The organism is Pseudomonas sp. PL-6 (assembly GCF_054110165.1).
In genome coordinates, this window is sequence record NZ_CM134189.1 from 3,910,639 (window position 1) to 3,963,683 (window position 53,045).

The following is a 53,045-nucleotide window of genomic DNA, read 5'->3' on the forward strand; positions in this document are numbered from 1 at the left end:
GCGCTCCGAGTTCGGCGCCGGCGACCTGCGCCGCGGCATCGCCTACGCCGAGGAAAAGCGCAGCAAGCTGCTCAGCCTCAAGGACAACAGCCTGCTGGCCAGCTGCCGCGGCGCGGCCGGGCACACCTACCAGCAGCGCATTACCCTGCACCCCTATGGTCGCCGCTGGAGCGTCACCGGCCACTGCAACTGCCCGGTGGGCTTCAACTGCAAGCACGTGGTCGCCGCCCTGCTCACCCTGGAGGCGCAGCAGCGCGGCGGCGGCGATCTGTCCGAGATCATCGTGGCGACCAAGGAAGTGGCCGAGCAGCGCCTCGAAGGCATCGCCCCGACCCCGCAACTGAGCCTCGGCAGCCAGGTGCGCGTGCATTTCGACGCGCGCAAGGGGCGCATGCAGGAGCAGACCCAGCACCGCGCCGCGCTGGCCTTCGATTACGCCGGGCACCGGGTGTTCGGCAAGCCGGCCAAGGACCTGGTCAAGCGCCTCGATGCCGACACCAACCTGCGCCTGATCCGCGACGCGCAAGCGGAAGCGGCGCTGCGCAAACGCCTGGAAGGCCTCGGCCTGCAGGTGGCGCTACGGCAGAGCGAGGCGCTGCCGGCCGAGGCCGGCGAGCCGTTCGAGCTGGACAGCGAGCGCGACTGGCTGGATTTCGTCCAGCAGCAGCTGCCGCAGCTGCGCGCCGAGGGCTGGCAGATCCACATGCGCCCGGACTTCCAGTACAACCTGGCGGAGGTCGACGACTGGTACGCCGAGGTCGAGGAAGACCCGCAGCAAAACTGGTTCGACCTGGAGCTGGGCATCGAGGTGGAAGGCCAGCGCCTGAGCCTGCTGCCGATCCTGCTCCAGGCCATCCGCCGTACGCCCTGGCTGCTGGCCCCCGAGACGCTGGCCCAGCGTTCCGACGAGGACCGCCTGCTGGTCAGCCTGCCGCAGGGCGGCAAGCGCATCGCCCTGCCCTTCGCCCGTTTGAAGCCGCTGCTGGCCACCCTCGGCGAGCTGTATTTCCGCGACCCCGGCGAGGATGTAAGCCGCCTGCGCCTGGGCCGCGCCGACGCCGCGCGCCTGGCCGAGCTGGCCGCCGGCCCGGCACTCAGTTGGCAGGGCGGCGACGAACTGCGCGGCTTCGCCCAGCGCCTGCAGCAACTGCAGAGCCGCGAGGTGGTCTCGCCCGAGGGCTTGCGCGCCGAGCTGCGGCCCTACCAGCTGCAGGGCCTGAACTGGATGCAGACCCTGGCCGAGCTGCGCGTCGGCGGCGTGCTGGCCGACGACATGGGGCTGGGCAAGACCCTGCAGACCCTGGCGCATATCCTCTGCGAGAAACAGGCCGGGCGCCTGAGCCAGCCGGCGCTGATCGTCATGCCCACCAGCCTGATTCCCAACTGGCAGGACGAGGCCGCGCGCTTCGCCCCCGAGCTGCGCGTGCTGGCCCTGCACGGCGCCAGGCGCCGCGCGCTGTTCGAGGAGATCGAAGCGCACGACCTGATCCTCACCACCTACGCCCTGCTGCCGCGCGACCTCAAGGCGCTGAACCGGCATGCCTATCGCCTGCTGATTCTCGACGAGGCGCAGAACATCAAGAACCCGCGCAGCAAGGCGGCCACCGCCGCCGGCCAGGTGCGCGCCGAGCTGCGCCTGTGCCTGACCGGCACGCCGCTGGAAAACCACCTGGGCGAGCTGTGGTCGCTGTTCCACTTCCTCATGCCCGGCTGGCTGGGCGACGCCAAGGCCTTCACCCGCGACTACCGCACGCCGATCGAGAAACGCGGCGACGCCCAGCGCCTGGCCCACCTGGTCGGGCGCATCCGCCCCTTCCTGCTGCGCCGCAACAAGGAACAGGTGGCCCGCGAGCTGCCGCCGAAGACCGAGATCACCCACTGGGTCGAGCTGACCCAGCTGCAGCGCGACCGCTACGAGACCCTGCGCCTGGCCATGGATCAGAAGGTGCGCGCGGAGATCGCCCGTCAGGGCCTGGCGCGCAGCCATATCGTCATCCTCGAGGCGCTGCTGCGCCTGCGCCAGAGCTGCTGCGACCTGCGCCTGCTGGGCGACGGCGCGGCCGAGCTGAGCGCCGCCGACTCGGGCAAGCTCAGCGCCCTGCTGGAGATGCTCGAGGAACTGGTGGACGAGGGTCGTCGGGTGCTGCTGTTCTCCCAGTTCACCTCGATGCTGGCGCTGATCGAGACGGAGCTGGCGGCGCGGCAGATCGCCTACGCCAAGCTCACCGGCAGCACCCAGGACCGGCGCACGCCGGTGCAGCGCTTCCAGGCCGGGGAGTTCCCGGTATTCCTGATCAGCCTCAAGGCCGGCGGCAGCGGCCTCAATCTGACCGCCGCCGACACCGTGATCCACTTCGACCCCTGGTGGAACCCGGCCGCCGAGGCCCAGGCCAGCGACCGCGCCTACCGCATCGGCCAGGACAAGCCGGTGTTCGTCTACAAGCTGATCGCCCGCGGCAGCGTCGAGGAGAAGATCCAGCAGCTGCAGCAGGCCAAAGCCAGTCTGGCCCAGGGCGTGCTGGAGGGCGGCAGCCAGGGTCAGTGGCAGCTGAACGAGGCCGACCTGGCGGCGCTGTTCGCCCCGCTCGACTAGCAGGCCGTTGAAAAACGTAGGCGAGGCAGCCAGTGCAAGGCAAAAACAGGCGAAAAAGCGGAGTTTACGAGCTGTAAATGAGCATTTTGAGCCTGTTTTTAACGCAGCAATGGCAACGCAGGTAGTTTTTCAACAGCCTGCTAAAGGCCCTGGCCCTTGTCGTCGCAGGGTGGATCACGCTTTATCGATCCACCATGGCGCCGGCATAGGTGGATGCAAAGAGCCTGATCCACCCTACGCCTCAATCGGAGGTGTCGTCGCGCTCGGCTTCGGCATCGGCGCGGTTGCGCGCCTTGCCGCGCGCCGCCGGGGCGGCCACCGCCGGGTAGCGGGCCGAGGCATAGCGCACCACCAGAATCGCCAGGGCCAGCAGCAGGATGGCGCCAGACACCATCACCACGCCCCAGTCCGGCTTGTGGTTGTGCGAGATGTCGGAGATCAGCAGGCGGGTCAGCGCGGTGATGGCCACATAGATCATGAAGCGGATCGGCATGTGGTTGGTCTTGAAGTAGATCCCCACCATCGCCGCCAATTCCAGGTAGATGAACAACAGCAGGATGTCGTCCACCGTGATCTGGCCGTTGTCGAGCATGCCGATAAAGGTCATCACCCCGCCCCAGGCGGTGATCGCGCCGATGGCGAACAGCGCCAGGTAGTGGAAGGCCTCCATCAGCAGGTTGCCCAAGGACTCGGCCAGGCCATGCATGCCCGCGCGCAGACGTTCCGCCCAATTCATCCGTACTTCTCCCCCCAAGACCCGACATCACGACCCGAGCCACCGAAATGGCGGCTCGCCGGCTTCGTGCATGCAGGAAAAACACCAGCCTCAGGATGATGCCGGCGGACGCGCAAAAGGCACAGGCGCAGATTGCCGCAGGGCGGCTACAGCAGCCAGCCGAGCCCCCCGGCGACCAGCAGCGGCGCGGCGGCCGGCAGCGCCCAGCGCGGACGCCAGGCCAGCAGGGCGACCAGCAGCAAGACGGCGAGCATCAACTGGCACAGCCACAATAGCGCGCCGATCTCGCCGCCCTGACACAGGCTGCACAGCCCCAGGGCGAGGCCGCAGCAGGATGCCGCAGCCAGGCGCAGGCCGCGTTGACGCGCGCGTCCCGGCTCGCCGCCGAGCAGCGCTTTGTGGTGGCGCGGCATGGCCAGGCACAGGGCGAGCATGCCGAGATAGCCCAGGGCGAAGGCGAGCAACATCACAGCCCCTCCGCGGCCGGCTCGCGCGGCGCGCGCACCGGCCTGGCCTGAGGCTGCGCGCCCAGGCGCCAGGCGCACAGGGCGCAGAGCAGGCCGGCGAGCAGCAGGAACGCGTCGACCCCGGCCAGTGCCCAGTCGCCGCGCGCCAGGCTGGCCAGCAGATGGCCCTGCGGCGCGAGCAGCACCGACAGCAGCGGCAGACCGAGCGCCAGCAGCGCGCCGAGGCTCAGTTGCCGGCGCAGCAGCTGCGGGCTGTGGCGCTGCCACACTGCCCACAATGCCAGCAGCGCCCAGCTGGCGACGAACACCCAGGCCTCGGCGCTGGCCCGCGCCGCGAGGTCGTCCGGCAGCAGCCGATTGCCCCACAGCAGCGTCAGGCTGGCCAGCGGCAGGCCGGCGAACACCGCGCCGTTGAGCGCCCGCACCAGGCCGATGCCAGGCCCGCCGCGGGCCGCGCGCTTGCTCAGCCAGACCCGGCTGCCGGCCACCAGCATGGCGCAGCCGGCCAAGCCCAGCAGCAGGTAGAGCGCGCGCACCAGGGCGCCGCCGAACTGCGCCATGTGCAGGCCGACCAGCCACAGGTAAGTGCCGTAGCCGGCCGGCGCGCGCTGCACGTGGAGCAACTCGCCGCTGCTCGCGTCGAAGCTGAGGGTGTCGGCCGGGATGGCGATGCGCGACCGGTCGCCGCGGCGAATCTCCACCACCGCCGCGGCATCGTGCGGGTGATGCACGCTGATCCGCCCCGGCTCACCGCCCTGCCAGTGGGCGCGCGCCCGTTCGACCAGCGTATCGAGGGAAACCGGCGCCGGTGCCGGGCGCTGCAGCTCCTCGCGGTGGTAGCCGCCCATCACCTCGCTGAAGAAGTGCCCGATGTCGCTCTTGTAGGCCACCTGGGCACCGGCCGGCATGTAGGAGGCGACGAAGACCGCCACGCCGGTGTAGGCCAGCACCAGGTGGAAGGGCAAGCCGGCGACGCCGAACAGGTTGTGCGCATCCAGCCAGGCGCGCTGGCCGTTGGCGGCCGGGCGCAGGGTGAAGAAATCCTTGAAGATGCGCCGGTGGATGATCACCCCGGAGACCAGCGCCACCAGCATGAACATGCCGGCCAGGCCGACCAGGTAGCGCCCGGCCATGCCGCCGTGCAGCTCGTAGTGCAGCTTGAAGAAGAAGTCGCCACCCTGGGTCTCGGGCAGGGGTTGCAGGCTGTGCGGGGCGAAGGCGCGGCGCTCGATGCGCTCGCTGCCGTCCACTTCCCAGGCCAGCTGCCAGAAGGGCTCGCGCGCGCTCGGCGGCACCATCCAGAAGGCATGCAGCCGGTCCGCGACGTTGCCCTGCAGCCAGCCGCGCAGCTGCTCGGCGCTCAGCGTGGCCGCCTGCGGCTGGTGCAGCGCCGGACGCATCCAGCGCTCCAGCTCCTTGTCGAAGCAGGCCACAGTGCCGCTGAACAGGATGACGAACAACAGCCAGCTGGGCAGCAGACCGCCCCAGGTGTGCAAACCGGCCATGGATTGACGCAGGCTCATGGGCGCGCTCCGAACTCGGCGGGAAGGAAGGCGGCCAGGCACAGCAACAGCGCCAGCCCGAGCGGCAGCGACCAGGCGCGCAGGGCGCTGCGCGCGGCGAACACGTAGATCACCGCGGCGGTCCATACGGCGAAGCACAGCAGGCTGGCGAACACCACGCGGTCGGCACGCGCCAGCGGCAGGTAGACGGAGAAGAACGCGGTAAAGCCATAGGCCAGGGCATAGCCGCCGAACAGCGCGGCGAGTATTCGCGAGGCGATGCTCCAGGGGGTCGGGGAAGGTTGCTTGCTCACGGTCGGCTCGTCTGTGAATGATCGAAACGCTGGCGGGCGTCCCGAATCCGGGCGCCGGCCTACAGGAATGGAAACAGCCTGTAGGCCGGCGACATATTAGTGAGAAGTGTTTTTATTTGAAATATCAGTCGTAGAAATGGCGCCAGCTGGCGGCCAGTTCCACTTACCAGCTGTAACTGGCGCTGGCGGTCAGGGTGCGGCCATAGCCGTAGTAGCAGGTCACTTCGCTGCAGGAGGTGTCGTACTCCTTGTCCAGCAGGTTGCTGGCGTTGAGTGCCAGGCGCATGCCGTCCAGCTGGTAGTGCAGGCTGGCGTCGACCAGGCTGTAGGCCTCCGACTCGACGCTGACGATGGGCTCCAGTGTGGGGTTGAACGCCAGCGCGGCGTTGCGCCCGGTATGCCGGCTCTCGCCGACGTAGCGCACGCCGATGCCGCCGCCGAGGCCCTTGAGCGCACCGCTCGGCTGGGTGTAGTCGAGCCAGGCGCCGGCCGAGTCGCGCGGGGTGCGCGGCAGGCGGCTGTCCTCCTCCCAGGGGTTGGGACTCTTGCTGACGAAGGCGTCGGTGTAGCTGTAGAAGGCAGTCAGGTCCAGGCCCTCGGCCAGGCTGGCCAGCGCTTCGATCTCGACGCCGCGCGAGTTGACCTCGCCCACCTGGCGGCGCAGGCTGCGCCCCGGATCGCTACTGGAATCGTTGAGCACGTAGTCCTGCTTGGTCAGGTCGAACAGCGCCAGGCTGATGAAGCTGCGCGCGCCCTCGGGCTGGTACTTCACCCCGACCTCGTACTGCTTGCCGCGCTCCGGGTCGAAGGGCTTGCCGCTCAGGCTGTCGCTGCCGCTGACCGGGTTGAACGACTCGCTGTAGCTGACATAGGGCGCCAGGCCGTTGTCGAACAGGTAGACCAGTCCGGCACGGCCGCTGAAGGCCTCGCTGGTGGCCTTGCTGTCGGCGCGCAGGGCGTCGTCGGTCTGGTTCACCGCCCAGTCGTAGCGGCCGCCGAGCAGCAGCCGCCAGTGCTCGCCCAACTCGAGCTGATCCTGCAGGTAGAGGCCGGTCTGGCGCACCAGCAGGCTCTGCTTGCGGTCGATCCCCGGCGGCGCCACCGGCCGGCCGTACTGCGGGTCGAGCAGGTCCAGCGGCGGCACCGCGGCGCCGTAGTAGGCCGCCTCGTTGGAGCGGCTGCGGCGCCAGTCGAGGCCGAGCAGCAACCTGTGCTGGACGCTGCCGGTGGCGAAGCTGGCCTCGGCCTGGTTGTCCACGCCCCAGCCGCTCATGTGCTCGTCCTGAATGCCGGCGTTGCGCAGCAGGGTGCGACCGTCGGACGGCAGCGCGGCGTAGGCATTGATATAGCTGTAGTCGAGGTCGACGTCGTCGTAGCGCAGGTTCTGCCGCAGGGTCCAGGTGTCGTCGAGACGGTGCGACAGCTGATAGCCGACCGAATAGTAGCTGCGCTGGAAGTCGTTGAAGTCCGGCTCGCCATCGAAGAAGTCGGCGTCACGGTCGTAGGGCAGATTGAAGGCCTCGCGCAGGTAGGGCGAGAAGTGCGTGCTGAAGCCGTAGCGCCCTTCGTCCTTCTGGTAGGCGGCCTGCAGGGTCAGCTCAGTGTCGGCGCTCGGGCGCCAGGTCAGGCTCGGCGCCAGCAACTGGCGCTGCATGCCGGTCTTGTCGACCTGGGCATTGGCGTCGTTGCCGAGCATCACCACGCGGTAGAGCAGCCTGCCGTCGTCCGTCAGCGGCCCGCTGAAGTCGCCGGCCAGTTCCGCCAGGTCGTCGCTGCCGGCGCGCACGCGCACTTCGTTGTGCGCGGTCTCGCTAGGCCGCTTGCTCACCAGGTTGACGATACCGCCCGGCTCGGCCTGGCCGTAGAGCACCGAGGCCGGGCCGCGCAGCACCTCGATACGTTCCAGCGCCCAGCTGTCCAGACGCGGCAGGCCATAGGTGCTGGCCGGTTGCACCAGGCCGTCGCGGAAGACCCGGGTCTTGGCGTCGAAACCGCGGATGCTGAACCAGTCGTAACGGGTGTCGAAGCCGTAGGGCACGCTGATGCTCGGGGTGTAGCGCAGCGCCTCCTCGAGGGTGGTGACGCCGCGCGCGTCCATCTGCTCGCGACTGATCACGCTGATCGCCTGCGGGGTTTCCAGCAGCGGCGTGTCGGTCTTGGTGGCGGTGGCGCTACGAGTGGCGACATAGCTGCCGACCGGCCCATTGGCGCGCTCGGCAAGCTGGGCGGTGACGGTCTGGCTCTGCAACTCGAGACTGCCGGACGCCGCCCGCGGCGCCGGCTCCAGGCGATAGGCGCCCTGTCCGTCCGCCACCACGCGCAGGCCGCTGCCGGCCAGCAGCTGGGCGAAGCCCTGCGCCACCCCGTATTCGCCCTGCAGACCGGAACTGCTGCGGCCGCGGGTCAGCGCCGGGTCGAAACTGAGCAGCACGCCGGACTGGCGGGCGAACTCGGTCAGCGCCGCCTCCAGGCCGCCGGCACTGATCTGGTAGGACTGTGCGGCCCAGGCCACAGGCGCCGCGGGCGACAGCGCCAGCGGCAGGCTTAGACTCAGCAGCGCGGCGCGTACGGCACGCGCCAGGGGCTGGGGACGACGAACAACGCGGGGCATGACGACTCCTTCGGCATAGCGTTAGGTAACGATTGCCTGGGAAGCCGGACGAACGAGAAAAACCTGCAAAAGAATCTGCGAATTATTTTCATGCGGCCTGCAGACTGACCCAGAACCGGGTGCGATAGACCACCCGCACCGGCAGAGTGCGGGCCAGCATCGCCAGTACACGGTCGCCGTCGTCCAGTGGGAAGACCCCGGAGATGCGCAACCCGGCCACCTCCGGCGCGCAGCGCAGCACACCCGGTCTCTGGCGCCCCAGCTCGGCGAGAAACTCCGCCAGCGGCATGTCGTGGGCCACCAGCAGGCCGTCTGCCCAGCGCCCGCGGTCGACATCGGCGGCGCCCAGCGCGTGCAGCGCGCCTTCGCTCAGCCTTACCCGCTGCCCGGCCTCGACCCGCTGCGTCACGCCGCCCCACGGCCGTGCCTCGACCATACCCTGATACACCGCCAGTTCGCAGGTATCCGCCTGCTGACGCACCTGAAAGCGCGTGCCGAGGGCGCGCAGCAGGCCCTGCTCGGTACTCACCAGGAACGGTCGACCGAGCGGATCAGCGGCGGTCTGCACCAGGATCTCGCCCTGGTACAGCTGGATCAGCCGGCGCTCGGCGCCATAGTGGATATCCAGCGCGGTATCGCTGTTGAGGTGCAGGGTGCCGCCGTCGGCCAACTGCAGGCGGCGGCGTTCGCCGGTGCCGGTGCGCTGTTGCGCCAGCAACGGCTGCCAGGGCTGCAGGTGCTGGCCCAGCACCCCCGCGGCCACCAGGGTGCCGAACAGGCCCAGCTGCTTGAGGCTGCGCCGCCGCTGGCGATCCACCTGCGCACCGACCAGCGCATGGCGAGCCAGCGGCGCGGACAACCCGGCGAACGGCTGGCCCAGTTGCTCCAGGCGCTGCCAGGCCTGCTCGTGCTGCGGATCGGCCGCCCGCCAGTCGGCGCACAACCGCCACTCCTGCGCCGTGGCGGTTCCCGAGGCCAGCCACACGCGCCAGGCGATGGCCTGTTGCACCACCTCGTCCAGCGCGCTCATGGGTAAGCCACCCGGTAACAATGGGCGAAGGCCTGGGCCATGTACTGCTGGATGGAACTGACCGACAGGCCCAGGCGTTCGGCGATCTGCGGGTAGGTCAGGCCGTCCAGTTGCGACAGCAGGAAGGCTTCGCGCACCGCCGGCCTGAGTCCGTCGAGCAGGCGGTCGATGGCCACCAGGCTTTCCATGACCAGCGCCTGGCTTTCCGGCGAGGGCACCTGCGGTTCGGGCAACTGCGCCAACGCCTCCAGATAGGCACGCTCCAGGCTGGCGCGACGGTAATGATCGATCAGCAGGCCGCGCGCCACCGTGGCGAGAAAGGCCCGCGGCTCGCGTACCGCTGGTGCCTCGCGCTGCAGCAGCAGGCGCACGAAGGCGTCCTGGGCCAGATCGGCCGCCTGCTGCGGGCAGCCCAGGCGCTGCCGCAGCCAACCGAGCAGCCAGCCGTGATGGCCGCGATAGAGCGTGGCGAGGGAGTCGTTCGAAGCGGAGTGGGCCATCGCTGGAATGTTCCAAGAGACAGTAAAGAGCGAATGCGAATATATTGCATTTGAAAAATACTGTCACTCTGCCTTATCGCGCGGCACGGCCCTTTCAGGCCCCGAGGGGGCCAAGACATGACTTACCGCGAATGCCGAGCCATTCAATGCTGGCCAAACGGCAGCGAGTTCTTTATGCTCGCCAGCACTGTACAAATAACCAGTTAAAAACTGATCGACACGCATGAAGGCAGACGAGGTGATGAATGGCCGTCGAAGTGGTGTACCGCAGCAGCCGCGATCCGGAGCGCTTGTTTATGGTTAAGGCCGAAGCCGACCGTCACGACAAGATGCTGGAACTGGCCGAGCGCCTCAGCCAGGTGCTGCACAAGGCGGTGCCGTCGCTGAGCGAGGAACAGGGCGAGGAGCTGGGCATCTTCATGGCGAAGAATCGCGAGGTCTTCGCCAAGGCGTTCAAGAGCCAGCCCGATGCCCTCGACGAGCTGGAAAGCGACGCCGCCGACGAGTGACCCTATCCCCCTGGCCCCGCCGTCCGCCCTGGACGCGGGGCTTTTTTCATAGCATCAAGCCGCTCCGCCGCTATCGCTCGCCCGGTACTGCGCCGCGGCGCGTTCCAGCCAGGCCGGCAGTTCGCGCCGGCGCACGCCTTCGCGCTGCGCCCGGGCCAGCTGCTCGAGCATGTACTGGCGCATCGGCGCGTCGCCTGCGGCCAGCGACAGCGCCAGGTCGCGGTCGCTCCACCGGCGGATGCGCCGATACAGCCACCAGTGGAAGTACAGCCCGGCGGCCGTGGTGACGACGATGATGAAGTAGTCCATGGCATGTCTCCTCGCCGCCACGCTAATCCAGCGGCGCCGCGGCGCCAAGTGCAGGATTGCCGCAGGGTCATGGGCTAGGCTCTGGGCGAGGAGGCACAGCATGATCCAGTGCAAACGGGTTTATCTCGGCGACGGCGCGGACGACGGCCGCCGCGTGCTGGTCGACCGCCTGTGGCCGCGCGGTCTGGCCAAGGACGCCCTGCATCTCGATGCCTGGCTGCCGCAGGTGGCGCCCTCTGCCGAGCTGCGCAAGGCCTTCGGTCATAAGGCCGGCGCCTTCGCGGATTTTCGCCGCGCCTATCGTAAGGAACTGGCCGGCCATCCCGAGCACTGGCAACAGCTGCTGCACTGGGCCGCAGACGGCCCCCTGACCCTGCTCTATGCCGCCCGCGACGAGGCGCACAACAACGCCCGGGTGCTGGCGGAGTTTCTCGAGGACGAGCTAGAGCTCCATGGCACACCGAGCTCGCCGGTGTGCTATCGGGGTGAGTTCGACGGCGCTTGAGTTCAATCCGGCTGCTGCAGCGCCTCGACCAGCGCCTTGAGAAAGCGCGCCGCCTCGCCGCCGGTGACGGCGCGGTGGTCGAAGGTCAGCGACAGCGGCAGGATCGGGTGCACCACCACCTGGCCATCGACCGCCACCGGCTCGTCGCGGATGCCGCCGGCGCCGATGATCGCCACCTGCGGTGGCACCACCACCGGGTTGGCGTAGCGGCCGAACAGGGTGCCGAAGTTGGACAGGGTCAGGGTCGCGCCCATCATCTCCTGCGGCGGGATGGAGCGCGCGCGCACGTCGGCGCGCAGGCGCGCGACGCCCTCTTTCAGATCCTCGGCGCTGCGCGCGCCGACGTTGCGCAGCACCGGCACGAACAGGCCGTAGGGGGTATCCACGGCGATGCCCAGGTCGAGCTGGGCATGGCGCCTGATCGACAAACCCTTGCCGTCGAACCAGCTGTTGAGCACCGGCTCCGCCGCGCAGGCCACCGCGATGGCCTGGGCGATGCGCACCAACGGGTCGCGCGCCTCGCGCCAGCGATGCAGGTCGGCGTCGCCGACTATCACCACCGGCACCACCTCGGCATGCGCGCGGGCCATGTTCAGCGCCATGCTGCGCCGCACGCCGCGCAGCTTCTCGCCGCCGAAGCGCTCGCGCGCGCCCTGGCTGGCGCCCTCGACGTCGGCGCGGGTGATCAGGCCGTCGGCGCCGCTGCCCGGCACGGTGGCCAGGTCGACGCCGAGCTGGCGCGCCAGCTGGCGCACCGCCGGCGTGGCGCGCGGCGCCAGGTGTTCGCGGGTGCTCGGCGCGGCACCGACGAAAAAGCTGTCCGCGCCGGCCTCGCCACCGCCCTCCAGGCGCCCGACCACCGTGCCGGCGTCGGCTTCACCCTCGTAGGCAGCCAGCGGCTCGCCGACATGCAGGATGTCGCCCTCCCTGCCGAAGGTCTTGACCAGCACCCCGTCGTAAGGCGCAGGGATATCGACTATGGCCTTGGCGGTTTCCACCGACACCAGCAACTGGTCGGCCTTGACCTGGTCGCCGGCCTTGACGTGCCACTCGACGATCTCGGCTTCCTGCAGGCCCTCGCCCAGGTCGGGCAGTTTGAAATATTTCATCGTGGTGCTCCTTGGGTCTTCTGCTCGTCTAGACCCTCTCCCCCGGCCCCTCTCCCGCATGCGGGAGAGGGGAGCAAAAGCCGCACGCGCCAGAATCCACGTCGCGGCCGGCCCCCTCTCCCATTAATGGGAGAGGGCTGGGGAGAGGGCAGCCCCTAGGCATAGTTCAACACCGTCTCGCAGGCGGCGAGGATGTCCTCGACGCCAGGGATATACAGCTGCTCCAGGCGATACAGCGGCGGCGGAATATCCGGCGCAGCGACCCGCTGGATCGGCGCCTGCAGGTCGAGCAGCGCACGCTCGTACAGGCTGGCGGCGATTTCCGCGCCGACCGCGCAGCTCTTCGGCGCCTCGTGGACGATCACGCAGCGCCCGGTCTTGCGCACCGAGGCCTCCAGGGTGTCGAGGTCCAGCGGCTTGACGCAGGCGACGTCGATCACCTCGGCCGCGATGCCACGCTCGGCCAGCCGGTCGGCGGCCTGCAGCGTCTCGTGCACGCTCGCACCCCAGCTGATCAGGGTCAGGTCGCTGCCTTCGCGCAGGGTGAAGCAACTGTCCAGCGGCAGGCGCTTGCCATCGTCGGCCAAGGGTTGCGGGTTCATCCGGTACAACCGGGTGGGTTCGAGGAACACCACCGGGTCGGGGTCGTCGATGGCGGCCAGCAGCAGGCCGTAGGCGCGCGCCGGCGAAGACGGCATGACCACGCGCAGGCCGGGGATATGCGCCAGCAGCGCCTCGGTGCTCTCGCTGTGGTGCTCGGGGGCGCGGATGCCGGCGCCCATCGGCGTGCGCAGCACCAGCGGGCAACTGAGGCGGCCGCGGGTGCGGTTGCGCAGGCGGCTGGCGTGGCAGATCAGGTGATCCAGGGCCGGGTAGATAAACCCCATGAACTGGATCTCCAGCACCGGCTTGAGCCCCTGTGCCGCCATGCCGACGCCGAGCCCGGCGATCATGGTCTCGGCCAGCGGCGTGTCGATCACCCGCTTGAAGCCGAACGCCTCGCGCAGCCCGGCGGTGGCGCGGAACACCCCGCCGTTGACGCCGATGTCCTCGCCCAGCAGCACCACGTTGTCGTCCTCGGCCATGGCCCGGTGCAGGGCCAGGTTGACCGCTTCCAGCAGGCTGACCTTCTTTTCGCTCATGGCTGGCTTCTCACTCATGGTCCACCTCCCGCCGCGCGGCGCGCTCGCGCAGCCATTCGCGCTGCTCGGCCAGGGCCTGCGGCCATTGGCCGTAGACATGCTCGAGCGCCGCCTCGGCCGGCGGCATGGGCGTCGCCTCGAAGGCCTCCACCGCGCGCTGCACCTCGGCCTGGCACTCGCCGACCAGGGCCTGCTCGCGCTGCGCATTCCACACGCCCTGGCTGACCAGAAAGGCCTGCAGGCGCGCCACCGGCTCCTCGCGCCAGGCCTGCTTGACCTCTTCGGCCGGGCGGTAGCGGGTGGCGTCGTCGGCGGTGGTGTGGTCGCCCAGGCGGTAGCTGAGGCACTCGATCAGGGTCGGCCCCTTGCCCTGGCGCGCCCGCTCCAGCGCCGCCTGCACCCGGTCGTACACCGCCAGCACGTCGTTGCCGTCGACCTGCTCGCCGGGGAAGCCGGCGCCGATCGCCTTCTGCGCCAGGGTCGGCGCGCCGCACTGGATGCGCCGCGGCACCGAGATGGCCCACTGGTTGTTGTTGACCACGAACACCACCGGCAGCTGCCAGGCGCCGGCGACGTTGAGCGCCTCGAGAAAATCGCCCTTGCTGGTGGCGCCGTCGCCGCAGGTGGTGACGGCGACGCGGTGCTGGCCGCGGATCTTGAACGCGCTGGCCACGCCGCAGGCGTGCAGGGCCTGGGTGGCGATCGGCACGCAGAGCGGGAAGTCCTCGGCCACCGCCGGGTCGACATAGGCGCTGCCGCGCTCGTCGCCGCCCCAGTACAGCAGGATCTCCTCCATGCGCACGCCGCGCATCACCTGCACCGCGGTGTCGCGGTAATAAGGCACCAGCACGTCGTCAGGGCGCATGGTCGCGCCGATGGCCACGCCGATGGCCTCCTGGCCGATGGTCGGCGCGTAGGTGCCGATGCGCCCGGTGCGCTGCAGGGCCACCGCCTTCTGGTCGAACAGGCGAGTCAGCAACATCTGCCGGTACAGGCGGAGCAGGAGTTCGAAGTCGTCGCTCCAGGCCGGCAGCTCGGCGCAGGGCGTGCCGTCGGCGGCGAGGTAGCGGGTATGCGGCAGTTTCGGCTGTTCGGACATGGCAGTCTCCTCGGCATCTTGTGGACACCTTGCTGGCCCCGGGCTGGTGGCCTGGGGCCGGATGCGCCGCCGCGCGGGTGGGCGTGGCGCGCGCAGCGGGCCCTCAGGGCCCGTACAGCAAGCGTTCGGCCAGGCGGTCGGCGACCCGCGCCGGGGAGCGCTTGTCGGCCTGGGCATGGGCGTAGATCTCGGTCAGACGCAGGCTGATCTGCGCCAGATGGGCGGTGATCGCCGCCGGTTCCTCGCCGCGATGGCGCAGTGCGACGTAGATCAGCCCACCGGCGTTGAGCACGTAGTCCGGCGCGTAGAGGATGCCGCGTGCCTCCAGCTCGTCGGCGATCTCCGGGTTGGCCAGCTGGTTGTTGGCCGCCCCGGCCACCGCCGCGCAGCGCAGCTGGCCGACGGTCTGGCCGTTGAGCACGCCGCCCAGGCCGCAGGGCGCGAGGATGTCGCAGGGGGTGGTGAGCAGCGCCTCGCTGGCCACCGGATGGGCGCCGAGCTGCTCCACCGCCAGCTGCACCCGGCCGGGGTCGAGGTCGCTGACCAGCAGCTCGGCGCCGGCCGCATGCAGTTCCTCGGCCAGGGCGAAGCCGACGTTGCCGAGGCCCTGGATGGCGATGCGCAGCCCCTCCAGATCGTCGCTGCCAAGGCGCGCCTGGGCGGTGGCGCGAATCCCGGCGAACACCCCCAGCGCGGTATGCGGCGAGGGATCGCCCTCGCTGGTGGTGCTGGTGGCATGGCGGGTGTGCTGGGCGATGCAATCCATGTCGACGCTGGAGGTGCCGCTGTCCATGGCGGTGATATAGCGCCCGTTCAGCGTCTCGATGAAGCGGCCGAAGGCCTCGAACAGCGCCGCGCGGTTGGCCACGTGGGGTGGACGGATGATCACCGCCTTGCCGCCGCCGTGGGCGATGCCGGCCAGGGCGGCCTTGTAGCTCATGCCCTGGGCCAGGCGAATGGCGTCGCGGATGGCGCTCTGTTCGTCGGGATAGGCCAGGTAGCGGCAGCCGCCGAGGGCCGGGCCGAGACGAGTGTTGTGGATGGCGATGACGGCCTTGAGGCCAGTGGCCGGATCCTGCGCCAGGTGCAGGGCCTCGAGGCGGGCGGCTTCCATCATGCTGAACATGGGCGAGCTCCCGGTCTGACTTTAGGCCTCAGTATAGGTGGCTGGGCGGAGACTGGACGCGGATCGGCCGAAGGGCTACAAGAGCAGGAGTCACCGGAGATAGCGATGAGCCCACGCCAAGCCTGCCTGCTGTGCCTGGAGCGCGATCCGCCCGAACCGTTCGAGGCGGCGCTGTGGGTCGCCGCCGAACACGATGGGCAAGTACAGCCGGCGCAGGTGCTCGGCGAACTGCACGGCCTGCAGCTGCAGGTCAGCGCCGGACTGCCGGCCCTGCCGGCGCGCGAACTGGCCCAGCCGCTGTTGCGCCGGCTCGCCGAACTGGACTTTCAGGAAGACGACGAAGGCGTCACCCGCCCCCGCCATGCGCTGCTCCACGAGGTGCTGCGGCGCCGCCGCGGGCAACCGCTGCTGCTGGCGCTGATCGCCCTGGAGCTGGCTCGGCGCCTGGACATCCCCCTGCAGGGGGTGAACTTCCCCGGACATTTCCTGTTGCGCGTGCCCGGCGCCGATCACCTGCTCGACCCCTGCGGCGGTCGCCGCCTGTATACCCGCGACTGCCGCGAACTGCTCTACCGCCAGCTAGGCCCGGATGTCGCGCTCAGCGCCACGCACCTGCACAGCGCCGACGCCCGCGCCATGCTGCAACGTCTGTCGCGCAACCTGCGCCTGTTGCACCTGCAGCAGGACGACGACCTGGCCGCCCTCAAGGACGCCGAACGGGTGCTGCAGATAGGTCCCGCGAGCATGGTCGACCATCTGGCGCGCGCCGACATCTACCGCAATCTGGCTTGTCCACAGGGCGAGCGCTACGACCTCGAACGCGCCCTGCTGTTGTGCGACGACGCCGCCCTGCGCCTGCAGCTGAGCCAGCGCCTGCGCACGCTGGACGTTGCGCCGGCGCTGCATTGAGCGGCGCCTGAGCGGCAAACCGCGCAACGTTCTGCAGCGCCCCGCACGATCTTTCGACCGGCCCGTGTAACTGGATATTTCCCGCCTACACTTTCGCTTGTTCGGCCTTCTGCCAACGCAGCGAACACCACGAACGCACGAATGACTCCACGAAGGGAAATAGCATGCAAAGACTCCTTGGTTTGCCGCTGTTGGCGGCCGTTCTGAGCACTGCCGGTTGCAGCAGCACCCTGGTGGCCCCCGAGCAGTATTCGGGTTTCTTGCAGGACTACAGCCGCCTGAGCGAGCAGCAATCGCCGTCCGGCGCCAAAGTGGCGCGCTGGATCGACCCGGATCTGCAGATCGCCCGCTACAACCAGCTCTTTCTGGAACCCAGCCAGTTCTACCCGCAGCCGCAACCCAGCGCCCGTCTGTCCCAGGAGACCCTGCACGGCATCACTCGCTACTTCGACACCGCGCTGCGCCGCGAGCTGAGCAAGGTCATGCCGCTCACCGACTCGCCCACGGCCGGCACCCTGGTGCTGCGCCCGGCCATCACCGCGGTCTCGGCCTCGACCGAGGGCCTCAAGCCCTACGAAGTCATTCCCATCGCCCTGGTGGTGGCCGCCGCCAGCACCGCGGCCGGCACCCGCGACCAGCAGGTGGAGATCGCCGTCGAGGCCGCGGTCATCGACGCGCAGAACAGCCGCGTCGTCGCCCAGGTGGTACGCAAGGGCAGCGGCCTGGACCTGGAGAACGACGAGCAGGTGATCAGCCTCGACAACGTCAAGCCGGTGATCGATGTCTGGGCCAACGACATGCGCCAGTCCGTCGAGCAGCTCAAGGCCAAGCGTTGAGAACCGCTCTGCCGGCACCGCTACGGATCGTCCGAGCGGTGCCGTACGCAGAATAGCTGCATTAGGGAGGCAACATGCTGGACTACTTCGCCTTGGGCGTACTGATCTTCGCCGCCGTGGTGCTGTTCTACGGCATCATCGCGATCCACGATATTCCCTACGAGATCGCGGTGCATCGCAACCACCCCCAGCAGGACGCCATTCATGTGGCGGGCTGGGTCAGCCTGTTCACCCTGCATGCGATCTGGCCCTTCCTGTGGATCTGGGCGACGCTCTACCGCGAGGATCGCGGCTGGGGCTTCGCCACCACGGCCAAGGCGGATACGGCGCGCCTGCTACAGCTGGAACAGCAGGTGGCGGCGCTCCAGGCCCGTCTGGATGCGCTGGAACAGCCACCCGCCGAAGCACCATTGGAGGCGAGGGACTGAGCCATGGACCTGCTGCTGATACTCACCTACACCGCCATCTGCGTCGCCATCTTCAAGATCTTCAAGATCCCGCTGAACAAGTGGACGGTGCCCACCGCGGTACTGGGTGGCATCGTGCTGATCGGCACGCTGATTTTCCTGATGAACTACAACCACCCCTATTCCGAGGTCTCGCGCAGCTACTTCGTCAGCACCCCCATAGTGCCGGCGGTGAGCGGCCAGGTGATCGAGGTGCCGGTGCGCGGCAACCAGCTGCTGGAAGAGGGCGACGTGATCTTCCGCATCGACCCGCTACCCTTCGAAAACCGCGTGCGCTCGCTCAAGGCCCAGCTGGTCTCGGCCAAGGGCGACCAGTTCCGCGCCAGCGAACTGGCCAGGCGCAATCTGGGCAACCGGCGCGATGTGGATATCACCACGGCGCGCGTGGACGATCTGCAGGCGCAGCTCAATATCGCCCAGTTCGAGCTGGACAACACGGTGGTGCGGGCGCCGTCGCGCGGCTACGTGACCCAGGTGGTGCTGCGCCCCGGCGTCTATGCGGTGAAGATGCCGCTGCGGCCGTCGGCGATCTTCATTCCCCACGAGGAATATTTCTACGTGGCCTGGATGCGCCAGAACAGCCAGCTGCGCCTGACCCTGGGCGACTCCGCCGAGATCGCCCTCGACGGCCTGCCCGGCCAGGTGTTCCAGGCGCGGGTCAAGCAGGTGCAACCGGTGATCGCCGAGGGCCAGGTGCAGCCGGGCGGCCACCTGATCGGCGTCACCGGCGCCATGCCGGCCGGACGCGTGCCGGTGTTGCTGGAAATCATCGACCCGGCCTTCGAACCCTACAAGGAGCTGATACCGGGCGGCGCCTATGGTCAGGCGGCGCTCTACTCCGAGCACTTCCCCCATGTGGCGATCCTGCGCAAGGTGCTCCTGCGCATGGCCGCCTGGATGAACTACATCTTCCCGTTCCACTGACGCCCGCAACCCGGCGGCGCCTGGCACAGGCGCCGCGTCATGACACAGAGGAGTCCATCATGTTCGAACCCGGCCACCTCAACCGCAAGAAACAACCCGGCATGCCGGGCGTCCCCGATTACGATATCGACGTCTACTACGAGGTGCGCCACGACCCCAAAGAGGGCGTGCTGCTGCACTTCAGGCTGTCCGGCCAGGTCGCCGGCCAAAGCGTTGCCGAGGAGTTCGACATGCACCGCGACACCGCCTTCAACTTCGCCAGCCGCCTGGCCAAGGCCGCGGTGAAGCTGGGGCTGCCGCCCAATGCCAGCCCGATCATGCGCAGCCATGGCGAGTACGACGCGATGTTCGCGGACATCCGCAAGAAGCTCAACGTCAACCCCGGTGACCCGGTGGACTTCGACCACCTGGACAAGGACGGATTCTGACCCTTTAACCAGCGCTCGTTTCCCCCCACCCACGCGCAGCGCGAGGACCGGAACATGGCCGACGCCAGCAAGAAGATGGGCCTGATCGGCCTGACCACCCTGGTGGCGGTCAACATGATGGGCTCCGGCATCATCATGCTGCCCTCGAGCATGGCCCAGCTCGGCGCGGTATCGCTGCTGTCCTGGGTGGTCACGGCGGTCGGCTCCATGGCCATCGCCTACGGCTTCGCCCAGTGCGGCATCTACTGCCCGCGTCCCGGCGGCATGTCGGCCTATAGCGAGGAAGCCCACGGCAAGTCCGCGTTCTTCCTCTGCTCCTACCTGTACTTCCTGTCGCTGGTGATCGGCAACGTGGCCATCGGCATTTCCGCGGTCGGTTACCTCACGCCCTTCTTCCCCTGGCTGGGCAGCAGCGCCGGCGCCCTGGTGCTCGGCACCATCGGCCTGATCTGGCTGACCATCCTGGCCAACCTCGGCGGCCCCAGCCTCACCGGACGCCTCGGCGCGGTGACCGTCTGGGGGGTGATCATCCCGGTGGCCGGGCTCGGCCTGATCGGCTGGTTCTGGTTCCAGCCCAGCCTGTTCATCGAGGCCTGGAATCCCAACGACCTGAAAGTGGGCGACGCCATCGCACAGAGCATCCCGCTGACGCTCTGGGCCTTTCTCGGCATGGAGTCGGCGGCGCAGAACTCCGACGCGGTGGACAATCCCAAGCGCAACGTACCGCTGGCCTGCCTGCTCGGCACCCTCGGCGCCGCCGTGGTCTACGTGCTGTCGACCAGCGTGATCCAGGGCATAGTCCCCAACCCGGAACTGGCCAACTCCAGCGCCCCCTTCGCCCTGGTCTACGCGCGGATGTTCAACGACGGCGTCGGCAACGTCATCATGGCCCTGGCGGTGATGGCCTGCCTCGGCTCCCTGCTCGGCTGGCAGTTCACCCTGGCGCAGACGGCCAAGGTCACCGCCGAACAGGGCATGTTCCCCAAACTCTTCACTCGGGTCAGCTCGCGCGATGCGCCGCTGCTGGGCCTGCTGTTCTGCGGCGTGCTGCAAAGCCTGATCGCCCTGTCGACCATCTCGCCCAACGCCAGCGCCCAGTTCAACAAGCTGGTAGGCCTGGCCGCGGTGACCAACATCATCCCCTACGTCACCTCGCTGACCGGCCTGCTGGTGATCATGCACAAGGCCCAGGTGACACCCCAGGTATTTCGCCGCAACAGCCTGATCCTGCTGGTGGCCATGCTCTACTGCTTCTACGCCCTGTACGCCTCGGGCCTGGATGCGGTGTTCGGCGCGGCGCTGGTGATGGTGGTCGGCTACCTGCTGTTCGGCGCCATCGCCAAGCGCTTCGTCGGCGCCCTCGACAGCCTTGGCCGGCCCTAGGAGACTCGGCATGTCTATTCCCTACCTGGTCCGGCTGCTACTGCTCTGTGCCTGGTTGCCGGCCATCGCCAGCGCCGCCACCCTGGAGCGCATCCACGACAGCGGCCAGCTGGTGCTGGGCTTCGTGCCCGGCAACCCGCCCTTCTCCGACGGCGACGCCCAGCAGGCCGACGGCTATGCCATCGAGCTGTGCCGCCGCGTCGCCAGTCAGGTGCAGGAGCAACTGGCGATGCCCGCGCTACGCCTGCGCTATCAACCGCTGACCACCACGGACATGCTCGACGCGGTGGCCGCCGGGCGCGTCGATATCCTCTGCGCGCCCGTGGTGGAGAGCCTGGAGCGGCGCCGCCAGGTAAGCTTCTCGCTGCCGATCTTCACCGCCGGCCTGGGCGTGGTGGTGCGTCAGGACGCACCGGCGACGCTGCTGCTGCCACTCAAGGGCGAGGCGGCGCACAGTGGCCCGACCTGGCGCGCCACCATCAACCGCGGGCTGAGCCGCCACCGCTTCGCCGTGCTCAAGGGCACGATCAGCGTCGACTGGGCGCGTACGCGCATTCGCCAGCTCGGCCTGCAATCCGAGCTGGTCGAGGTCGACAGCAATCGGGAGGGGGTCGAGCAGGTCGTCAGCCGCCGGGTCGACGCCTTCTTCGCCGACCGCCTGGTGCTGCTCAACTACCAGGCCCAGCATCCGCAAGGCGCACAGCTGTGGGTGCCGGAGCGCCTGTTCGAAGTGGAAGCGGTGGCCATGCCGCTGGCCCGAGACGACGAAGACTTCCGCCTGCTGGTGGATACCGCACTCAGCCGGCTGAACCGCTCCAGCGATGGCGAGGCGCTCTACCGCCGGTTCTTCGGCGAACTCAGCGAGCAGAGTCGGCTGATGTTGCGGCTCAACTCGCGGCCCTGAGCCCGCGCTCAGGCCGAGGCGGCCAGGCTGTGGAAACTGAAGTAGTAGCGCAGGGCGTCGACCATCTCGACGTAGTCGGCCGGCGGCGCCACCAGGGCGAAGCCGGAGTCGTAGCTGCCGGGGGTGACGTCCTCGCGGCACCACTGGCAGGTGGCGGAGAAGTCGACGAAGTGCTGGCCGTGCTGGCCGGGGATCTTCAGACGCATGTCGAAGCGCGCACCCACCAGCATCGGCAGCTGGCTGATCAGCATCAGGCCGTCCAGTGAGACATTGCCGATGGAGCCCATCGGCTTGTCGGTGATGCGGTTGAACACCTTCAGGTAATAGGGCAACTGATGGCGTTCGATTCGACGTTGGCTGCGCATGCTGGCGAATCGCTACAAGGGGCTTTGAGTATGGCCCCGAAGCCGCCGCTTAACCAGCCTCAGCCACAGCGCTCGGCGATGCGCGTGCGCAGCTGGCGACGAGCGGTGTCGGTCTCTTCATCACTGTAATAAATGCGCTCGCCGTCGGCGTCCGTGCGGTAGTAGCTGAAGCCTTCCGGAATCTGCGCCAGGCGCCGGCGCAGGTCGCGGCACTCGGCGACGCGCGCCTCGCGCTGTTCGGCCGCGGCGGCGGCAGCCTGCTGCTGCTCCTCGCGGCGGGCATCGAAGAAGCGCTGGCTGCGCGCCTCGCGCTCGCGGGTGTGCTCGTCGCGTTCGACCACCTGGGGCTTGACCTCCACCGGCTCGGCGCCGGCGCCCGGACGCTGGCCGAAATGCACGCGGCCCTGGGCATCGGTCCAGCGATAGATTTCCGCTGCGGCCAGGGCCGGCAGCAACAGGGCGACAAGCAGCAGGCTGCGCATGCTGATCCTCCGTGAACAGGTGGCCCAGCTTAAACCGCCGCGCAGCCGGCGCAAATGACTGATGATCGGCTCACAATGGCGCCGGCGTAGCCTTGGCCGGCTCCGCCGGATTGTGGTGGCCGAGCTGCTCCAGGGTCTGCAGGCGCGCGCGGGCGCGGTAGGCGTACTCGCTGGTCGGGTAGCGGCTGATGATGAACTGGTAGGTCTGCGCCGCGTCGACGAACAGGTTCTCGCGCTCCAGGCACTGGCCGCGCAGCAGCGAGATTTCCGGCTGCAGGTAGCCGCGCGAACGGCTCTTGCGTTCGGCCTTCGACAGCTCCAGGGCGACGCAGGCGCAGTCGCCATCCTCGTAGGCGCGATAGGCGTTGTTCAGGTGATGGTCGAGCGACCAACGGGTGCAGCCCGTGGCGACCAGCGCCAGGGTCAGGATGATCAGGGTTCGCATGGGCAATTCCTCCGCTGAGCAGTGTATCGACTGGCGCTGGGAAAACTGAACCGCCGCAAACCTCCGATGGGTTGTGCCGCGCCTGCCTTGGCGCTGGGCGGGCGGCTGACTAGACTGCGGCGCATCGGCCGACTCCGGCCAAGGAGCCCGCATGCCGCGCACTCGCCTGATCCCGTTCGTCGCCCTCGCCGCGCTGCTGAGCGCCTGTGCCCCCACGACGCCGCTGTTTATCGCCCAGGTCACCACCAACGAGGTGGTCGAGTACAAGGCGCTGAAGACCAAGCGCATGACCGCCGCCATCGAAGAGGAAGGCGACCTGCTCACCTACAGCGCCATGGCCATCCGCGACGCCCACAGCGACAAGGCCGAGGCCCTGTACCTGGACGGCTACCGCGACCGCCAGCTGAGCGGCGAGGTGCGCGCCATCGCCCTGTACCAGATCGGCCTGATCTACATGAACCGCTTCAACGAGCAGCGCGACGACGCCAAGGCGCTCAACTACTTCTACCGGGTGCTCAACGAGTTCCCCGCCAGCCGGGCCGCCGGCCGGGCCGAGCAACGCATCACGCTGATCCGCCAGCGCAGCCAGGAGCCGCTGCACAAGACCTCGCGCGAGCTGCTGGCGCACTGGCAGCCGAGCCAGAACCTCGACCTGTACCAGAGCAGCCTCGATCCGGACATGACCCTGCTGTCGCGCCGTGCCGTGCTCAAGGGCCGCGTCGCCGAGGCCGAGGAGCTCTACCTGCTGGGCCTGGCCGACCCGCACGTGCCGGCCGGGATCAAGGAAAAGGCGCTGTACCAGCTGGCGCTGATGCACATGGCGGCGGACAACCCCGACGCCGACCGCGCCAAGGCCATCGCCTACCTGCGCCGCCTGCTGGTGCAGTACCCGGACGGCGAGCTCAACGCCAAGGCCGCCCGCCACCTGGACATGGTGCTGAATCCGGCCGTGCGCTGAGCGGCGCCCGTCCTTCGTTCACCTCCTGGGACTAAGCTGACCCATATCAAGGCAGGCGCCGGCAAGGCGCGCTGCAATGCTCGGGTCACCCTCGCGAGGTACAGACCATGAAACTGCAACGACTGCTGGTGGTCATCGACCCCAACCGCGACAGCCAGCCGGCGCTGCAACGCGCCGCCTGGCTGGCCCGGCACAACCCGGCGCAACTGCACCTGCTGCTGGTGGACTATCACGCCGGCCTCGACGGCCGCCTGTTCGACAGTGCGATCCAGGCCAAAGGCCGCGCCGCGCTGCTGGAGCAGCACGGCCAATGGCTGGAGCAACGCATCGCGCCGCTGCGCAGCGGCGGTCTCGAGGTGCAGGTGGACATCCGCTGGGGCAAACGCCTGGACAAGGAGGTGCTGGCCAAGGTCGCCGAACTGCAGCCGGACCTGGTGCTCAAGTCCGCCGCGCACAACAGCCTGCTACGCCGCCTGCTGCTGACCGACAGCTGCTGGCAGCTGATCCGCCATTGCCCGGTGCCGCTGTGGCTGGTGCACCACGCCGAGTGGCAGGGGCGCAGCCTGTGCGCCGCCCTCGACCCGCTGCACAGCGCCGACAAGCCGGCGGCCCTGGATCACCAGCTGATCCGCACGGCCATGGAGCTGAGCCAGCGCTTCGCCCTGCAGGCCCACTACCTGCACTGCCACGCGCCGCTGCCGCGCACCCTGGTGTTCGACGCGGCGATGGTCGCCGACTACGACAACTATGTGCGCGACAGCGCGAAAAGCCACCGCGAGGCCTTCGAGCAACTGCTCGGCCAGTACCCCATCGCCCTGCCCGACACCCACCTGCTGGAGGGTTTCACCGAGGAAGTGCTGCCGCGTTTCGTGCGCGAGCACAATATCGACCTGCTGCTGATGGGCGCCATCGCCCGCGGTCAACTCGACACCGCCCTGATCGGCCACACCGCGGAGCGGGTGCTGGAGGCCGTGGAGTGCGACCTGCTGGTGCTCAAGGCGGATTCGTCACGTAGTGCAACGGAACAATGACTACAGCGAATCGCCGTAGTAGCCTCGCCGGCACATTCCATTAGGGAGTCCGCGCATGACCTTTCGCCGCACCAAAATCGTCGCCACCCTGGGCCCGGCCAGCAACTCGCCGGAAGTGCTCGAGCAGCTGATTCTCGCCGGCCTCGACGTGGCCCGCCTGAACTTCTCCCACGGCACGCCCGACGACCACAAGGCCCGCGCCCAGCTGGTGCGCGACCTGGCGGCCAAGCACGGCCGGCACGTGGCGCTGCTCGGCGACCTGCAGGGGCCAAAGATCCGCATCGCCAAGTTCGAGAACAAGCGCATCGAGCTCAAGGAAGGCGACCTGTTCCGCCTGTCCTCCAGCCACTCGCGCACGGCCGGCACCCAGGACGTGGTCGGCATCGACTACCCGGCGCTGATCCAGGACTGCGACGTCGGCGACGAGCTGCTGCTGGACGACGGCCGGGTGGTCATGCGCGTCGAGCTCAAGGGCGCCGACGAGCTGCACTGCCGCGTGCTGATCGGCGGCCCGCTGTCGGACAACAAGGGCATCAACCGCCGTGGCGGCGGCCTCACCGCGCCGGCGCTGACCGAGAAGGACAAGGTCGACATCAAGCTGGCCGCCGAAATGGACCTGGACTACCTGGCCGTGTCCTTCCCGCGCGACGCCGCCGACATGGCATATGCCCGCCGCCTGCTCAGCGAGGCCGGCGGCACGGCCTGGCTGGTGGCCAAGATCGAGCGCGCCGAAGCGGTGGCCGACGACGAGACGCTGGACGGCCTGATCCGCGCCAGCGATGCGGTGATGGTGGCTCGCGGCGACCTCGCCGTGGAGATCGGCGATGCCGAGCTGGTCGGCATCCAGAAGAAGATCATCGCCCACGCCCGCCGCCTGAACAAAGCGGTGATCACCGCCACGCAGATGATGGAGTCGATGATCCACAGCCCGATGCCGACCCGCGCCGAGGTCTCCGACGTAGCCAACGCCGCGCTGGACTACACCGACGCGGTGATGCTGTCGGCCGAGAGCGCCGCCGGCGAATACCCGGTAGAAGCGGTCGAAGCCATGGCCCGCGTCTGCCTCGGCGCGGAAAAGCACCCGACCAGCCAGAAGTCCAGCCACCGCATCGGCCGCACCTTCGAGCGCTGCGACGAGAGCGTGGCCCTGGCCACCATGTACACCGCCAACCACTTCCCGGGCGTCAAGGCCATCATCAGCCTGACCGAGAGCGGCTACAGCCCGCTGATCATGTCGCGCATCCGCTCGTCGATCCCGATCTTCGCCTTCACCCCGCACCGCGAGGCGCAGGCCCGCGTGGCGCTGTTCCGCGGCGTCTACACCGTGCCCTTCGACCCGGCCGCACTGCCGGCCAACAAGGTCAGCCAGGCGGCGGTGGACGAGCTGCTCAAGCGCGGCGTGGTCGAGCCCGGCGACTGGGTGATCCTGACCAAGGGCGACAGCTACCACGGCACCGGCGGCACCAACACCATGAAGATCCTGCATGTCGGCGATCCGATGGTTTAAGGCACAGCTGAACGCGAAAGGCCGCTCGAACGAGCGGCCTTTTGCTTTTTCTGTGGGAGGCGCTTTAGCGGCGGTGCGCGCGACGCCACCCCCTACGCGAACCTGGAAAAATCCGGCTTTCTGCGCTGCATAAAGGCCGACAGCGCCTCGATGGCCTCGGGCGAGCGCAGGCGTTGGCCGAACAGTGCGCCCTCCTCCTCGATCACCCGGCGCAATTGCTCGCGATCCGGTGCGCGCATCAGGCGCTTGCTGTCGGCCAGCGCCGCGGGCGCCAGGTCGAGAAAGCGCAGCGCCATCTCGCGTGCCTTGGCCAGGGTCGCCGCGCCGTCGTCCAGCGCCTGGTTGGCGATGCCCCAGGCCGCCGCCTGCTCGCCGCTGAAGCTCTCGCCGAGCAGCAGCAGTTCGGCGGCGCGGGCGTGGCCGAGCAGACGCGGCAGGATCAGGCTGGAGCCATACTCCGGGCACAGGCCGAGGTTGACGAAGGGCATCTTCAGCTGCGCGTCGCGGCTGACGTAGACCAGGTCGCAGTGCAGCAGCAAGGTGGTGCCGATGCCCACCGCCGGCCCCGCCACCGCCGCCACCACCGGTTTGCTGAATTCGAACAGCGCGCGCATGAACTGGAACACCTCGCTGTTCAGCCCGCTCGGCGGCGCCTGGATGAAGTCGGCGACGTCGTTGCCGCTGGTGAAGCACTGCTCGCCGCCGGTGAGCAGCACGGCGCGCACCGAGCGGTCGCGGTCTGCCTCGTCCAGGATTTCAGCCATGCCGGCGTACATGGCGCGGGTCAGCGCGTTCTTCTTGTCCGGGCGCTGCATGCGCAGGGTCAGCAGCGCACCGTCGCGCTCGATTTGCAGGAATTCACTCATAAGATGCTCCGAGGTCGTAGGCGCACGGGCCCGTCTGGGCCGCGCACCGGAGGCCCGCCGTGATCGGCGCCAGTGTGCCCAGCCTGGATGGCCCCGCGCATCCTACATACGGGTTAAAAACAGGTCGGCGAACATCTGGCTACGCGGCAAACCGGCCATATAGAGGCGCCGCGCGAAGCTGTCGACCGTCGTGGGATGGCCGCAGAGTAAGGCGAGGGTCTGCCGCGAAACAAGCCGCAGTTCGGCCAAAGCAGCCGGCAACTGCGCCGCCGTCACCAGCTCGATCTGCAGCTGCGCATGCTCGGCAGCCAGCGCCTGCAGCTCGCCGGCCAGGTAGTGCTCGGCCGGCTCATGGGCCGCATGCAGCAGGCGGATGGCGCCGCGATGCTCCTGGCGCAGCGCCTCGCGCAGCACGCCGTAGAGCGGCGCCAGGCCGGTACCGGCGGCCAGCAGCCAGAGCGGCCGCGCCTGCCAATCGGCATCGTAGTGCAGCGCGCCGCCGCGCAACTCGCCCAGGCGCAGGTCGTCACCGAGCTGCAGGCGTCGCGCGGCGTCGCAGAAGGCGCCGGGCTGGCGGCAGTCGAGATGGAATTCCAGCCAGGCGTCCTCGCCCGGCAGGCTGGCCAGGGAATAGGGCCGCGCCACGCCGTCTGCGCTCCACAGCAGCAGGTGCTGGCCGGCCTGGTAGCGCAGCCGTCGCTCGGGTTGCAGGCGCAAGCGCAGCACGCTGGGGCTCAGCCAGTCGAGGCCGACCACCCTGGCGGCCAGGCCGTCGCGTTGCGGGTCGAAGGGCTCGACCTGCAGATCGTCGCCGACCTGACACTGGCAGGCCAGGCGCCAGCCCTCGGCGCGCTTGTCGGCGGCCAGCGCCTCGGGCTGCAGATCCAGCGGTTCGCCGGCCAGGCAGCGCACCAGGCAGGCGTGGCAGCTGCCGGCGCGGCAGCTGTAGGGCACTTTGATGCCGCCGGCCAGCAGGGCATCGAGCAGATTGGCCTGTTCGGCCACCTGCAATAATTTGGCGCCAACGCGCAATTCAGGCACCCGCTCTCTCCCAGCTGGCATCGCAGCGATTGCGGCCGCCGCGTTTGGCCTGGTACAGCGCCTGGTCGGCGCGCTGCAAGGCCTCCTCGAGGTCGTCGCCGGCGGCGAGCAGGGTCATGCCGGCGGACAGGCTGAGATTATCCACCTTTATCCCCACCGGTTCAGCCTGGGCGAAGGCTTCGCGCAGGCGTTCGCAGCAGGCGGTGAACTGGTCGGCATCGGTATTGGGCAGCAGCAGGACGAATTCCTCGCCGCCGTAGCGGGCGATGACGTCGCCGTCGCGCAGGCAGGCGCGCGCCACCGCGGCGAAAGTCTGCAGCACGCGGTCGCCGGCGGCGTGGCCATGGGCGTCGTTGATGCGCTTGAAGTGGTCCAGATCGATCAGCGCCAGGCCGTGCTGACGACCGGCGCCGAGATGCTGCAGCTCGCGGCCGGCCAGACGGAGGAAATGCCGGCGGTTGAACAGCCCGGTCAGCTCGTCGGTGGCCACCAGGTCCTCGAGCTGGCGCATCATGCCGCGCAGGGTGTCCTGGTGCGCCTGCAGGGCGAAGCGGCGCTGACGCATGCGTTGGCGCATGGCCTGCACATAGCCGGTGAACAGGCACAGCCAGACCAGCAGGATGAACAGCACGCCGACTTGCAGCAGCGCCAGGCTAGGATCGCCGAGCTGCTCGCGGTAAGCCTGGATCAGGATCATGCCGGCGAAACCGAAGAAGGCGAACGCCGCGCAGCGCGCGAACACCCGCGGCGGCAACTGGAACACGCCGAACAGCAGGATCAGCACGTAGAACACCAGCAGGCTGCCACGCGCGCTGTCGAAGAAGGCCAACAGCAGCGGCTGCCAGGCCAGCGCCAGGAGCACCTGCACCTCGGTCAGGCTGGGGTCTTCGAAACGCAGGTTGCGCCCGGACAGAAACAGCCAGAGCAGCACCAGCTGACTGGCAAATATGCCCAGGGTCAGCCCGACAGCCGTGGCCAGGGAACCGCGAAACAGGCCGGCGAGAACGGCGAACCAGCACACCAGCGCCATCATCGCGTAGGTGGCGAAGGCCATGGCGAAGCGCTTGAGCAGCAGGCTCTGCAGGCTGCGTTGCGTTACCCGGTGGCTGGTTGGGCTCATGGGCTCCATCCCATACTGGCATCTGGCCGTTACTCTACCCCCGTGATCACAAATTGCCTAGCGCGCCGATAACCGCCCACAGCTAGCAGCATCGACCTTCGGCGGCTGTGCCCTGTGCGACCGGCGCGCTATACTGCCGCGCCTTTTTTGTTGCCTGCCAACCCTGGCGGCAACCCAAGGGGCCGTCGCGGAGCGACGTCAAAATTGCTCCCGGCATTTTTTGTGGCCCGCCAAGCTTGGCGGCCACCTGAGCAGACCGTCGCGGGGCGAGGTGAAATACCGTTCCCGACCATTTTTCGCCGTTGCGCCGGGTCATGATTCGGCGCTTCCTTATAGATGTTCCCTGATAGAGGAGCGCCCCCATGACCGTGATCAAGCAGGACGACCTGATCCAGAGCGTCGCCGACGCCCTGCAGTTCATCTCCTATTACCACCCCGTCGACTTCATCCAGGCCATGCACGAGGCCTACCTGAAGGAAGAGTCGCCGGCCGCCAAGGATTCCATGGCGCAGATCCTGATCAACTCGCGGATGTGCGCCACCGGCCACCGTCCAATCTGCCAGGACACCGGCATCGTCACCGTGTTCATCAAGGTCGGCATGGACGTGCGCTGGGACGGCGCCACCATGAGCGTCGACGACATGATCAACGAGGGCGTGCGCCGCGCCTACAACCTGCCGGAGAACGTCCTGCGCGCCTCGATCCTGGCCGACCCGGCAGGTGCCCGCAAGAACACCAAGGACAACACCCCGGCGGTGATCCACTACTCCATCGTCCCCGGCGACAAGGTGGAAGTGGACGTCGCGGCCAAGGGCGGCGGCTCGGAGAACAAGTCGAAGATGGCCATGCTCAACCCGTCCGACTCGATCGTCGACTGGGTGCTCAAGACCGTGCCGACCATGGGCGCCGGCTGGTGCCCGCCGGGCATGCTCGGCATCGGCATCGGCGGTACCGCCGAGAAGGCCGCGGTGATGGCCAAGGAAGTGCTAATGGAGCACATCGACATCCACGAGCTGAAGGCCCGCGGCCCGCAGAACCGCATCGAGGAGCTGCGCCTGGAGCTGTTCGACAAGGTCAACCAGCTGGGCATCGGCGCCCAGGGCCTGGGCGGCCTGACCACCGTGCTCGACGTCAAGATCATGGACTACCCGACCCATGCCGCGTCCTTGCCGGTATGCATGATCCCCAACTGCGCCGCCACCCGTCACGCCCACTTCGTGCTGGACGGCAGCGGCCCGGCCGAGCTGGAAGCGCCGGACCTGTCCGCCTACCCGGAAATCGTCTGGGAAGCCGGCCCGAGCGCGCGCCGGGTCAACCTCGACACCCTGACCCCGGAAGAGGTGCAGAGCTGGCAGCCGGGCGAGACCGTGCTGCTCAACGGCAAGATGCTCACCGGCCGCGACGCCGCGCACAAGCGCATGGTCGACATGCTGAACAAGGGCGAAGAGCTGCCGGTGGACCTCAAGGGCCGCTTCATCTACTACGTCGGCCCGGTCGATCCGGTGCGTGACGAAGTGGTCGGCCCGGCCGGCCCCACCACCGCCACGCGCATGGACAAGTTCACCCGGCAGATCCTCGAGCAGACCGGCCTGCTGGGTATGATCGGCAAGTCCGAGCGCGGCCCGATCGCCATCGATGCGATCCGCGACAACAAGGCCGTGTACCTGATGGCCGTCGGCGGCGCTGCCTACCTGGTCGCTCAGGCGATCAAGAAGTCGCAGGTGCTGGCCTTCCCCGAACTGGGCATGGAGGCGATCTACGAGTTCGACGTCAAGGACATGCCGGTGACCGTGGCGGTCGACACCAAGGGTGAGTCGGTGCACATCACCGGCCCGGCGATCTGGAACAAGAAGATCGCCGACAGCCTGGCGGTGGAAGTGAAGTAAGCGCCCCCGCCGACGACAGACCCGGCCGCGTGCCGGGTTTGTCGTTTCTGGCCCCGCCAGCGCTAAGTGCGCATCCGCAGCGACGGTATTTTGGCTTGGCAAAATGCCACTAAACCGTCAGTCGCATTTCTCGCGCCCTTCGTCATCCGCCCCCGTCCTAGAGCGGTTCGCGCGCCACCCCAAGCCCTATGCTGCAACTCCCAGAGTTCCGCCGCAGGGAGAGCGCCATGTCCAGTTTCATCAGTTTTCTTCGCCGGCCGCTGCTGGCCGGCCTTGCCACCCTGCTGCTGAGCAGCCAACTGGCCCTGGCCGCCCCGTCGCACTCGCTGAAAGCGCCGCGGCCGCTGGTCTGGGCAGACTTTCTCGGCCTCAACGCGCAGCTGCACTGGTTCTCGGAAAGCGCCTATCGCCAGCAGATCGCCAAGCTCAAGGCGCTCAACCTGCAGTGGGTGCGCCTCGGCCTGCACTGGATGCTGCTGGAGCCGAGCCCCGGTCAATGGCGGCTGGACGAGCTCGACCGGCTGATCCAGGTGATGCACGAGGAGCAGCTCAACCCCCTGATGTACCTGGTCGGTTCGCCCGCCTTCGCCAGCTCGGCGCCGGCCGGGGCGAGCAATGTCGACCAGTACCCGCCGAGCAACCCGCAACTATTCGCCAGCAGCCTGGCGCACCTGGCCGGGCGCTATCCGCAGGTCCAGGCCTGGCAGGTCTGGAACGAACAGAACATCCCGCCGTTCTGGCAGCCGGCGGAAGACCCGCTGCACTATCGCCAGTTGCTGGAAAGCAGCCTCGATGCCCTCGGCGCGGTACGTCCGCAGGCCACCCAGGTGATGGGCGGCCACGCCTACTACAGCCAGATGCCGGTACGCGGCGGGCTGATGCTCGAGGCGCTGATGCACCTCGGCAGCCTCAAGCCGAACCGGGTCACCGCCTATCACCCCTACTCGCAGGAACCGGAGGGCGACGTGCCCGGTGCCGGCGACTTCCTGCTCAACGCCGGCACCCTCAACCAGCATCTGCGCCTGCTCGGCAGCGGGCCGATCTGGGCCACCGAGTTCGGCTGGTCGAGCTACGCCGGGCCGGTGGAGCTGCAGCCGATCATCGGCGAACAGGGCCAGGCCGACTACATGCTGCGGCGCCTGGCGCTGATGAGCGCAATGGACTTCGACAAGGTGTTCCTCTTCACCCTCAGCGACCTGGACGCCCGCGCCACGCCGCGCGACCGCTTCTACGGCCTGCTGCGCCTGGACGGCAGCGAAAAACCCGCCTACCAGGCGCTCAAACGCTTTCTGCAGATCGCCGGCCCGAGCCTGACACCACTGACTCCGCCGGCCTTCGCCGACGCCCCGACGGGCATGCTCAGCATCGCCTGGCAACGCGCCGACGGCCGCTGGCTCTGGCTGTTCTGGGCCCAGCAGGCCGGTACGGTGCGCCTGCAACGAAGCGGCAGCGGCACCTTGCACAACCCGCTGCGCGGCACCAGCCAGACGCTGCGCAGCAGCGGTGGCGGCATCAACGTCAACGTGACCCGCGAACTGCAGATGCTGGTGCTCTAGACGCGCGCAGGCGGCAACCGGGCATCCATAGCCATTATGTTATGGATGCCATAGCCACAATCGAATTCATCAATGTCGAGCAGTGCCCGATCATGCATCCCTGTCAGCCATATCACTCAGGGATCCCCACCATGACCATGCTCAAACGCCTCTTCCAGCAAACCCGCCCGGCCCCGAAGCCGGCAGCGCCGGCCGTGCCGGAGCATCCGAACTTCTGGATGTACCAGTGATTCAACCGGCGCCGACCACCCGCAGCGGCACCGCGCGCCCGGCCTTCTGCGCCAGGTAGCGGGTGCAGCTGACGCGCAGGAAAGAGGCGAAGTTGACCACCTCGCCGCGAAAATCCATGACCTCTTCGTAAAGCTTGGCGATCAGCTGATTGGTGGTCATGCCATCGACTTCGGCGATCTCGCGCAGGATGTCCCAGAACTGGTTTTCCAGGCGCAAGGTGGTCACCACGCCGTGGATGCGCAGCGAACGCGAGCGCGATTCGTAGAGGATGGGGTCGGCCTTTACATAGAGTTCGCACATGAGCGTCGCCTCCTGGAAACTTGTGGCAGCGTCGTAGCCCGGATGCAATCCGGGGAATATCGGCAATGATGCGCCGCGGATGGCGTCCGGGGTACGGCTCGACTACAGGCGAATCTCGGTGCCGAGCAGCTTGAGGAAGCCGGCCAGCCAGGCCGGATGCGCGGGCCAGGCCGGCGCGGTGGCCAGGTTGCCCTGCACGTGAGCCTGATCCACCGGGATATCCACGTAGCGGCCGCCGGCCAGCGTCACTTCCGGCGCGCAGGCCGGGTAGGCGCTGCATTCGCGCCCCTCCAGCACGCCGGCGGCGGCCAGCAGCTGGGCGCCGTGACAGACCGCGGCGATCGGCTTGTCGGCCTTGGCGAAGGCTTTTACCAGCGCCAACACTTCGCCATTCAGGCGCAGGTATTCCGGGGCACGGCCGCCGGGAATCAGCAGCGCGTCGTAATCCTCGGCCTTGACCTTGGCGAAGTCGAAATTGAGGGCGAAGTTGTGCCCCGGCTTCTCGCTGTAGGTCTGGTCGCCCTCGAAGTCGTGGATGGCGGTGCGCACGGTCTGCCCGGCGACCTTGTCCGGACACACCGCATGCACGCTGTGACCGACCATCTGCAGGGCCTGGAAGGGCACCATGGTTTCGTAGTCTTCGGCGTAGTCGCCGACCAGCATCAGAATCTTCTTGGCAGCCATGATCGTCTCCTGGGGGTGGATGCAACGGAGCCATTATTCGCCCCTACTTGCTCCGACAGGTAACAGCCCGGTACTACTCCCGTGCGCCCGTGCAGGCCGATGGTCGTTGCCGCGGGTTGGTACGCGCGGCGCCGCCAAATCAGATGCCGATCTTGTCCAGCGCCTGGCCGACCGAGCGCCAGAAGCCGCGCTGCGGGCGCTCCCCCTGCTGGTGATGGGCAGCGATGCGAGCCGGCGGCTGCACCAGGCGGGTGGCGCCCAGTTCGCGCTCGGCCAGCTCGGCCGACACCAGCTGCAGCGGGCCATCGCCACCGCCGTCCAGGGCGCCGCTGTGCGGCGGCGGGCCGTCCTCGTCGTAGCGCAGGTAGTAGGTGCCGCCCACCGCGGCATCCAGGCTGAAGCTGGAGATCAGGGTGAAGTCCAGCGGCCCGTCAGCCAGCAGGGTCCAGAAGCTGCCGGCCAGCGGCCGGCGCATTTCCAGCCGATGGTTGGCCGCCTCGAACTCCAGCACCAGGTAGCCGTTGCTCGGCAGGCTGCCGATCAGCTGGTTGTCGAGAAACAGCCCCGGCGCCTCCAGCTCCTGATCGGCCCAGTCGTTGCGTGGACGGTACAGATAGACCAGGGCGTGGTTCTCGTCGCTCAGCGCGTGGGGGACGAAGGCTTCGCCGTCCAGGTCGCCGAAGAAGGCGCCGGGGGTCGAGCAGCCGACCAGCAGGACGGCGAGCAAGGGCAGCAGCAGGCGGCGCATCGAGCATTCCTTGTGAGGGGCATGCACGCAGCTTAGCCGGCCCGCGCACGGGCAACACCCGACAAAAGTGCGGCCCGTTCAGAAGGCGCCGTGGCGCCCCTTGCCGTCGCGAAAGCGCCGCGCGCCCTCCGCCGTCTCGCCGCTGTCCACCACCGCCAGGCCGCCGCGGAATTCGCCGGCCAGCGCCTCGTTCAGCGGCAGGTCCCACTGCGCATAGACACTGGCGCGGTCGGCCAGCAGGCAGCGCTGGGGGAAGGCGGCGAGCTGCGCCGCCAACTGCTGCGCCGCCGCCAGCGCCTGACCAGGTGCCACCACGCGGTTGACCAGGCCCATCTGCAGCGCCTCGTCCGCCGCCACCGGGCGGCCGCTCAGGATCAGGTCCAGCGCCCGCCCCTGGCCGACGATGCGCGGCAGGCGCACCGTGCCGCCGTCGATCAGCGGCACGCCGAAGCGCCGACAGAACACCCCGAGCAGCGCATCCTGCGCCATCACCCGCAGGTCGGCGAGCAGCGCCAGCTCCAGGCCGCCGGCCACGGCATGGCCCTCGATGGCGGCGATCAGCGGTTTGCCGAGCTGCATGCGACTCGGCCCCATGGGCGCATCGCCCTGCTCGTCCAGGCGATTGGCACGCTCGCCGCCCTCGGCCACCGCCGCCAGGTCGGCGCCAGCGCAGAAGGTGCCGCCGCTGCCGGTCAGCACCGCCACGCGCGCTTCATCGTCCGCCTCGAAGGCGCGCAAGGCCGCGGCCAGCGCCTCGGCCGTGGGGCGGTCGACGGCGTTGCGCGCCTGCGGCCGGTCGATGCTCAGGGTGGTCACCGGGCCGTTCTTCTCGACTATCACCGACATTAAGCTGCACTCCGCTGGCTGAACGAAAAAAGGCCGGCATCGCTGCCGGCCTTCGAGCCTAATCCGCCTGCGCGGGCGCGTCAGCCTAGCTGGCCGATCAGAGGGCGTACTTGTGCAGATTCGCCATCATTTCCCGGAGCGCCTCGACGTTGTCCGCCGGGTGCGCGGCGCCCTCGAAGTCGCAGATGCGCTGCCACTGCGCGGCCACGTCGTCCGGGCTGAAGCCGGCCTTGGGGTCGAAGCCGGCGCCCAGGCTGCGCTCCCAGCGCACCTTGCCGACCCAGCCGCCGCCGACTTCGAACAGGCCGCCGGTGTCCTGGCAGTTCTGGCTGCCCAGGTACACCACCAGCGGGCTGACCAGTTCGGGTTTGAGCTGCTCGAATACCTGCGGCGGGATCAGCCCCTCGGTCATGCGCGTGGCGCCAGTCGGGGCGATGGCGTTGACCAGAATGTTGTTCTTGCGCCCCTCGATGGCCAGGGTACGGGTCAGGCCATAGAGACCGAGCTTGGCCATGCCGTAGTTGCTCTGGCCGAAGTTGCCGTAGATGCCGGAGGTGGACGAGGTGAAGATCACTCGGCCGTAGTTCTGCTCGCGCAAATGCGGCCAGGCAGCGTGAGTGGTCTTGTAGGCGCCTTCGACATGGACCTTGTAGACCAGCTCCCAGTCGGCGTCTTCCATCTTGTGGAAACTCTTGTCGCGCAGGATGCCGGCGTTGTTGACCAGCACGTCGATGCGGCCGAAATGATCCAGCGCGGTCTGCACTATCTTGTCGCCGTCGGTCACCGAGTCGTGGTTGGCCACGGCATCGCCGCCGAAGGCCCTGATCTCTTCCACCACCTTGTCCGCCGCCGAGGCATTGGCGCCCTCGCCGTGGGTGCTGCCGCCGAGGTCGTTGACCACCACCTTGGCGCCATGGCGGGCGAACAGCAGCGCGTGGGCGCGGCCCAGACCGCCGCCGGCGCCGGTGACGATGACGACCTGATCCTCGAAACGAACCGCTTCACTCATGGCAGAAACTCCTCGGCAGTGGGCAATGGCAGCGAGTGTCACGCAGGGCCGCTGCGCTCACAACGAACCGGCCTGACGCTGAATGGTGCGCGATAAGGCGCCGGGATGGTCAGGCCGGACGGATCAGGCGCAGATGGTCGTACAGGTGCAGCACATGGGCCTGGGCGTACTCGGCGTGACTCAGCACGCCGTAGGCGAAATGCGGCTGCAGAGCGCCAGTGTGCGCGGCGAAGCGCTCGAAGGCGGCCTGCAGACGCTGCAGGGCAGCCGCCTGGCTGGCCGGCTCGGCCAGTGGCGCGGCGCCGGGAATCGCCTCGGTCAGCGGATGGCGCATGCCGCCACGGGCGCTGAACAGGGCAAAGGCGCCCGGGCCGAGGCTGTGGCGAAACCAGGCAGGTTTGAGCTGCGGAAAGCCGTCCAGGGAATACTCGATGCTCTGCGCGCAGTGGTTGAATACCTCGCTCGGGCTCCAGCCCTGCAGGCTGACCAGTGGCCGGCCGGCCAGCTCGGCCAGCAGGCGCTGCGCCGCCGCCAGCTCGACGGCAGCCGGCGCCGGGCCGCCGGGCAGCGCCCAGAAACCAGCGCCGAGGGCCGCCACGCCGCCGACGGCGGCACCTTTCAACAGGGTACGGCGCTGCATGCTGCGGTCTCCAGCCGTTGGCGAAACTCGAGGTAATGGGCGAGCACCAGATCCGGCGCCTCGGTTTGCGGATAGTGGCCGATGCCGTCGAGCAGCACCGTGTCGGGCTGCTCGATCAGCTCGCGGTAGCGCGCCACCATATGCGCGCCGGAGATCGGGTCGACCGCGCCGTCGATCACCCGCATGGGCACCGTGGTTTCCTGCATGGCCGCCACCCAGCGTGCGCGGTTGGCGCGGCGATCAAGGATGTAGCGGATCAGCCGGTGCATCACCTTGGGCCCGTCGTTATGTGCGATCAGCGCCCAGAAGGCGTCCAGCTCGGCCTCGCTGGGCGGCGTATGCGGGCCGAACACCTTGGCGAAGTTCTGCGCCAGGGTGCGCCGCGAGAACAACCGGCCGAGCAGCGGCCCCAGCGGGCCGAGCAGCAGCTTCTGGGTCAGCACCGGATAGTGGGTCTCGGGAAACAGGCCACCGTTGAGGAACACGCAGCTGGCCAACTGGATGCATCCGTCCTGATGGCGGGCCAGCAGCTCCTGGGCCACGCTGTCGCCGTAGTCGTGGGCCAGCACATGCAGCGGGCGCGTCTCGCCCAGGTGGGCCAGCAGCGCCTGCTGCAGGTCGGCCTGCTCCAGCAGGCTGTAGGCATGGCCGCGCGGCTTGGCCGAGTAGCCGAAGCCGAGCATGTCGCAGGCGATCAGCCGGTACTGGCGCGCCAGCGGCTGCCACAGGCGGTGCCAGTCCCAGCTGGCGGTGGGAAACCCGTGGATCAGCAGCAGCGGCTCGGCTGCCGCCTCGCCCGCCGTCCAGTAGCGAATCGCGTGCGGGCCGAAACGCAGCTCGTGCCCCTGGGCGCGCCAGGCGTCCAGGGCGATGCCGGGCAACGCCGTCACTGCGCGTAGCCCGGGTTGCAGCGGTCGAGCTTGCGCAGCAGCGCCGGCCAGGGCAGCGCGCCGCCCATGCCCTGCGGGCTCTTCATCACCCCGGCGAGCATCGCCCGGGCGCCGTCGAGGATCTGCTGCGGGATATGGATCAGCTCGCCGCCCCCGCTCTGCGCCATCACCTGGATCTCGCAGGCGCGCTGCAGGGTGAACATGCCGAGGAAGGCGTCGGCGATGCTGCCGAAGGCGGTGAGCAGGCCGTGGTTGGGCAGGATCATGAAGTTCTTCTCGCCCAGGTCGGCCTGCAGCCGCGCCTTCTCGTCATGGTTCAGCGCCACGCCCTCGTAGCCGTGGTAGGCCAGGCTGGAAAGGACGAACAGCGACTGCTGCGACAGCGGCAGCAGGCCCTGCTGCTGCGCCGACACGGCGATGCCGGCGGCGGTGTGGATATGCAGCACGCAGCCGACGTCGTGGCGCACCTCGTGCACGGCGCTGTGGATGGTGTAGCCGGCCGGGTTGATGTCGAAGGGGCTGTCCATCAGCTTGTTGCCGGCCAGGTCGACCTTGACCAGGCTGGAGGCGCTGATCTCGTCGAACATCAGGCCGTAGGGGTTGATCAGGAAGTCCTCGGTGCCTGGCACCTTGGCCGAGATGTGGGTGAAGATCAGGTCGTCCCAGCCGTACAGGGCGATCAGCCGGTAGCAGGCGGCCAGGTCGACGCGGGTCTGCCATTCGGCGGCGGATACCTGGTTCTTCACGTCGGGCAGATTCAGCGGAGCGTTCACGGCGGTCACCTCGATCTTGTTGTGGTTCGGCGGTGTCCGCAGTCTAGCCGTGCGTGGGCCCCGCGATAGTTGCCCTGGCAGCCAAGCTGCTGACCCTGCGGGTCAATGACCCGACCGTACGGGCCGCGATAAGGCGTCATTCGCCGCTCTTATGGAAGGCCATGCTCCATTCTGCGTCGACAGGGCACGCGGTTTTGCAGGAGCGGATTTATCCGCGAATGTCGCGGCTCAAGCTGCTTCCACGGCCAATCAACGACAACGGGGCCTTAGAGCAGGGCTATCAGCAGGCGCGGCTCCCCCGCAGGAAGGCGGCCGCAGCGGCCAGGCGGACTTTCTCGCCGCGCTGGAACGGCGGGGCGTGGTGCGCCGGCCATTGCTGGAGTCGGATCTGCGCTGGGATATCGCCTTTATCTGGCGGCGCGACGCCTACCTGTCACGCGCGGCGCAGGCCTGGCTGGAGCTGCTGGACGAGTCCCCGGCGCCGTAGGCCGCCTGCGGGGTCAGCCCTGCAGCGCGGCGGCGAAGGCCTGCAACCAGGGCTCGGCGTCGCGTTCCGGGGTGACCGTCTCGCTGGCGTCCAGGCGCAGCATCTCCACCACTTCGCGCAGACCCAGCTCGGCGTACAGCTCGCGCACCAGCTCACCGCCGCCGCAGAAGCTGTCGTAGCTGGAATCGCCCAGCGCCAGCACCGCGCCGGGCAGCCCCTGCCAGGCCGGCAGGCGGTCGCGAATGGCGCCGTACAGCGGCAGCAGGTTGTCCGGCAGCTCGCCCATGCCGGTGGTGGAGGTCACGGTGAGAAAGGCCTCGGGGCCGAAGGCCAGCAGCTCTTCCAGGCTCAGGTTCGGCTTGTGCCAGGCCTCCAGCCCGGCGGCCTGGAGCAGGCGCTCGGCGTGGCGGGCAACTTCTTCGGCGGTGCCGTAGACCGACCCCGAGAGGATGGCGACTTTCATGACAACTCCTGAAACAGTGGCAAAGGCGGCGCATTATGCCGCAAGTGGACAGCCCGACCCGATGTTTTAGAATGCAGCGCACATACCCTGCGGAACCGCGCCCATGATCAACGCCAAACTGCTGCAACTGGTAATCGACGCCTCCAACGACGGCATCGTGGTGGCCGAGCAGGAGGGTGACGACAACATCCTGATCTACGCCAACCCGGCTTTCGAGCGCCTCACCGGCTACGCCAGCGAAGACATCCTCTACCAGGATTGCCGCTTCCTGCAGGGCGACGACCGCGACCAACCCGGCCTGGACGCCATCCGCCAGGCGGTCAAGACGCAGCAGCCGTGCCGGCAGATCATCCGCAACTACCGCAAGGACGGCAGCGCCTTCTGGAACGAACTGTCGATCACCCCGGTTTTCAACGAAGGCGACCAGCTGACCTACTATATAGGTATCCAGAAGGACGTCACCGAGCAGGTCGAGGCCCAGCAGCGCGTCAAAGCGCTGGAGGCGGAGCTGGCCGAACTCAGGGCACGCCTGGATAACTGACGAACGCACACAACTCTCGCTGCGGGACGCGGTCTGAAGGTGCTGGACTCTAGGTAGTATCCGCCATGCAAAGCGACCCGCTGCTGACCCAAGCCGAGTTGGATTTCATCCAGCAACTCAGCTCGCATCAACCCCGCAAACGCCGCCCCAGTGAAGCGCAAACACGACGCCTGGCCATCGGCGCACAATTGCGCGAACTGCTCAACCAGTTGAGCAGCGACGAACAGCTCAGCCTGGACACCCACAGCGACAATCAGCACCTGAGTTTTCCCTTGCGCCTGATCCAGGACGGCCAGAGCGGTTCACGCCTGGAGCTGGACGCACCGCTGATCTTCGAGCAAGGCGTCAGCGAACGTCCATGGCGCCTGTCCCTCACCGCCCCGCTGCCCCTGCTGGACCGACGAGAGCGCCCCAGCGGCCTGCAGGTAGTGGAGCTGTCGAACAACGGCATGCTGGTGCAGCACAACAATCCCGGCAACCCGGCCAAGGATCAGCTGCTGCAGCTGCTGTTGCCGCAACAGCGCCGCGTGCAGTTGCGCGCCCGCCTGGTACGGCGCATCGGCAAGGCCCGCTACGCCTACAGCCTGCAAACCCTGCACGACGAAGACGAGCAGACGCTGCGCCAATACCTCTTCGAACAGCACAGCGACCGCCAGCGGCGCAGCGACCCGGTCACCTGAGCGCCGCCGCGGAAGAAAAAATCCGATAGCCGAAGGGGATCGGAGAGGGCTGGCTATCGGATTGCGCAGTCGGTCGAGCTTCCGCCGTGCAACCTCAGCGGCCGCGAGTCGCGACGGTAAGCCCTACACACGATCACAATGTACAACTCTTGTACAACTAATTTTCGTCACCGACAAGCGTTTTCGCGCACGCTCACGCGCCCGGCCTCCCGGCAGACGGGATAAGCGGCACGTGCGGACGGGGATCAGGTATCGAGGTGACCGGCGAGAAACTGCTGCAGACGTCGCTGCATCAGCCGCCCTTCATTGCCCAGGCAGGCAATCGGCGAACCGGTCAGGCTCTCCTCGGCCAGGTCGGCGCTGTCGCCGGCCAGCAACAGCGGGCAGTCCAGCGCCAGCGCCAGGCGCGACAGCTGCCGCGGCAGCTCGTCGCTGGGCGGCTGGTTGCTGAACAGCACCAGCGCCTGCGGCTGCATCTTCTCGCACACCAGCGGCAGCTCGGCCAACGGCTGGCCGACGCCGAGCACGCTGACGCCGATATCGAGGCTGCCCAGCAACAGCGCGGCGACCAGCAGCTCCAGCTCGCGACAATGCCCCGGCAAGGCGGCGAGCAGCACCCTTTCCTCGACGCTGCCGCGACCCAGTTGCAGGCGCTGCAGGCAACGTCCGCGCAGGAAGCTGTCGAGCAGCAGCCATTCGCTGCACTGGCCGAACTCGTCCTGGCGCAGCAGCAGGGTCTGCCACACCGGCATGAGGATGTCCTGGAACACCACCGGCAGCGGGTAGGAGGAGAAGATCTGGCCGTACAGGCGCTCCAGGCGCAGCTCGTCGAAATCGCCGAGGGCGCGGCGGACCTGCCCCTGCCACTCGCTCCATTCGCCGGCGCTGACTTCCTCGTAGGCCGGCGTCGCCGCGCTGCGGGCGCCGGCGCTCTTGGCCAGGATCTTGCCGACCTTGCTCACCGCCACGCCGCGCTCGATCCAGGCCAGGATGCTGCGCACCGCCTCGATGTCGGCCTGCGAATACAGGCGATGGCCGCTGTCGGTGCGGGTCGGCTGGATCAATCCGTAGCGTCGCTCCCAGGCCCGCAGGGTGACCGGGTTGACGCCGGTCAGGCGCGAGACTTCGCGGATCGGGAACAACTCTTCCTGTTTCAGGGCGCTGGACGCGAGCAGAGGGGCACCGGCGAGTTCAGGCATGGCTTCGGGCATCGCGGCAGAAAAGGTGCCGGCATTGTAACCCAGGCCCCGACGCGCTTACATTGTACAAAACCTGTACAAGGCATCCCCATGCGCGATCCCACCTGGCCACTCACCCTCTACTACGACGGCGCCTGCCCGCTCTGCGCCCGCGAGATCGCCCTGCTGCGCCGCCATGCCGCCCGCGAACGGCTGCAGCTGGTGGATATCGCCGCCGCGGACTTCGACCCGCAGCCGCTAGGCCTGGCGCTGTCGACCCTGCAGGCCCGCCTGCATGCACGCTGGGCCGACGGCCGCTGGCTGGTCGGGCTCGATGCCAGCCTGGCCAGCTGGCAGGCCGCCGGCCTCGGCGCCTGGGTCGCGCCGCTGGGCTGGCGCGCGCTGCGCCCGCCGCTGGAGTGGGGCTATCAGCTGTTCTGCCGCCTGCGCCCGCACCTGGCGCGGCTGCCGCACCCCGATGGTGCGCGGCGCTGCCGGCAGAACGCGGCCTGCACGCCGCCACGCCCGCCATCGCGCGACGCTGGCTAATTGGCGCAAAAGCGGAATAATCCTTGCTGCATTCCTACCCGGCGCATCACCCCGCGCCGCGTACGCCCCAGGCCACACCCCGGCCACGGGCCAGCTTCGAGGAGATACACGATGTCCCCGGTTACCCTGATGGTGGCGCGCCGCGTCGCCCACGGCCGCTATCACGACTTCATCGCCTGGCTGCGCGAAGGCGAACACCTGGCCACCGACTTCCCCGGCTACCTCGGCTCCGGCGTGCTGGCGCCGCCGTCCGGCGACGACGAATTCCAGATCGTCTTTCGTTTCAGCGACGAGCAGACCATGGCCTCCTGGGAGCATTCCGCCTCGCGCCAGGCCTGGCTGCAGCGCGGCAGCGGGCTGTTCGCCCAGCCCCAGGAAAAACGCGCCGTCGGCCTCGACGCCTGGTTCGGCAGCGTGCACCGCCAGCCGCCGCGCTGGAAGCAGAGCATCGCCATCTGGCTGGCGTTCTTCCCGGTCTCGCTGGCCTTCAACCTGCTGTTCGGCCCGGCGCTGGACGACCTCTCGCTGGTCGTCCGGGTGCTGCTGAGCACCCTGGCCCTGACCCCGCTGATGACCTACCTGTTCATCCCCCTGGCTAGCCGCCTGCTGGCGCCCTGGCTGCTGGCCGACAGCGGACGCCTGGACGGACGTCAGGGCCTACCCGGCAAGCCCTGATCAGAGCGGCAGGCGCAACCCGGCGTGGCCCTGGTGCAACGCCGGTCGAGCGATGATTTCGTCGTGCGCCTCGCTCTGCAGCAGGTACAGAGCATCCACCCCGCACTGGCGCAGACGCCGCTTCAGCGGCGCCAGCGCCAGGCTGGGCGGCCCCAGCCAAGGGCGACGCCCGTCGGCACACAGCGCCCGCGCGCGGTAACCCGCCGCGCGCAGCACCAGCACCTCGATGCGCAGCACGCTTCCCGCGCGCCAGGCCGCACGCAACTCGCGCCAGCTCATCCACACCTCACACTTATACAGATAAAAGTTTTTTGTACATGCAAAGAGCAAATTTTCTACAGGCCAGAGAAAATTAAAAACCCTTGAAGCTCAATGAAATAGCGAAAACAAGCGCTTTTCCTGAAAAACCACAGGCGCGGCATGGTTGTACAAGTTGCCGAGCTGGTATAGCTTTACTCCAGGTTCGGCCGGTGCCGTTTCCCTACTGGTCAGGTAACCCGAAGCGGTGCCGCTGAACCCTCCCTTTTTCCGCCAGGGCCCGAAATGAGCGCTGCCAGCCTTCCCATCCTGATCACCGGCGCCAGCCAGCGAGTCGGCCTGTACTGCGCCGAACGCCTGCTCGATGCCGGCCAACCAGTGATCCTCAGCTACCGCCACGAACGCGAGGGCGTGCAGCGCCTGCGTCAGCGCGGCGCCCTGTGCCTGCCGGCGGACTTTCGCGACGAGGCCAGCATCCTCGCCTTCGTCGACGCGGTGAAATGCCACACCGACGGCCTGCGCGCCATCGTCCACAACGCCTCGGACTGGCTCAGCGAGACGCCGGGCGACGAGGCGGCGGCCTTCCAGCAGCTGTTCGCCGTGCACATGCTCGCGCCCTACCTGATCAACCTGCACTGCGCCGAGCTGCTGCAGCGCGCCAGCCCGGCCGACATCGTCCATGTCAGCGACGACGTGACGCGCAAAGGCAGCGCCAAGCGCCCCGCCTACTGCGCCAGCAAGGCCGGCCTGGAGAGCCTGACGCTGTCATTCGCCGCACGCTTCGCGCCGCACATCAAGGTCAACGGCATCGCCCCGGCGCTGCTGATGTTCAACCAGGACGACGACGCCGAGTATCGCCAGCAGACCCTGGCCAAATCGGCGCTGGGCATCGAACCCGGCCCGGAAGCCTTCTACCTAAGCCTGCGCTACCTGCTGGACAACCCTTACCTGACCGGCACCACCCTGACCCTCAACGGCGGCCGCCACCTCAAGTGAGGCGGCGCCAAGGACACTACCATGCACCCACATCTGCCCCAGCACTACCGCGAAATCCTCATCGGCCTGGGCGAGAATCCCGAGCGCGAGGGCCTGCTCGACACCCCCAAGCGCGCGGCCAAGGCCATGCAGTACCTCTGCCACGGCTACCAGCAGTCGCTGGAAGAGATAGTCAACGGCGCGCTGTTCGCCTCGGACAACGACGAGATGGTGATCGTCAAGGACATCGAGCTGTACTCGCTGTGCGAGCACCACCTGCTGCCCTTCATCGGCAAGGCGCACGTCGCCTACATCCCCACCGGCAAGGTGCTGGGCCTGTCCAAGGTGGCGCGCATCGTCGACATGTTCGCCCGCCGCCTGCAGATTCAGGAGAACCTGACCAAGCAGATCGCCGATGCGATCCAGCGCGTGACCAACGCCGCCGGCGTCGCCGTGGTGATCGAGGCCAAGCACATGTGCATGATGATGCGCGGGGTGGAGAAGCAGAACTCGGTGATGAGCAGCTCGGTGATGCTTGGCGCCTTCCGCGAGTCCTGCAACACTCGCCATGAATTTTTGCAACTGATCGGACGGAACAAGTAATGCCGCGACTGGAACCCGGAATGGCGCGCATCCGCGTCAAGGACCTGCGCCTGCGCACCTATATCGGCATCAAGGAGGAGGAGATCAACAACAAGCAGGACGTGCTGATCAACCTGACCATCCTCTATCCGGCGGTCGACGCCGTGCAGGTCAACGACATCGACCACGCGCTGAACTACCGCACCATCACCAAGGCGATCATCGCCCACGTCGAGGGCAACCGCTTCGCCCTGCTCGAGCGCCTGACCCAGGAAATCCTCGACCTGGTCATGGCCCACCAGGCGGTGCGCTACGCCGAGGTGGAAGTGGACAAACCGCACGCCCTGCGTTTCGCCGAGTCGGTGTCCATTACCCTGGCCGGCCACCGCTAAGCGGCGCCGCGGTCGGCTTGCCGGCCCCGCGAGGGGCTCTTATCATCGCCGCCACCGCCCGCCCCGGAGAGCCCGAGATGACCGAGCAAGAACGCCTCGAACTGGAAGCCGCCGCCTTCCGCAGCCTGGTGCAGCACCTGCGCACCCGCCCCGACGTGCAGAACATCGAGCTGATGAACCTGGCTGGCTTCTGCCGCAACTGTCTGTCCAAGTGGTACAAGGCCGCCGCCGACGACCTCGGCGTCGAGCTGAGCCCCGACCAGGCCCGCGAAGCGGTCTACGGCATGCCCTATGCCGAGTGGAAGGCCAAGTACCAGAAGGACGCCACACCCGAACAGCAGGCCGCCTTCGACAAGGGGAACAAGGCATGAGCGCCCTCGCCGACTTCCGCCGCCGCCTGCAGCAGGACGACTTCGCCTTCGCCGAGACCCTGGCCTTCGTCGCCGCGCACTACCACTACCAGCCCAGCGCCTTTCGCAACGGCAGCGTGGACAACGCCGCCGGGCAGAACGAAGGCTCGTGCAAGACTCTCGGCCTGGCCCGGCTCGAAGGCTTCAGCCTGGACGAAACCCTGCGCTGCTTCGGCGAACACTACCGCAGCGTGCTGGCCACCCCGGACGGCAGCGACCACGGCAATATCCGCGCGCTGATGGCCCACGGCCTGGATGGCGTACGGTTCGAGCAGGCACCGCTGCGCCGCCAGGACTGATCCAGCCGCGCAACAATTTGCGCAACTGTCGGCAAAAGCTGACAGACATCACAAAACCAAGCGCTTATCCTGCGCGCCATGAGAGTCACCAGGGAAGGGGCTCGGCGCGATCCGTGCGGCACTTCCCGTGGTGCGTACACGGCATGGAGTCGCCCGATGCAGCAAACCCTGGTATGGAAACCCTGGAGCAACCCCGGCGTGGAGACCCTGCGCCTGAGTCAGGACGAGGCCGGCATCCACGCCAGCAGCCACCTGATGCAGAGCCTCAGGGGCGACAGCATAGTCGCCAGCTACCTGCTCGACTGCGACCCGCGCTGGCGCTTTCGCCGCCTCTGGCTCAAGGTGGACAACCACGGCCCGCGCAAGCTCTGCCTGCAACGCGATCTCCGCGGCAACTGGCTGCACAACGGCGAGCCGCGCCCCGATCTGCAGGGCTGCCAGCACGTCATGCTGTCCGCCTCGCCCTTCACCCACACCCCGCTGCTGCAACGCTGCGCCCTGGAAACCGGGCAGAGCGATGAGGTCCAGGTGGCCTACGTCGACCTGCTCAGCTTGCGGATCGAGCCGCGCCGCCAGCACTACCAGTGCCTGCAGCGCCGCCCGGGGCAAAACCTCTACCGCAGCCAGGCCGAGGGCAAGCCGAGCTGCGAGTTGACGGTGGACGACCAGGCCCTGCTGCTCAAGGCCAGCGAGCAGTACCTGCGCATGAGCCAGCGCGGGCTGAAGATCAGCACCCTGGTCTAGCGCGTAGCGCTAGATCGGCAACTGCCCGAACGCCCAGCGCAGCAGGAAGAACACCAGCAGGCCGCCGCCGATGGTCGCCAGCAGGTGGCGGGTGAAGACGGCGATGGCGATGGTCGCCAGGCCGGCGAGCAGGTAGGCGTTGTCCAGGCTCGGCGCCCAGTGCGTGCCGTCCGGCAGCAGCATGCCGGGCACCACGATGGCGCTCAGCACCGCCGTCGGCACGTAATGCAGGCCCTGGCGCACCAGCGGCGGGAAACGCAGGTCGGGAAAGGCGAATAGGCTGTAGCGGGTGGCGAAGGTGATCGCCAGCATGCCCAGGATCAGCAACCAGATATCCATCACACCAGTTCCTCCTGCAAGTCCGGCTCGCGCCGCTCCAGCCACACCCCGACCACAATGCCGCTGGCCGCCGCGGCCATCAGCCCGAGCTTGTAGGGCAGCGCATGACAGGCCAGCGCCACCGCCGCGGCGACCAGCGCCGCCGCCATCTGCGGCTGGCTCCTGAGCATCGGCACGACGATGCCGATAAAGGTCGCCAGCATGGCGAAATCCAGCCCCCAGTCGCCGATATTCGGCACCGCCTGGCCGAACAGCACGCCGATCAGGGTGCACAGCAGCCAGTTGCCGTACATCGCCAGCGCGGCGCCGAGAAAGTACCAGTGCCGATACGGCGCGCTGTCGCCGCGGGCGTAGCGCTGCAGCACCACCGCATAGGCCTCGTCGGTCAGCCAGAAGGCCAGCGGCATGCGCCAGCGCTTGGGCAGGTGACGCACGTAGGGCTGCAGGCTGGCGCTGTACAGGGCATGGCGCAGGTTGACCACGAAGGTGGTGAGCAGCACCACCGCCATGCCGGCGCCGCCGGCCAGCAGGCTGACGGCGATGAATTGCGCCGAACCGGCGAACACCAGCGCCGACATGCCCAGGGTCTGCCAGGGGCTGAGCCCGGCGGCGCCGGCCAGGCTGCCGAAGATGATGCCGAAGGGCATGGCGCCGAGCAGCATCGGCAGCATGTCGCGGGCGCCCTGGGTGAATTCGAGATGACGGGACATGGAACCTCCTTGGGCCGCTCAGTCTAACCGGCGCCCGCGAGCAGGTTCTTGAACGATCTTGCGCCGCCAGGGTGCGCCGTGCGCAGCGAGTCTGGGCCGATCTCGCGGATTTACTGGCGACGGGCCCTGCGGTATTCGCCCGGCCCCACGCCATAGGCCTGTTTGAACTGCCGCGTCAGATGGCTCTGGTCGGCGAAGCCCAGTTGCGCGGCGACGCCGGCCGCGCTGCAGCCGCTCTTGAGCAGGGCGCGCGCCTGCTCCAGGCGGCGCTGCTTGAGCCAGGCATGCGGCGGCAGGCCGGTGGCGCGGCGAAACACCCGGGCGAAGTGAAAGGGCGACAGATTGACCGCCGCCGCCAGCGCCTCCAGCGACGGCGGCTCGCTCAGCTGGCTGGCCAGCAGTTCCTTGGCCAGCGCCACCGCCCGCGGTTCCTGGCCGACGCCACGCGGCGCCGGCTGGCGCGCATAACGCTGCAGCAGCTCGAGCATCGCCTCGCGCCACAGGGTCTGACGCTGCAGCGCCTCGCTGTGCGGATCCTCCAGCAAGCGGTGCAGTGCGCTCAACCGCGACGCCAGGACCGGATCATGGTGCACGCTGTCGTGGAACATCGGCGGCGCAGCCGGCGGCTGCTCGAGTTCGGCCAGCAGCACCTCGAAGGTGCCGGGCTGCGGGTAGAACACCCGGTACTGCCAGCCCTGCTCGACGCCCTTGGAACCGGTGTGCACCTCGTCCGGATTGAGCAAGGCGATGCTGCCGGCGCCCGCCAGGTGGTCGACGCCGCGATAGCGATAGCGCTCGGCGCCGGCTTCGAGCACGGCGATCACATGGCCGTCGTGGACGTGCGGGGCGAAACGGTGCTCGATGAAGCGCGCGGACAGCAGCTCCAGCCCGTGCAGATCGTCGCTGGCGCTGAACCGCGCGCGTTCGCCTCCCGCCAATGGCTGCATGGCTCAGGCGCCGAAGCGCGCCTCCAGCTTCTCGCGCACCTGCGGCCACTCCTGATCGGTGATGCTGTACAGCACGGTGTCGTCGAGGCGGCCGTCGGCCAGGCGCCGGTGGTTACGCAGCAGCCCCTCGCGCACGGCGCCGAGCTTCTCGATGGCGCGCTGCGAGCGCAGGTTGCTGGCGGCGGTCTTCAGTTGCACGCGGACCATGCCCCAGTTGTCGAAGGCATGCTTGAGCATCAGGTACTTGATGCTGGTATTCAGCCCGCTGCCGTGCTGGCCGCGGTCGAGCCAGGTCCAGCCGATCTCGCAGGCCGGCAGGTTGTTCATGAAGTCGCCGAAGCGGGTGGTGCCGACCAGCTGCTCGCCGAGGCGGATGACGAACGGCAGGGCGCGCAACTCGCGCAGATCGCTCAGGGCGCTGCGATACCAGTCCAGGCGCTGGGTGCCGCTCATGTACAGCAGCTCGTCGCGATTGGCCTCGGCCAGCGCCACCAGCGCCGGGATATCGGCGTCGGCCAGCGGCTCCAGGCGCAGGGCGCCGCGTTGCAGAGTCACCAGTTGCGGCTTGAACATAGGGTCCCTCCTCGGACAGCCTCGCAAGCCGATCACGCTATCAGGCGCGCGCCTGCGGCACAATTGGCCTGCGCTGCCCCGCTCGCTGCGACCTTGGTCGCAACTGACGCGCGCGGGCTTTGGTGCAACACTGCTGCTTATCGCCGCCGGCCGTGCCGGCGTTCCGTTCTCTCCTGCGTTCCGGAGTCCGCATGTCGCTGTCCCCCGGGCTGATCGCCGCGGTCGCCCTGATCTACATGGCCATCCTCTTCGCCATCGCCTTCTATGGCGACCGGCGCAGCACGCCCATGCCGCCGAAGGTGCGCGCCTGGGTCTACTCGCTGTCGCTGGCGGTGTATTGCACCAGCTGGACCTTCTTCGGCGCGGTCGGCCAGGCCGCCGAGCAGCTGTGGTCGTTCCTGCCGATCTATCTGGGGCCGATCATCCTGCTGCTGAGCATGCCCTGGGTGCTGCAGAAGATGGTGATGATCAGCAAGCAGGAGAACATCACCTCGATCGCCGACTTTATCGCCGCCCGTTACGGCAAGTCGCAGTCGCTCGCCGTGGTGGTGGCGCTGATCTGCCTGGTCGGCGTGCTGCCCTATATCGCCCTGCAGCTCAAGGGCATCGTCCTCGGCGTCAACCTGCTGATCGGCGAGCACGCGCTGGATACCGGCACCAGCGCCCAGGACACTGCGCTGATCGTGTCGCTGGCGCTGGCGCTGTTCACCATCCTGTTCGGCACGCGCAACCTCGACGTCACCGAGCACCACCGCGGCATGGTGCTGGCGATCGCCTTCGAGTCGCTGGTCAAGCTGCTGGCCTTCCTCGCCGTCGGCGCCTTCGTCACCTTCGGCCTGTACAACGGTTTCAACGACCTGCTCGATCAGGCGCACAACACCGCCGAACTGGAGGCTTTCTGGAACGAGGCGGTGAACTGGCCGGCGCTGCTGGTGCAGACCGGCATGGCGATGATCGCCATCGTCTGCCTGCCGCGGCAGTTCCACGTCACCGTGGTGGAGAACATCGAACCCAAGGACCTGCGCCTGGCGCGCTGGGTGTTCCCCGCCTACCTGGTGCTGGCCGCACTGTTCGTGGTGCCCATCGCCCTGGCCGGGCAGATGCTGCTGCCGGCCGGCATCACCCCGGACTCCTTCGTCATCAGCCTGCCGCTGGCCGAGGCCCATCCGGGTCTGGCGGTGCTGGCCTTCATCGGCGGCGCCAGCGCTGCCACCGGCATGGTGATAGTCGCGTCCGTCGCCTTGTCGACCATGATCTCCAACGACATGCTGCTGCCCTGGCTGCTGCGCCGACAGAGCACCGAGCGGCCGTTCGAGGCCTTCCGCCACTGGATGCTCACCGCGCGCCGGGTCAGCATCGTGCTGATCCTGCTGCTGGCCTACGTCTGCTACCGCCTGCTCGGCGAGGGCGCCAGCCTGGCCACCATCGGCCAGGTGTCGTTCGCCGCCATCGGCCAGCTGGCGCCGGCCATGTTCGGCGCCCTGGTGTGGAAACAGGCCAACCGCCGCGGCGTGTTCGCCGGGCTGATCTTCGGCGCCCTGCTGTGGTTCTACACCCTGGTGCTGCCGCTGGCGGCGCGCGGCATGGGCTGGTCGCTGGCCAGCTTCCCCGGGCTGAGCACCCTGCTCTACGCGCCCATCGGTCTGCAGGTCGACCCGCTGACCCGCGGCGTGGTGCTGTCGCTGGCCGGCAACCTGCTGCTGTTCGCCTGGGTCTCCTGGTTCTCCCGCACGCGGGTGTCGGAGCACTGGCAGGCCGGGCGCTTCATCGGCCATGACCTGGGCACCAAACCGAGCAACCGCAGCCTGCTGGCGGTGCAGGTCGAGGACCTGCTGCTGCTGGCCAGCCGCTTCGTCGGCGAGGAACGCGCGCGGCAGAGCTTCGTGCGCTTCGCCGAGCGCCAGGGCAAGCCGTTCGAGGCCAACCAGCCGGCCAACAGCGAATGGATCGCCCACACCGAACGCCTGCTGGCCGGCGTGCTCGGCGCCTCCAGCACCCGCGCGGTGGTCAAGGCGGCCATCGAAGGCCGCGAGATGCAGGTCGAGGACGTGGTGCGCATCGTCGACGAGGCGTCCGAGGTGCTGCAGTTCAATCGCGCCCTGCTGCAGGGGGCGATCGAGAACATCACCCAGGGCATCAGCGTGGTCGACCAGAACCTGCGCCTGGTGGCCTGGAACCACCGCTACCTGGAGCTGTTCGACTACCCCGAGGGGTTGATCTACGTCGGCCGACCGATTGCCGAAATCATCCGCTTCAACGCCGAACGCGGCATGCTCGGCGGCGGCGACGTCGAGGAGAACGTGGCCAAGCGCCTGTACTGGATGCGCCAGGGCACCGCGCACAGCTACGAGCGGGTGTTCCCCAACGGCCGGGTGATCGAGCTGATCGGCAACCCCATGCCCGGCGGCGGCTTCGTCATGAGCTTCACCGACATCACCGAATTCCGCGAGGCCGAGCGGGCGCTCAAGGAAGCCAACGAGAGCCTGGAGCGGCGCGTCGCCGAGCGTACCCAGGAGCTGTCCAAGCTCAACCAGGCGCTGACCGAGGCCAAGGCCCACGCCGAGGCCGCCAACCAGTCGAAGACGCGCTTTCTCGCCGCGGTCAGCCACGACCTGATGCAGCCGCTCAACGCCGCGCGGCTGTTCTCCGCGGCGCTGGCCCACCAGGACGAGGCGCTGCCGCACGAGGCGCAGGAACTGGTGCGCCACCTGGACAGCGCGCTGCGCTCGGCCGAAGACCTGATCACCGACCTGCTGGACATCTCGCGCCTGGAGAACGGCCGCATCGCCCCGGACCGCCACCCCTTCGCCCTGGCCAGCCTGTTCGACACCCTCGCCGCCGAGTTCGGCGTGCTGGCCGCCGAACAGGGCATCGACCTGCGCGTGCGCGGCAGCCGCCAGTGGATCGACAGCGACAGCAAGCTGCTGCGGCGCATCCTGCAGAACTTCCTGACCAACGCCTTCCGCTACGCCAAGGGCCGCGTGGTGCTCGGCGTGCGCCGCGAGGGCCAGCATCTGCGCCTGGAGGTGTGGGACCGCGGCGCCGGCATCCCCGAGGACAAGCGCAAGGTGATATTCGAGGAGTTCAAGCGCCTGGACAGCCACCAGACCCGCGCCGAGAAGGGCCTGGGTCTGGGCCTGGCGATCGCCGACGGCCTGTGCCGGGTGCTCGACCACCGCCTGGAAGTGCGTTCCTGGCCGGGCAAGGGCAGCGTGTTCAGCGTCAGCGTGCCGCTGGCGCGCCAGCCGGCGGCCAGGCCCAAGGCGGCGGTCGGCAGCGAGGTCAACGGCCAGCCGCTGCAGGGCACCCAGGTGCTGTGCATCGACAACGAGGACAGCATTCTCACCGGCATGCACAGCCTGCTGTCGCGCTGGGGCTGCCAGGTGTGGACCGCGCGCAACCGCCTGGAATGCGAGCACCTGCTGAGCGAGGACGTGCGCCCGCAACTGGCGCTGATCGACT

At 68.4% G+C, this 53,045-nt stretch carries 59 protein-coding genes and 1 pseudogene (2 of these 60 only partly in view); 27 read left to right on the forward strand and 33 right to left on the reverse strand.

Translation table 11 applies throughout. The features are described 5' to 3' along the window. A protein-coding gene (locus ACW9UL_RS16785; RefSeq protein WP_457787711.1) for a DEAD/DEAH box helicase crosses the window boundary here: on the forward strand, positions 1-2,593 show its 3' portion. The gene continues 38 nt to the left of window position 1, outside the view; 2,593 of the gene's 2,631 nt are visible here — the last part of the coding sequence; its start codon lies beyond the left edge, outside the window; the stop codon is at positions 2,591-2,593. 241 nt (positions 2,594-2,834) lie between these two features. Here the strand turns inward: ACW9UL_RS16785 and ACW9UL_RS16790 are convergent, their stop codons facing one another. The 7 genes from ACW9UL_RS16790 to ACW9UL_RS16820 all read right to left on the reverse strand — a co-directional run bounded on the left by ACW9UL_RS16790 (position 2,835) and on the right by ACW9UL_RS16820 (position 9,753). Further along, positions 2,835-3,329, reverse strand: coding sequence for a phosphate-starvation-inducible protein PsiE (locus tag ACW9UL_RS16790; protein WP_021444933.1), 495 nt, complete (start codon positions 3,327-3,329; stop codon positions 2,835-2,837). A 146-nt stretch (positions 3,330-3,475) separates the two neighbouring features. Beyond that, entirely contained in the window at positions 3,476-3,799 is a 324-nt protein-coding gene (locus ACW9UL_RS16795; RefSeq protein WP_457787712.1) for a DUF3325 domain-containing protein, read from the reverse strand. Next, positions 3,796-5,319, reverse strand: a complete 1,524-nt coding sequence (locus ACW9UL_RS16800) for a PepSY-associated TM helix domain-containing protein (protein ID WP_457787713.1) — start codon at positions 5,317-5,319, stop codon at positions 3,796-3,798. The genes ACW9UL_RS16795 and ACW9UL_RS16800 overlap by 4 nt, the downstream gene beginning before the upstream one ends. Next, positions 5,316-5,612, reverse strand: a complete 297-nt coding sequence (locus tag ACW9UL_RS16805; RefSeq protein ID WP_457787714.1) for a DUF3649 domain-containing protein — start codon at positions 5,610-5,612, stop codon at positions 5,316-5,318. Before ACW9UL_RS16805 ends, ACW9UL_RS16800 begins: the two co-directional genes overlap by 4 nt. Before the next feature lie 163 nt (positions 5,613-5,775). Continuing rightward, positions 5,776-8,223, reverse strand: a complete 2,448-nt coding sequence (locus ACW9UL_RS16810) for a TonB-dependent siderophore receptor (protein WP_457787715.1) — start codon at positions 8,221-8,223, stop codon at positions 5,776-5,778. 88 nt (positions 8,224-8,311) lie between these two features. Next, the gene (locus ACW9UL_RS16815) at positions 8,312-9,253 is read right to left on the reverse strand and encodes a FecR domain-containing protein (RefSeq protein ID WP_457787716.1); all 942 of its coding nucleotides are present in this window, start codon (positions 9,251-9,253) and stop codon (positions 8,312-8,314) included. Then, entirely contained in the window at positions 9,250-9,753 is a 504-nt protein-coding gene (locus tag ACW9UL_RS16820; protein WP_457787717.1) for a sigma-70 family RNA polymerase sigma factor, read from the reverse strand. The genes ACW9UL_RS16815 and ACW9UL_RS16820 overlap by 4 nt, the downstream gene beginning before the upstream one ends. A 245-nt stretch (positions 9,754-9,998) precedes the next feature. Here ACW9UL_RS16820 and ACW9UL_RS16825 point away from each other — a divergent pair, with 245 nt between their 5' ends. Further along, complete coding sequence (locus ACW9UL_RS16825; RefSeq protein ID WP_457787718.1) at positions 9,999-10,262, forward strand: YebG family protein; 264 nt, start codon at positions 9,999-10,001, stop codon at positions 10,260-10,262. Between the two features lie 54 nt (positions 10,263-10,316). Here the strand turns inward: ACW9UL_RS16825 and ACW9UL_RS16830 are convergent, their stop codons facing one another. After that, positions 10,317-10,571 (reverse strand): hypothetical protein, encoded by a 255-nt coding sequence (locus tag ACW9UL_RS16830; protein WP_457787719.1) that lies wholly within the window; start codon positions 10,569-10,571, stop codon positions 10,317-10,319. Between the two features lie 100 nt (positions 10,572-10,671). Between ACW9UL_RS16830 and ACW9UL_RS16835 the strand changes: the two genes are divergently transcribed. Continuing rightward, positions 10,672-11,076, forward strand: coding sequence for a DUF488 domain-containing protein (locus tag ACW9UL_RS16835; RefSeq protein ID WP_457787720.1), 405 nt, complete (start codon positions 10,672-10,674; stop codon positions 11,074-11,076). 2 nt (positions 11,077-11,078) lie between these two features. On the opposite strand, the gene ACW9UL_RS16840 is transcribed toward ACW9UL_RS16835, so the two are convergent. The 4 genes from ACW9UL_RS16840 to ACW9UL_RS16855 form a co-directional block, all read right to left on the reverse strand. Next, positions 11,079-12,185, reverse strand: coding sequence for a dihydrolipoamide acetyltransferase family protein (locus tag ACW9UL_RS16840; protein ID WP_457787721.1), 1,107 nt, complete (start codon positions 12,183-12,185; stop codon positions 11,079-11,081). A 155-nt stretch (positions 12,186-12,340) separates the two neighbouring features. Next, positions 12,341-13,327, reverse strand: a complete 987-nt coding sequence (locus ACW9UL_RS16845) for an alpha-ketoacid dehydrogenase subunit beta (RefSeq protein ID WP_457790979.1) — start codon at positions 13,325-13,327, stop codon at positions 12,341-12,343. A gap of 10 nt (positions 13,328-13,337) precedes the next feature. Then, positions 13,338-14,426, reverse strand: a complete 1,089-nt coding sequence (gene pdhA, locus ACW9UL_RS16850) for a pyruvate dehydrogenase (acetyl-transferring) E1 component subunit alpha (RefSeq protein ID WP_457787722.1) — start codon at positions 14,424-14,426, stop codon at positions 13,338-13,340. Positions 14,427-14,529: 103 nt separating this feature from the next. Next, positions 14,530-15,552, reverse strand: a complete 1,023-nt coding sequence (locus ACW9UL_RS16855) for a Leu/Phe/Val dehydrogenase (protein ID WP_457787723.1) — start codon at positions 15,550-15,552, stop codon at positions 14,530-14,532. 105 nt (positions 15,553-15,657) lie between these two features. Here ACW9UL_RS16855 and ACW9UL_RS16860 point away from each other — a divergent pair, with 105 nt between their 5' ends. The 7 genes from ACW9UL_RS16860 to ACW9UL_RS16890 all read left to right on the forward strand — a co-directional run bounded on the left by ACW9UL_RS16860 (position 15,658) and on the right by ACW9UL_RS16890 (position 21,403). After that, complete coding sequence (locus ACW9UL_RS16860) at positions 15,658-16,461, forward strand: SirB1 family protein (protein ID WP_457787724.1); 804 nt, start codon at positions 15,658-15,660, stop codon at positions 16,459-16,461. 164 nt (positions 16,462-16,625) lie between these two features. Beyond that, a complete protein-coding gene (locus ACW9UL_RS16865) occupies positions 16,626-17,297 on the forward strand; it encodes a DUF3313 domain-containing protein (protein ID WP_457787725.1) in 672 nt (223 codons plus the stop codon). Positions 17,298-17,371: 74 nt separating this feature from the next. Next, positions 17,372-17,725: a DUF3302 domain-containing protein gene (locus ACW9UL_RS16870; protein WP_457787726.1), complete on the forward strand. Its 354-nt coding sequence runs from the start codon at positions 17,372-17,374 to the stop codon at positions 17,723-17,725. A 3-nt stretch (positions 17,726-17,728) separates the two neighbouring features. Then, complete coding sequence (locus ACW9UL_RS16875) at positions 17,729-18,688, forward strand: HlyD family secretion protein (RefSeq protein WP_457787727.1); 960 nt, start codon at positions 17,729-17,731, stop codon at positions 18,686-18,688. Between the two features lie 59 nt (positions 18,689-18,747). Further along, entirely contained in the window at positions 18,748-19,116 is a 369-nt protein-coding gene (locus tag ACW9UL_RS16880) for a DUF5064 family protein (protein ID WP_122108731.1), read from the forward strand. A 54-nt stretch (positions 19,117-19,170) separates the two neighbouring features. After that, the gene (potE, locus tag ACW9UL_RS16885; RefSeq protein ID WP_122108732.1) at positions 19,171-20,499 is read left to right on the forward strand and encodes a putrescine-ornithine antiporter; all 1,329 of its coding nucleotides are present in this window, start codon (positions 19,171-19,173) and stop codon (positions 20,497-20,499) included. A 10-nt stretch (positions 20,500-20,509) separates the two neighbouring features. Beyond that, positions 20,510-21,403, forward strand: a complete 894-nt coding sequence (locus ACW9UL_RS16890; RefSeq protein ID WP_021442480.1) for an amino acid ABC transporter substrate-binding protein — start codon at positions 20,510-20,512, stop codon at positions 21,401-21,403. 8 nt (positions 21,404-21,411) lie between these two features. Here ACW9UL_RS16890 and ACW9UL_RS16895 read toward each other — a convergent pair whose 3' ends face one another. The 3 genes from ACW9UL_RS16895 to ACW9UL_RS16905 all read right to left on the reverse strand — a co-directional run bounded on the left by ACW9UL_RS16895 (position 21,412) and on the right by ACW9UL_RS16905 (position 22,695). Then, complete coding sequence (locus ACW9UL_RS16895) at positions 21,412-21,768, reverse strand: PilZ domain-containing protein (RefSeq protein WP_021442481.1); 357 nt, start codon at positions 21,766-21,768, stop codon at positions 21,412-21,414. Positions 21,769-21,827: 59 nt separating this feature from the next. Beyond that, positions 21,828-22,250 carry a DUF4124 domain-containing protein gene (locus tag ACW9UL_RS16900; protein WP_457787728.1) on the reverse strand — a complete coding sequence of 141 codons (423 nt, stop codon included), beginning with the start codon at positions 22,248-22,250 and terminating at the stop codon, positions 21,828-21,830. Positions 22,251-22,320: 70 nt separating this feature from the next. Beyond that, entirely contained in the window at positions 22,321-22,695 is a 375-nt protein-coding gene (locus ACW9UL_RS16905; protein WP_021442408.1) for a tetratricopeptide repeat protein, read from the reverse strand. Between the two features lie 151 nt (positions 22,696-22,846). Between ACW9UL_RS16905 and ACW9UL_RS16910 the strand changes: the two genes are divergently transcribed. From ACW9UL_RS16910 to pyk, 3 genes are all read left to right on the forward strand, one after another. After that, complete coding sequence (locus ACW9UL_RS16910) at positions 22,847-23,653, forward strand: tetratricopeptide repeat protein (RefSeq protein WP_457787729.1); 807 nt, start codon at positions 22,847-22,849, stop codon at positions 23,651-23,653. 107 nt (positions 23,654-23,760) lie between these two features. Continuing rightward, positions 23,761-24,684, forward strand: a complete 924-nt coding sequence (locus ACW9UL_RS16915; RefSeq protein WP_397498320.1) for a universal stress protein — start codon at positions 23,761-23,763, stop codon at positions 24,682-24,684. Between the two features lie 55 nt (positions 24,685-24,739). After that, a complete protein-coding gene (pyk, locus tag ACW9UL_RS16920) occupies positions 24,740-26,191 on the forward strand; it encodes a pyruvate kinase (protein WP_021442405.1) in 1,452 nt (483 codons plus the stop codon). A 92-nt stretch (positions 26,192-26,283) separates the two neighbouring features. On the opposite strand, the gene ACW9UL_RS16925 is transcribed toward pyk, so the two are convergent. The 3 genes from ACW9UL_RS16925 to ACW9UL_RS16935 all read right to left on the reverse strand — a co-directional run bounded on the left by ACW9UL_RS16925 (position 26,284) and on the right by ACW9UL_RS16935 (position 29,218). Then, positions 26,284-27,057, reverse strand: coding sequence for an enoyl-CoA hydratase (locus ACW9UL_RS16925; RefSeq protein ID WP_457787730.1), 774 nt, complete (start codon positions 27,055-27,057; stop codon positions 26,284-26,286). Between the two features lie 102 nt (positions 27,058-27,159). Next, a complete protein-coding gene (locus tag ACW9UL_RS16930; RefSeq protein ID WP_457787731.1) occupies positions 27,160-28,098 on the reverse strand; it encodes an iron-sulfur-binding ferredoxin reductase in 939 nt (312 codons plus the stop codon). Further along, on the reverse strand, positions 28,091-29,218 hold the full coding sequence (locus ACW9UL_RS16935) for a GGDEF domain-containing protein (RefSeq protein WP_397498324.1): 1,128 nt from the start codon (positions 29,216-29,218) through the stop codon (positions 28,091-28,093). Before ACW9UL_RS16935 ends, ACW9UL_RS16930 begins: the two co-directional genes overlap by 8 nt. A 362-nt stretch (positions 29,219-29,580) precedes the next feature. On the opposite strand from ACW9UL_RS16935, the gene ACW9UL_RS16940 reads away from it, so the two are divergent. Continuing rightward, positions 29,581-31,104 carry a fumarate hydratase gene (locus ACW9UL_RS16940; RefSeq protein ID WP_457787732.1) on the forward strand — a complete coding sequence of 508 codons (1,524 nt, stop codon included), beginning with the start codon at positions 29,581-29,583 and terminating at the stop codon, positions 31,102-31,104. A 227-nt stretch (positions 31,105-31,331) separates the two neighbouring features. Continuing rightward, on the forward strand, positions 31,332-32,660 hold the full coding sequence (locus tag ACW9UL_RS16945; RefSeq protein ID WP_457787733.1) for a glycoside hydrolase 5 family protein: 1,329 nt from the start codon (positions 31,332-31,334) through the stop codon (positions 32,658-32,660). A 231-nt stretch (positions 32,661-32,891) separates the two neighbouring features. Here ACW9UL_RS16945 and ACW9UL_RS16950 read toward each other — a convergent pair whose 3' ends face one another. The 8 genes from ACW9UL_RS16950 to ACW9UL_RS16985 all read right to left on the reverse strand — a co-directional run bounded on the left by ACW9UL_RS16950 (position 32,892) and on the right by ACW9UL_RS16985 (position 38,781). Next, on the reverse strand, positions 32,892-33,191 hold the full coding sequence (locus ACW9UL_RS16950; RefSeq protein WP_457787734.1) for a ribbon-helix-helix domain-containing protein: 300 nt from the start codon (positions 33,189-33,191) through the stop codon (positions 32,892-32,894). 102 nt (positions 33,192-33,293) lie between these two features. Further along, positions 33,294-33,878 carry a DJ-1/PfpI family protein gene (locus ACW9UL_RS16955; protein WP_397498394.1) on the reverse strand — a complete coding sequence of 195 codons (585 nt, stop codon included), beginning with the start codon at positions 33,876-33,878 and terminating at the stop codon, positions 33,294-33,296. A 136-nt stretch (positions 33,879-34,014) separates the two neighbouring features. Beyond that, positions 34,015-34,623, reverse strand: a complete 609-nt coding sequence (locus ACW9UL_RS16960) for a DUF2846 domain-containing protein (RefSeq protein ID WP_457787735.1) — start codon at positions 34,621-34,623, stop codon at positions 34,015-34,017. Positions 34,624-34,701: 78 nt separating this feature from the next. Further along, positions 34,702-35,469: a crotonase/enoyl-CoA hydratase family protein gene (locus ACW9UL_RS16965; RefSeq protein ID WP_457787736.1), complete on the reverse strand. Its 768-nt coding sequence runs from the start codon at positions 35,467-35,469 to the stop codon at positions 34,702-34,704. A gap of 97 nt (positions 35,470-35,566) precedes the next feature. Next, positions 35,567-36,478, reverse strand: a complete 912-nt coding sequence (locus tag ACW9UL_RS16970; RefSeq protein ID WP_457787737.1) for an SDR family oxidoreductase — start codon at positions 36,476-36,478, stop codon at positions 35,567-35,569. A 109-nt stretch (positions 36,479-36,587) separates the two neighbouring features. Next, positions 36,588-37,118, reverse strand: a complete 531-nt coding sequence (locus ACW9UL_RS16975) for a DUF1569 domain-containing protein (RefSeq protein ID WP_457787738.1) — start codon at positions 37,116-37,118, stop codon at positions 36,588-36,590. Beyond that, entirely contained in the window at positions 37,097-38,008 is a 912-nt protein-coding gene (locus ACW9UL_RS16980; RefSeq protein ID WP_457787739.1) for an alpha/beta fold hydrolase, read from the reverse strand. Before ACW9UL_RS16980 ends, ACW9UL_RS16975 begins: the two co-directional genes overlap by 22 nt. Next, complete coding sequence (locus ACW9UL_RS16985) at positions 38,005-38,781, reverse strand: class II aldolase/adducin family protein (protein ID WP_371921467.1); 777 nt, start codon at positions 38,779-38,781, stop codon at positions 38,005-38,007. Before ACW9UL_RS16985 ends, ACW9UL_RS16980 begins: the two co-directional genes overlap by 4 nt. A gap of 229 nt (positions 38,782-39,010) precedes the next feature. Here ACW9UL_RS16985 and ACW9UL_RS16990 point away from each other — a divergent pair. Continuing rightward, positions 39,011-39,268: pseudogene (locus ACW9UL_RS16990) on the forward strand (LysR substrate-binding domain-containing protein); the annotation flags it as partial. A gap of 13 nt (positions 39,269-39,281) precedes the next feature. Here ACW9UL_RS16990 and ACW9UL_RS16995 read toward each other — a convergent pair. Next, a complete protein-coding gene (locus ACW9UL_RS16995; protein WP_021443845.1) occupies positions 39,282-39,731 on the reverse strand; it encodes a flavodoxin in 450 nt (149 codons plus the stop codon). A 103-nt stretch (positions 39,732-39,834) separates the two neighbouring features. On the opposite strand from ACW9UL_RS16995, the gene ACW9UL_RS17000 reads away from it, so the two are divergent. Both ACW9UL_RS17000 and ACW9UL_RS17005 read left to right on the forward strand, forming a co-directional pair. Next, positions 39,835-40,272 carry a PAS domain-containing protein gene (locus tag ACW9UL_RS17000; protein WP_397498332.1) on the forward strand — a complete coding sequence of 146 codons (438 nt, stop codon included), beginning with the start codon at positions 39,835-39,837 and terminating at the stop codon, positions 40,270-40,272. A gap of 65 nt (positions 40,273-40,337) precedes the next feature. Beyond that, a complete protein-coding gene (locus ACW9UL_RS17005) occupies positions 40,338-40,952 on the forward strand; it encodes a PilZ domain-containing protein (protein ID WP_457787740.1) in 615 nt (204 codons plus the stop codon). A 245-nt stretch (positions 40,953-41,197) separates the two neighbouring features. Here the strand turns inward: ACW9UL_RS17005 and ACW9UL_RS17010 are convergent, their stop codons facing one another. Beyond that, positions 41,198-42,151, reverse strand: coding sequence for a MerR family transcriptional regulator (locus tag ACW9UL_RS17010; RefSeq protein ID WP_457787741.1), 954 nt, complete (start codon positions 42,149-42,151; stop codon positions 41,198-41,200). Between the two features lie 90 nt (positions 42,152-42,241). Between ACW9UL_RS17010 and ACW9UL_RS17015 the strand changes: the two genes are divergently transcribed. Then, positions 42,242-42,679 carry a thiol-disulfide oxidoreductase DCC family protein gene (locus ACW9UL_RS17015; protein WP_457787742.1) on the forward strand — a complete coding sequence of 146 codons (438 nt, stop codon included), beginning with the start codon at positions 42,242-42,244 and terminating at the stop codon, positions 42,677-42,679. 111 nt (positions 42,680-42,790) lie between these two features. After that, entirely contained in the window at positions 42,791-43,354 is a 564-nt protein-coding gene (locus ACW9UL_RS17020; protein WP_457787743.1) for an antibiotic biosynthesis monooxygenase, read from the forward strand. Here ACW9UL_RS17020 and ACW9UL_RS17025 read toward each other — a convergent pair whose 3' ends face one another. After that, the gene (locus tag ACW9UL_RS17025) at positions 43,355-43,633 is read right to left on the reverse strand and encodes a DUF6482 family protein (protein ID WP_457787744.1); all 279 of its coding nucleotides are present in this window, start codon (positions 43,631-43,633) and stop codon (positions 43,355-43,357) included. A gap of 264 nt (positions 43,634-43,897) precedes the next feature. Here ACW9UL_RS17025 and folM point away from each other — a divergent pair, with 264 nt between their 5' ends. The 6 genes from folM to ACW9UL_RS17055 all read left to right on the forward strand — a co-directional run bounded on the left by folM (position 43,898) and on the right by ACW9UL_RS17055 (position 47,014). Continuing rightward, entirely contained in the window at positions 43,898-44,608 is a 711-nt protein-coding gene (gene folM / locus ACW9UL_RS17030) for a dihydromonapterin reductase (RefSeq protein ID WP_397498336.1), read from the forward strand. A gap of 21 nt (positions 44,609-44,629) precedes the next feature. Then, positions 44,630-45,190, forward strand: coding sequence for a GTP cyclohydrolase I FolE (gene folE / locus ACW9UL_RS17035; RefSeq protein WP_457787745.1), 561 nt, complete (start codon positions 44,630-44,632; stop codon positions 45,188-45,190). Beyond that, positions 45,190-45,561 (forward strand): dihydroneopterin triphosphate 2'-epimerase, encoded by a 372-nt coding sequence (folX, locus tag ACW9UL_RS17040; RefSeq protein ID WP_031303127.1) that lies wholly within the window; start codon positions 45,190-45,192, stop codon positions 45,559-45,561. The genes folE and folX overlap by 1 nt, the downstream gene beginning before the upstream one ends. A 77-nt stretch (positions 45,562-45,638) precedes the next feature. Then, positions 45,639-45,932 carry a DUF1244 domain-containing protein gene (locus ACW9UL_RS17045; RefSeq protein ID WP_021444042.1) on the forward strand — a complete coding sequence of 98 codons (294 nt, stop codon included), beginning with the start codon at positions 45,639-45,641 and terminating at the stop codon, positions 45,930-45,932. Continuing rightward, positions 45,929-46,270 (forward strand): HopJ type III effector protein, encoded by a 342-nt coding sequence (locus ACW9UL_RS17050; RefSeq protein WP_021444041.1) that lies wholly within the window; start codon positions 45,929-45,931, stop codon positions 46,268-46,270. The genes ACW9UL_RS17045 and ACW9UL_RS17050 overlap by 4 nt, the downstream gene beginning before the upstream one ends. A gap of 156 nt (positions 46,271-46,426) precedes the next feature. Next, a complete protein-coding gene (locus ACW9UL_RS17055; RefSeq protein ID WP_021444040.1) occupies positions 46,427-47,014 on the forward strand; it encodes a putative glycolipid-binding domain-containing protein in 588 nt (195 codons plus the stop codon). 9 nt (positions 47,015-47,023) lie between these two features. Here ACW9UL_RS17055 and ACW9UL_RS17060 read toward each other — a convergent pair whose 3' ends face one another. The 4 genes from ACW9UL_RS17060 to ACW9UL_RS17075 all read right to left on the reverse strand — a co-directional run bounded on the left by ACW9UL_RS17060 (position 47,024) and on the right by ACW9UL_RS17075 (position 49,583). Continuing rightward, a complete protein-coding gene (locus ACW9UL_RS17060; protein WP_457787746.1) occupies positions 47,024-47,353 on the reverse strand; it encodes a branched-chain amino acid transport AzlD family protein in 330 nt (109 codons plus the stop codon). Beyond that, positions 47,353-48,063, reverse strand: coding sequence for an AzlC family ABC transporter permease (locus tag ACW9UL_RS17065; protein WP_457787747.1), 711 nt, complete (start codon positions 48,061-48,063; stop codon positions 47,353-47,355). The genes ACW9UL_RS17060 and ACW9UL_RS17065 overlap by 1 nt, the downstream gene beginning before the upstream one ends. Positions 48,064-48,173: 110 nt before the next feature. Next, positions 48,174-49,010, reverse strand: a complete 837-nt coding sequence (locus tag ACW9UL_RS17070) for an AraC family transcriptional regulator (RefSeq protein ID WP_457787748.1) — start codon at positions 49,008-49,010, stop codon at positions 48,174-48,176. A gap of 3 nt (positions 49,011-49,013) precedes the next feature. Further along, positions 49,014-49,583, reverse strand: coding sequence for a GNAT family N-acetyltransferase (locus tag ACW9UL_RS17075; protein ID WP_021444174.1), 570 nt, complete (start codon positions 49,581-49,583; stop codon positions 49,014-49,016). Positions 49,584-49,774: 191 nt separating this feature from the next. Here ACW9UL_RS17075 and ACW9UL_RS17080 point away from each other — a divergent pair, with 191 nt between their 5' ends. Further along, positions 49,775-53,045 carry the 5' portion of a hybrid sensor histidine kinase/response regulator gene (locus tag ACW9UL_RS17080; RefSeq protein WP_457787749.1) on the forward strand. 212 nt of this gene lie beyond the right edge of the window, so only the first 3,271 of its 3,483 coding nucleotides appear in the window; its start codon is at positions 49,775-49,777; its stop codon lies beyond the right edge, outside the window.

What these genes read in the sequence shown, in the direction of transcription:
- ACW9UL_RS16790 (WP_021444933.1), bottom strand. Translation starts at nt 3,329, where the DNA reads ATGAATTGGGCGGAACGTCTGCGCGCGGGCATGCATGGCCTGGCCGAG.
- ACW9UL_RS16800 (WP_457787713.1), bottom strand. Translation starts at nt 5,319, where the DNA reads ATGAGCCTGCGTCAATCCATGGCCGGTTTGCACACCTGGGGCGGTCTG.
- ACW9UL_RS16810 (WP_457787715.1), bottom strand. Translation starts at nt 8,223, where the DNA reads ATGCCCCGCGTTGTTCGTCGTCCCCAGCCCCTGGCGCGTGCCGTACGC.
- ACW9UL_RS16815 (WP_457787716.1), bottom strand. Translation starts at nt 9,253, where the DNA reads ATGAGCGCGCTGGACGAGGTGGTGCAACAGGCCATCGCCTGGCGCGTG.
- ACW9UL_RS16820 (WP_457787717.1), bottom strand. Translation starts at nt 9,753, where the DNA reads ATGGCCCACTCCGCTTCGAACGACTCCCTCGCCACGCTCTATCGCGGC.
- ACW9UL_RS16825 (WP_457787718.1), top strand. Translation starts at nt 9,999, where the DNA reads ATGGCCGTCGAAGTGGTGTACCGCAGCAGCCGCGATCCGGAGCGCTTG.
- ACW9UL_RS16830 (WP_457787719.1), bottom strand. Translation starts at nt 10,571, where the DNA reads ATGGACTACTTCATCATCGTCGTCACCACGGCCGCCGGGCTGTACTTC.
- ACW9UL_RS16835 (WP_457787720.1), top strand. Translation starts at nt 10,672, where the DNA reads ATGATCCAGTGCAAACGGGTTTATCTCGGCGACGGCGCGGACGACGGC.
- ACW9UL_RS16840 (WP_457787721.1), bottom strand. Translation starts at nt 12,185, where the DNA reads ATGAAATATTTCAAACTGCCCGACCTGGGCGAGGGCCTGCAGGAAGCC.
- ACW9UL_RS16845 (WP_457790979.1), bottom strand. Translation starts at nt 13,327, where the DNA reads ATGAGCGAAAAGAAGGTCAGCCTGCTGGAAGCGGTCAACCTGGCCCTG.
- pdhA (WP_457787722.1), bottom strand. Translation starts at nt 14,426, where the DNA reads ATGTCCGAACAGCCGAAACTGCCGCATACCCGCTACCTCGCCGCCGAC.
- ACW9UL_RS16855 (WP_457787723.1), bottom strand. Translation starts at nt 15,552, where the DNA reads ATGTTCAGCATGATGGAAGCCGCCCGCCTCGAGGCCCTGCACCTGGCG.
- ACW9UL_RS16860 (WP_457787724.1), top strand. Translation starts at nt 15,658, where the DNA reads ATGAGCCCACGCCAAGCCTGCCTGCTGTGCCTGGAGCGCGATCCGCCC.
- ACW9UL_RS16865 (WP_457787725.1), top strand. Translation starts at nt 16,626, where the DNA reads ATGCAAAGACTCCTTGGTTTGCCGCTGTTGGCGGCCGTTCTGAGCACT.
- ACW9UL_RS16870 (WP_457787726.1), top strand. Translation starts at nt 17,372, where the DNA reads ATGCTGGACTACTTCGCCTTGGGCGTACTGATCTTCGCCGCCGTGGTG.
- ACW9UL_RS16875 (WP_457787727.1), top strand. Translation starts at nt 17,729, where the DNA reads ATGGACCTGCTGCTGATACTCACCTACACCGCCATCTGCGTCGCCATC.
- ACW9UL_RS16880 (WP_122108731.1), top strand. Translation starts at nt 18,748, where the DNA reads ATGTTCGAACCCGGCCACCTCAACCGCAAGAAACAACCCGGCATGCCG.
- potE (WP_122108732.1), top strand. Translation starts at nt 19,171, where the DNA reads ATGGCCGACGCCAGCAAGAAGATGGGCCTGATCGGCCTGACCACCCTG.
- ACW9UL_RS16890 (WP_021442480.1), top strand. Translation starts at nt 20,510, where the DNA reads ATGTCTATTCCCTACCTGGTCCGGCTGCTACTGCTCTGTGCCTGGTTG.
- ACW9UL_RS16895 (WP_021442481.1), bottom strand. Translation starts at nt 21,768, where the DNA reads ATGCGCAGCCAACGTCGAATCGAACGCCATCAGTTGCCCTATTACCTG.
- ACW9UL_RS16900 (WP_457787728.1), bottom strand. Translation starts at nt 22,250, where the DNA reads ATGCGCAGCCTGCTGCTTGTCGCCCTGTTGCTGCCGGCCCTGGCCGCA.
- ACW9UL_RS16905 (WP_021442408.1), bottom strand. Translation starts at nt 22,695, where the DNA reads ATGCGAACCCTGATCATCCTGACCCTGGCGCTGGTCGCCACGGGCTGC.
- ACW9UL_RS16910 (WP_457787729.1), top strand. Translation starts at nt 22,847, where the DNA reads ATGCCGCGCACTCGCCTGATCCCGTTCGTCGCCCTCGCCGCGCTGCTG.
- ACW9UL_RS16915 (WP_397498320.1), top strand. Translation starts at nt 23,761, where the DNA reads ATGAAACTGCAACGACTGCTGGTGGTCATCGACCCCAACCGCGACAGC.
- pyk (WP_021442405.1), top strand. Translation starts at nt 24,740, where the DNA reads ATGACCTTTCGCCGCACCAAAATCGTCGCCACCCTGGGCCCGGCCAGC.
- ACW9UL_RS16925 (WP_457787730.1), bottom strand. Translation starts at nt 27,057, where the DNA reads ATGAGTGAATTCCTGCAAATCGAGCGCGACGGTGCGCTGCTGACCCTG.
- ACW9UL_RS16935 (WP_397498324.1), bottom strand. Translation starts at nt 29,218, where the DNA reads ATGAGCCCAACCAGCCACCGGGTAACGCAACGCAGCCTGCAGAGCCTG.
- ACW9UL_RS16940 (WP_457787732.1), top strand. Translation starts at nt 29,581, where the DNA reads ATGACCGTGATCAAGCAGGACGACCTGATCCAGAGCGTCGCCGACGCC.
- ACW9UL_RS16945 (WP_457787733.1), top strand. Translation starts at nt 31,332, where the DNA reads ATGTCCAGTTTCATCAGTTTTCTTCGCCGGCCGCTGCTGGCCGGCCTT.
- ACW9UL_RS16950 (WP_457787734.1), bottom strand. Translation starts at nt 33,191, where the DNA reads ATGTGCGAACTCTATGTAAAGGCCGACCCCATCCTCTACGAATCGCGC.
- ACW9UL_RS16960 (WP_457787735.1), bottom strand. Translation starts at nt 34,623, where the DNA reads ATGCGCCGCCTGCTGCTGCCCTTGCTCGCCGTCCTGCTGGTCGGCTGC.
- ACW9UL_RS16965 (WP_457787736.1), bottom strand. Translation starts at nt 35,469, where the DNA reads ATGTCGGTGATAGTCGAGAAGAACGGCCCGGTGACCACCCTGAGCATC.
- ACW9UL_RS16970 (WP_457787737.1), bottom strand. Translation starts at nt 36,478, where the DNA reads ATGAGTGAAGCGGTTCGTTTCGAGGATCAGGTCGTCATCGTCACCGGC.
- ACW9UL_RS16975 (WP_457787738.1), bottom strand. Translation starts at nt 37,118, where the DNA reads ATGCAGCGCCGTACCCTGTTGAAAGGTGCCGCCGTCGGCGGCGTGGCG.
- ACW9UL_RS16995 (WP_021443845.1), bottom strand. Translation starts at nt 39,731, where the DNA reads ATGAAAGTCGCCATCCTCTCGGGGTCGGTCTACGGCACCGCCGAAGAA.
- ACW9UL_RS17000 (WP_397498332.1), top strand. Translation starts at nt 39,835, where the DNA reads ATGATCAACGCCAAACTGCTGCAACTGGTAATCGACGCCTCCAACGAC.
- ACW9UL_RS17005 (WP_457787740.1), top strand. Translation starts at nt 40,338, where the DNA reads ATGCAAAGCGACCCGCTGCTGACCCAAGCCGAGTTGGATTTCATCCAG.
- ACW9UL_RS17010 (WP_457787741.1), bottom strand. Translation starts at nt 42,151, where the DNA reads ATGCCTGAACTCGCCGGTGCCCCTCTGCTCGCGTCCAGCGCCCTGAAA.
- ACW9UL_RS17015 (WP_457787742.1), top strand. Translation starts at nt 42,242, where the DNA reads ATGCGCGATCCCACCTGGCCACTCACCCTCTACTACGACGGCGCCTGC.
- ACW9UL_RS17020 (WP_457787743.1), top strand. Translation starts at nt 42,791, where the DNA reads ATGTCCCCGGTTACCCTGATGGTGGCGCGCCGCGTCGCCCACGGCCGC.
- ACW9UL_RS17025 (WP_457787744.1), bottom strand. Translation starts at nt 43,633, where the DNA reads ATGAGCTGGCGCGAGTTGCGTGCGGCCTGGCGCGCGGGAAGCGTGCTG.
- folM (WP_397498336.1), top strand. Translation starts at nt 43,898, where the DNA reads ATGAGCGCTGCCAGCCTTCCCATCCTGATCACCGGCGCCAGCCAGCGA.
- folE (WP_457787745.1), top strand. Translation starts at nt 44,630, where the DNA reads ATGCACCCACATCTGCCCCAGCACTACCGCGAAATCCTCATCGGCCTG.
- folX (WP_031303127.1), top strand. Translation starts at nt 45,190, where the DNA reads ATGCCGCGACTGGAACCCGGAATGGCGCGCATCCGCGTCAAGGACCTG.
- ACW9UL_RS17045 (WP_021444042.1), top strand. Translation starts at nt 45,639, where the DNA reads ATGACCGAGCAAGAACGCCTCGAACTGGAAGCCGCCGCCTTCCGCAGC.
- ACW9UL_RS17050 (WP_021444041.1), top strand. Translation starts at nt 45,929, where the DNA reads ATGAGCGCCCTCGCCGACTTCCGCCGCCGCCTGCAGCAGGACGACTTC.
- ACW9UL_RS17055 (WP_021444040.1), top strand. Translation starts at nt 46,427, where the DNA reads ATGCAGCAAACCCTGGTATGGAAACCCTGGAGCAACCCCGGCGTGGAG.
- ACW9UL_RS17060 (WP_457787746.1), bottom strand. Translation starts at nt 47,353, where the DNA reads ATGGATATCTGGTTGCTGATCCTGGGCATGCTGGCGATCACCTTCGCC.
- ACW9UL_RS17065 (WP_457787747.1), bottom strand. Translation starts at nt 48,063, where the DNA reads ATGTCCCGTCATCTCGAATTCACCCAGGGCGCCCGCGACATGCTGCCG.
- ACW9UL_RS17070 (WP_457787748.1), bottom strand. Translation starts at nt 49,010, where the DNA reads ATGCAGCCATTGGCGGGAGGCGAACGCGCGCGGTTCAGCGCCAGCGAC.
- ACW9UL_RS17075 (WP_021444174.1), bottom strand. Translation starts at nt 49,583, where the DNA reads ATGTTCAAGCCGCAACTGGTGACTCTGCAACGCGGCGCCCTGCGCCTG.